Source organism: Hydrogenophaga flava NBRC 102514 (assembly GCF_001571145.1).
Lineage (GTDB): Bacteria > Pseudomonadota > Gammaproteobacteria > Burkholderiales > Burkholderiaceae_C > Hydrogenophaga > Hydrogenophaga flava.
The window spans coordinates 113,616-154,173 of record NZ_BCTF01000013.1 but is presented as its reverse complement, the minus strand read 5'-3'; the positions used below and the strand labels follow the sequence as shown (position 1 = coordinate 154,173).

39 protein-coding genes and 4 tRNA genes (1 of these 43 running past the window's edge) are annotated in these 40,558 nt (G+C 62.8%); 7 read left to right on the top strand and 36 right to left on the bottom strand.

What is annotated here, in order from left to right:
- Positions 1-104: 104 nt before the first annotated feature.
- From HFL01S_RS13115 to aceA, 9 genes are all read right to left on the bottom strand, one after another.
- Complete coding sequence (locus HFL01S_RS13115; protein ID WP_066151798.1) at positions 105-431, bottom strand: integration host factor subunit alpha; 327 nt, start codon at positions 429-431, stop codon at positions 105-107.
- 38 nt (positions 432-469) lie between these two features.
- On the bottom strand, positions 470-2,893 hold the full coding sequence (pheT, locus tag HFL01S_RS13110) for a phenylalanine--tRNA ligase subunit beta (RefSeq protein ID WP_066259093.1): 2,424 nt from the start codon (positions 2,891-2,893) through the stop codon (positions 470-472).
- A gap of 20 nt (positions 2,894-2,913) precedes the next feature.
- The gene (gene pheS, locus HFL01S_RS13105) at positions 2,914-3,966 is read right to left on the bottom strand and encodes a phenylalanine--tRNA ligase subunit alpha (RefSeq protein ID WP_066259091.1); all 1,053 of its coding nucleotides are present in this window, start codon (positions 3,964-3,966) and stop codon (positions 2,914-2,916) included.
- A 118-nt stretch (positions 3,967-4,084) separates the two neighbouring features.
- On the bottom strand, positions 4,085-4,444 hold the full coding sequence (rplT, locus tag HFL01S_RS13100; RefSeq protein ID WP_066151478.1) for a 50S ribosomal protein L20: 360 nt from the start codon (positions 4,442-4,444) through the stop codon (positions 4,085-4,087).
- 24 nt (positions 4,445-4,468) lie between these two features.
- Positions 4,469-4,672, bottom strand: a complete 204-nt coding sequence (gene rpmI / locus HFL01S_RS13095; protein WP_066151481.1) for a 50S ribosomal protein L35 — start codon at positions 4,670-4,672, stop codon at positions 4,469-4,471.
- 196 nt (positions 4,673-4,868) lie between these two features.
- Positions 4,869-5,465: a translation initiation factor IF-3 gene (gene infC / locus HFL01S_RS13090; RefSeq protein WP_084383282.1), complete on the bottom strand. Its 597-nt coding sequence runs from the start codon at positions 5,463-5,465 to the stop codon at positions 4,869-4,871.
- Between the two features lie 99 nt (positions 5,466-5,564).
- The gene (gene thrS, locus HFL01S_RS13085) at positions 5,565-7,472 is read right to left on the bottom strand and encodes a threonine--tRNA ligase (protein ID WP_066259088.1); all 1,908 of its coding nucleotides are present in this window, start codon (positions 7,470-7,472) and stop codon (positions 5,565-5,567) included.
- Between the two features lie 204 nt (positions 7,473-7,676).
- Entirely contained in the window at positions 7,677-7,976 is a 300-nt protein-coding gene (locus HFL01S_RS24700) for a DUF4189 domain-containing protein (protein WP_169802334.1), read from the bottom strand.
- A 303-nt stretch (positions 7,977-8,279) separates the two neighbouring features.
- Positions 8,280-9,611 (bottom strand): isocitrate lyase, encoded by a 1,332-nt coding sequence (gene aceA / locus HFL01S_RS13080; RefSeq protein ID WP_066259086.1) that lies wholly within the window; start codon positions 9,609-9,611, stop codon positions 8,280-8,282.
- 296 nt (positions 9,612-9,907) lie between these two features.
- Here aceA and HFL01S_RS13075 point away from each other — a divergent pair, with 296 nt between their 5' ends.
- Positions 9,908-10,849: a DMT family transporter gene (locus tag HFL01S_RS13075; protein ID WP_084383276.1), complete on the top strand. Its 942-nt coding sequence runs from the start codon at positions 9,908-9,910 to the stop codon at positions 10,847-10,849.
- Positions 10,850-10,854: 5 nt separating this feature from the next.
- On the opposite strand, the gene HFL01S_RS13070 is transcribed toward HFL01S_RS13075, so the two are convergent.
- Complete coding sequence (locus HFL01S_RS13070; protein ID WP_066259081.1) at positions 10,855-11,529, bottom strand: sulfite exporter TauE/SafE family protein; 675 nt, start codon at positions 11,527-11,529, stop codon at positions 10,855-10,857.
- A 50-nt stretch (positions 11,530-11,579) separates the two neighbouring features.
- On the bottom strand, positions 11,580-12,959 hold the full coding sequence (hemN, locus tag HFL01S_RS13065) for an oxygen-independent coproporphyrinogen III oxidase (RefSeq protein WP_066259130.1): 1,380 nt from the start codon (positions 12,957-12,959) through the stop codon (positions 11,580-11,582).
- Between the two features lie 177 nt (positions 12,960-13,136).
- On the opposite strand from hemN, the gene fnr reads away from it, so the two are divergent.
- Entirely contained in the window at positions 13,137-13,856 is a 720-nt protein-coding gene (gene fnr, locus HFL01S_RS13060; protein WP_066259079.1) for a fumarate/nitrate reduction transcriptional regulator Fnr, read from the top strand.
- An 80-nt stretch (positions 13,857-13,936) separates the two neighbouring features.
- On the opposite strand, the gene HFL01S_RS13055 is transcribed toward fnr, so the two are convergent.
- From HFL01S_RS13055 to HFL01S_RS13015, 9 genes are all read right to left on the bottom strand, one after another.
- A complete protein-coding gene (locus HFL01S_RS13055) occupies positions 13,937-14,230 on the bottom strand; it encodes a hypothetical protein (protein WP_066259077.1) in 294 nt (97 codons plus the stop codon).
- Between the two features lie 42 nt (positions 14,231-14,272).
- Entirely contained in the window at positions 14,273-14,509 is a 237-nt protein-coding gene (locus HFL01S_RS13050) for a FixH family protein (RefSeq protein WP_066259074.1), read from the bottom strand.
- Positions 14,510-14,602: 93 nt separating this feature from the next.
- Positions 14,603-15,976: a cytochrome c oxidase accessory protein CcoG gene (ccoG, locus tag HFL01S_RS13045; protein ID WP_084383275.1), complete on the bottom strand. Its 1,374-nt coding sequence runs from the start codon at positions 15,974-15,976 to the stop codon at positions 14,603-14,605.
- Between the two features lie 138 nt (positions 15,977-16,114).
- Positions 16,115-17,029 carry a cytochrome-c oxidase, cbb3-type subunit III gene (gene ccoP, locus HFL01S_RS13040; protein WP_066259070.1) on the bottom strand — a complete coding sequence of 305 codons (915 nt, stop codon included), beginning with the start codon at positions 17,027-17,029 and terminating at the stop codon, positions 16,115-16,117.
- A 30-nt stretch (positions 17,030-17,059) separates the two neighbouring features.
- Positions 17,060-17,197, bottom strand: coding sequence for a cbb3-type cytochrome oxidase subunit 3 (locus tag HFL01S_RS13035; RefSeq protein ID WP_066151511.1), 138 nt, complete (start codon positions 17,195-17,197; stop codon positions 17,060-17,062).
- Between the two features lie 11 nt (positions 17,198-17,208).
- On the bottom strand, positions 17,209-17,964 hold the full coding sequence (gene ccoO / locus HFL01S_RS13030; protein ID WP_084383274.1) for a cytochrome-c oxidase, cbb3-type subunit II: 756 nt from the start codon (positions 17,962-17,964) through the stop codon (positions 17,209-17,211).
- A gap of 13 nt (positions 17,965-17,977) precedes the next feature.
- Positions 17,978-19,423 (bottom strand): cytochrome-c oxidase, cbb3-type subunit I, encoded by a 1,446-nt coding sequence (gene ccoN / locus HFL01S_RS13025; RefSeq protein ID WP_066151514.1) that lies wholly within the window; start codon positions 19,421-19,423, stop codon positions 17,978-17,980.
- Positions 19,424-19,490: 67 nt separating this feature from the next.
- Positions 19,491-19,628: a cbb3-type cytochrome oxidase assembly protein CcoS gene (gene ccoS, locus HFL01S_RS13020; protein ID WP_066151515.1), complete on the bottom strand. Its 138-nt coding sequence runs from the start codon at positions 19,626-19,628 to the stop codon at positions 19,491-19,493.
- 46 nt (positions 19,629-19,674) lie between these two features.
- Positions 19,675-22,041, bottom strand: coding sequence for a heavy metal translocating P-type ATPase (locus HFL01S_RS13015; protein ID WP_084383273.1), 2,367 nt, complete (start codon positions 22,039-22,041; stop codon positions 19,675-19,677).
- A 113-nt stretch (positions 22,042-22,154) separates the two neighbouring features.
- Between HFL01S_RS13015 and HFL01S_RS13010 the strand changes: the two genes are divergently transcribed.
- The gene (locus tag HFL01S_RS13010; protein WP_066259066.1) at positions 22,155-22,598 is read left to right on the top strand and encodes a universal stress protein; all 444 of its coding nucleotides are present in this window, start codon (positions 22,155-22,157) and stop codon (positions 22,596-22,598) included.
- A 58-nt stretch (positions 22,599-22,656) separates the two neighbouring features.
- Here HFL01S_RS13010 and HFL01S_RS13005 read toward each other — a convergent pair whose 3' ends face one another.
- From HFL01S_RS13005 to HFL01S_RS12970, 8 genes are all read right to left on the bottom strand, one after another.
- Complete coding sequence (locus HFL01S_RS13005; protein ID WP_066259064.1) at positions 22,657-24,198, bottom strand: malonate--CoA ligase; 1,542 nt, start codon at positions 24,196-24,198, stop codon at positions 22,657-22,659.
- A 17-nt stretch (positions 24,199-24,215) separates the two neighbouring features.
- On the bottom strand, positions 24,216-24,983 hold the full coding sequence (locus HFL01S_RS13000) for an enoyl-CoA hydratase/isomerase family protein (RefSeq protein ID WP_066259062.1): 768 nt from the start codon (positions 24,981-24,983) through the stop codon (positions 24,216-24,218).
- Positions 24,984-25,004: 21 nt separating this feature from the next.
- On the bottom strand, positions 25,005-25,994 hold the full coding sequence (locus HFL01S_RS12995) for a Bug family tripartite tricarboxylate transporter substrate binding protein (RefSeq protein ID WP_066259060.1): 990 nt from the start codon (positions 25,992-25,994) through the stop codon (positions 25,005-25,007).
- Between the two features lie 40 nt (positions 25,995-26,034).
- Positions 26,035-27,375: a malonyl-CoA decarboxylase domain-containing protein gene (locus HFL01S_RS12990; RefSeq protein WP_066259055.1), complete on the bottom strand. Its 1,341-nt coding sequence runs from the start codon at positions 27,373-27,375 to the stop codon at positions 26,035-26,037.
- Positions 27,372-28,040 carry a GntR family transcriptional regulator gene (locus tag HFL01S_RS12985; protein WP_066259053.1) on the bottom strand — a complete coding sequence of 223 codons (669 nt, stop codon included), beginning with the start codon at positions 28,038-28,040 and terminating at the stop codon, positions 27,372-27,374. Before HFL01S_RS12985 ends, HFL01S_RS12990 begins: the two co-directional genes overlap by 4 nt.
- 108 nt (positions 28,041-28,148) lie before the next feature.
- The gene (lgt, locus tag HFL01S_RS12980) at positions 28,149-28,952 is read right to left on the bottom strand and encodes a prolipoprotein diacylglyceryl transferase (protein ID WP_066259051.1); all 804 of its coding nucleotides are present in this window, start codon (positions 28,950-28,952) and stop codon (positions 28,149-28,151) included.
- Between the two features lie 38 nt (positions 28,953-28,990).
- Positions 28,991-30,847, bottom strand: a complete 1,857-nt coding sequence (ilvD, locus tag HFL01S_RS12975; RefSeq protein ID WP_066259124.1) for a dihydroxy-acid dehydratase — start codon at positions 30,845-30,847, stop codon at positions 28,991-28,993.
- Between the two features lie 117 nt (positions 30,848-30,964).
- The gene (locus HFL01S_RS12970) at positions 30,965-31,204 is read right to left on the bottom strand and encodes a TIGR04438 family Trp-rich protein (protein WP_066259048.1); all 240 of its coding nucleotides are present in this window, start codon (positions 31,202-31,204) and stop codon (positions 30,965-30,967) included.
- 125 nt (positions 31,205-31,329) lie between these two features.
- Here HFL01S_RS12970 and HFL01S_RS12965 point away from each other — a divergent pair, with 125 nt between their 5' ends.
- Positions 31,330-31,635: a c-type cytochrome gene (locus HFL01S_RS12965; protein ID WP_066259045.1), complete on the top strand. Its 306-nt coding sequence runs from the start codon at positions 31,330-31,332 to the stop codon at positions 31,633-31,635.
- A 98-nt stretch (positions 31,636-31,733) separates the two neighbouring features.
- Here the strand turns inward: HFL01S_RS12965 and acs are convergent, their stop codons facing one another.
- Positions 31,734-33,728: an acetate--CoA ligase gene (gene acs / locus HFL01S_RS12960; protein ID WP_066259043.1), complete on the bottom strand. Its 1,995-nt coding sequence runs from the start codon at positions 33,726-33,728 to the stop codon at positions 31,734-31,736.
- Between the two features lie 185 nt (positions 33,729-33,913).
- On the opposite strand from acs, the gene HFL01S_RS12955 reads away from it, so the two are divergent.
- From HFL01S_RS12955 to murI, 3 genes are read left to right on the top strand one after another with little or no spacing between them, the layout of a single operon-like run.
- Entirely contained in the window at positions 33,914-34,516 is a 603-nt protein-coding gene (locus HFL01S_RS12955) for a TIGR00645 family protein (RefSeq protein ID WP_066259040.1), read from the top strand.
- A 37-nt stretch (positions 34,517-34,553) separates the two neighbouring features.
- Complete coding sequence (locus HFL01S_RS12950; protein ID WP_066259035.1) at positions 34,554-36,092, top strand: fumarate hydratase; 1,539 nt, start codon at positions 34,554-34,556, stop codon at positions 36,090-36,092.
- Entirely contained in the window at positions 36,089-36,904 is an 816-nt protein-coding gene (gene murI / locus HFL01S_RS12945) for a glutamate racemase (RefSeq protein WP_066259033.1), read from the top strand. The genes HFL01S_RS12950 and murI overlap by 4 nt, the downstream gene beginning before the upstream one ends.
- Before the next feature lie 24 nt (positions 36,905-36,928).
- Here the strand turns inward: murI and HFL01S_RS12940 are convergent, their stop codons facing one another.
- The 7 genes from HFL01S_RS12940 to lon form a co-directional block, all read right to left on the bottom strand.
- Positions 36,929-38,221, bottom strand: a complete 1,293-nt coding sequence (locus HFL01S_RS12940) for an MFS transporter (RefSeq protein WP_066259030.1) — start codon at positions 38,219-38,221, stop codon at positions 36,929-36,931.
- 3 nt (positions 38,222-38,224) lie between these two features.
- Positions 38,225-38,848, bottom strand: coding sequence for a DUF6806 family protein (locus tag HFL01S_RS12935; RefSeq protein WP_066259028.1), 624 nt, complete (start codon positions 38,846-38,848; stop codon positions 38,225-38,227).
- A gap of 52 nt (positions 38,849-38,900) precedes the next feature.
- A tRNA-Leu gene (locus HFL01S_RS12930) sits at positions 38,901-38,989 on the bottom strand.
- A gap of 133 nt (positions 38,990-39,122) precedes the next feature.
- Positions 39,123-39,198, bottom strand: a tRNA-Gly gene (locus tag HFL01S_RS12925).
- A gap of 17 nt (positions 39,199-39,215) precedes the next feature.
- Positions 39,216-39,289, bottom strand: a tRNA-Cys gene (locus tag HFL01S_RS12920).
- A 70-nt stretch (positions 39,290-39,359) separates the two neighbouring features.
- A tRNA-Gly gene (locus tag HFL01S_RS12915) sits at positions 39,360-39,435 on the bottom strand.
- Positions 39,436-39,521: 86 nt separating this feature from the next.
- On the bottom strand, positions 39,522-40,558 hold the end of the coding sequence (gene lon, locus HFL01S_RS12910) for an endopeptidase La (protein WP_066259025.1). The gene runs 1,396 nt beyond the window's last position; only the last 1,037 of its 2,433 coding nucleotides appear in the window; its start codon lies beyond the right edge, outside the window; its stop codon occupies positions 39,522-39,524.

Sequence of the window (40,558 nt, the reverse complement as noted above, 5' to 3'; positions counted from 1 at the left end):
CATCTCTTCAGCACTTTTTCTGGACAACTGAGGGACAAAAAAACCCGGTGACCACAGGTCCCGGGCTTCATTGGTTGCCTGTGTTGCAAGGCAGTGCGAGGTGCTCAACCGGTGACAACCGCCGCCTGCACCTGCTCCTTGAGTTTGGGGCTCGCATGGAACGTCACCACCCGACGGGCTTCGATGGCCACTGGCTCTCCCGTTCTGGGATTGCGACCCGGCCGCGGGGCCTTGGTTCGTATCTGGAAGTTGCCGAAGCCGGAGATCTTGACATCGGTGCCCTCGACCAGACAGTCTGTGATCAGGTCGAAAAACGCATCAATCATGTCCTTGGACTCGCGCTTGTTCAGACCGATCTGATCAAACAACAGCTCAGCAAGCTGCGCCTTTGTGAGTGCTGGGGTCTCCAGGCTCTCGACTGCCAGTTCCATTGGGGTGTGCTCCAGGTTCTTGTCCATACGCAAGGCGCTCAACGCAGGCGCGCACCCACGCGCTGCTCCAGAGAAACCAGCGCTCCCTTGACCGCCGCCTCGATCTCCTGCTCAGTTAGTGTAGCGTCCTCCCGACTGAGCGTCAGGCGCACAGCCAAGCTCTTCTCATCCGACGCCAGCCCGCCGCCTTGCCCTTCAGACGTCTTCTTGGGCCGGTAAACATCAAACAACACGGCGTCGCGAAGAAGCTCACCACCTGCATCACGGATGGCGTCCATCACAGCGGCGTGCGTCACCTCCTCCTTGACCACGATGGCGATATCGCGCTCGACCGGCTGGTGGCGGCTCACGCTCTGGAACACCGGAACCTCGCGCTGCAGCACCGCATCCAGTGCGAGTTCAAACATCACCGGCGCCTGCGCCAGGTCGTAGCCCTGGCGCCACTTCGGATGCAGTTCACCCACGTGGCCGATGCAGCACTCACCCAGCCAGACGCTTGCGCAGCGCCCCGGGTGCATTGCGGGATGATCGGCCAGCTTGAAGGAGGCATGCAACGGCGCCAGCAGCGCCTGCACATCGCCCTTGATGTCGAAGAAATCGACGTTGCGCTCGGCGCTGCCCCATTGCAGGCTGTCGACCCCGCCATAGGCCAGGCCCGCCACTCTCATAGGCTGGTCAAACCCGGCGACGGAGGTGTCGCTGTTCTGAACCGATGGGTCCTTGCGAAACACGCGCCCCAGTTCAAAGAGACGCACGCGCTGCGCCTTGCGGTCCAGGTTGAACTTGAGCACCGCGATCAGGCTGCCCAGCAACGACGAGCGCATCACGTTCATTTGGCTAGCGATCGGATTCAGCAGCTTGATCGGATCGGCATTGCCAGCCAGTTCGTGCTCCCACCGTTCTTCGACAAAGCTGAAGTTGATGGTTTCCTGGTAGCCCAGTTGCGCCAGTTGGCGGCGCACTGCAAACGGGCCACGCCGGCTCTCGGTGCGCAGCTTGGCGGTGATGGGTGCCAACGGAGGGTTCGTCGGCAGCTGTTCGTAGCCGATCACGCGCGCGACCTCTTCGATCAGGTCTTCCTCGATCTGCAGGTCAAAACGAAAGGCCGGGGGTGCAACGGTGACCGTGCCCTCGCCTTCGGTCACAGCCAGGCCGAGGCGGCGCAGCGCGCCAGCGCACTGCTCCTGAGTCACTGGCATGCCGATAACCTTTGCCGCACGAGCCACGCGCAGCGAAACTGGCTTGCCTTCTGGCATTGCAAGCACCTGGTCGTCCAGCGGGCCTGCCTGACCTCCACATATCTCCAGCACCAGCTGCGTGATGCGTTCGACGTGCTCAACCGTGGTGGACGGGTCCACGCCGCGCTCAAAACGGTGGCCCGCATCGGTGCTGAAGTTGTAGCGGCGCGAACGGCCGGCGATCGCCTTGGGCCACCAGAAGGCGGCCTCGATGAAGATGTTCTTCGTGTCGTCCGACACAGCGGTCGCATCGCCACCCATGATGCCGGCCAGCGACTCGACCTGCAGATCATCAGCGATCACGCCCACACTGCTGTCGAGCGTGACGGTATTGCCGTTGAGCAGCTTGAGCTGTTCGCCCTCGCGCCCCCAGCGCACTTGCAGGTCCCCGTGGATCTTGTCGAGGTCGAAGATGTGCGACGGGCGGCCCAGCTCAAACATCACATAGTTGGAGATGTCCACCAGCGGCGAGATGCTGCGCTGGCCACAGCGCGCCAGACGCTCGACCATCCAGGCCGGCGTCTGCGCTTTCGTGTTCACGCCACGCACGACGCGACCGCTGAAACGACCGCACAGGTCGCTCGCTTGCAAGCTCACCGGCAGTTGGTCTTGCACCTGCACGGCGACCTTGGGAAATTCGGGCTGCACCAGCGGCGTGTCGGTCAGAGCCGAGACCTCGCGTGCGATACCGTAGACGCTCAGGCAGTGCGCCAGGTTGGGCGTGAGCTTGAGTGTGAACAGCATGTCGTCCAGGCCCAGTTGTTCGCGGATGTCGCGGCCGATCACGGCGTCGTCAGCCAGCTCCAGCAGGCCGTTGCTCTCCTCGGAGATCTGCAACTCCTTGGCCGAGCACAGCATGCCCTGGCTCTCGACGCCGCGCAGCTTGCCCAGCTTGATGGCGAACGGCTTGCCGTCTTCGCCCGGTGGGAGCAAGGCGCCGACCGTGGCGCACGGCACCTTGATACCGACGCGCGCGTTGGGCGCACCGCAGACGATGTTCAGCGGAGCGCCCTGCCCGACGTCCACCTGGCACACGCGCAGGCGGTCAGCGTTGGGGTGTTGTTCGGCGCTCAGGATCTGGCCCACCACCACACCAGTGAAGGCAGGCGCGAACAGGCGCAGTTCTTCGACCTCCAGACCAGCCATGGTCAGGGTGTCGGCGAGCTGCTGGCTGTTCAAGGGCGGGTTGCAGAAGGCACGCAGCCAGGATTCAGGGAATTGCATGGATTGAGCTCAACAAGACTTCAGCGAAACTGCGACAAGAAACGGACGTCGCCGTCGAAGAACAGGCGCAGGTCGTTCACGCCGTAACGCAGCATGGTCAGGCGGTCCGGCCCCATGCCAAAGGCAAAGCCGATGAAGCGCTCTGGATCCAGCCCCATGTTGCGCACCACGTTCGGATGCACCTGACCGGAACCAGCTACCTCCAGCCAACGGCCGGCCAGCGGGCCGCTCTGGAACTGGATGTCAATCTCGGCGCTGGGCTCGGTGAACGGGAAGAAGCTCGGGCGGAAACGCAGCACCAGGTCATCGCTCTCGAAGAAGGTGCGGCAGAAATCGGTGAAGACGACCTTCAGGTCCTTGAAGCTCACGTTCTCGCCGATCCACAGGCCTTCGCACTGGTGAAACATGGGCGAGTGGGTGGCATCGCTGTCCACGCGGTAGGTGCGGCCCGGCGCGATCACGCGGATCTCGGGCATGGGCTGGCCCGCATCCAGCGCGGCGCGGTAGCGCTTCACATGCTGCACCGCGTGGCGGATCTGCATTGGGCTGGTGTGGGTGCGCAGCAGGTTCGGGGCTTTGGCGCTGCCACCCTCCACGTAAAAGGTGTCATGCATTGAACGCGCCGGGTGATCTTCGGGCGTGTTCAGCGCGGTGAAGTTGAACCAGTCTGACTCGATCTCTGGGCCTTCTGCGACCTCGAAACCCTGCGAACCGAAGATGACTTCGATGCGCTCCAGCGTCAGACTCACGGGATGCAGACCACCCTGCCCGCGCTGGCGGCCCGGCAGACTCACGTCCAGCGCCTCAGCCTTGAGCTGTGCTTCGAGTTCGGCATCGGCCAGCGCCTGACGGCGCTCGGTCAGCGCGGCTTCAATGGCCTGCTTGGCCACATTGATGGCTGCACCTCGGGTTTTCTTTTCCTCTACCGGAAGGGCCGCCATGCCTTTCATCAACTCGGTGATGCGACCTGACTTGCCTAGGTATTGCGCCTTGGCGTTTTCAAGATCGGTGGGGGTGGCTGCCTGCGCGAACGCGGCGCGTGCGCTGTCGACCAGTGCGTCCAACTCGTTCATGTGTATCTCGTCCGGGAAAACAAAAAAGGGGTTGAGAGCAGCGAGGGAATCCCTCAAGCCTCAACCCCTTTGAGCGACATCGTCACCACCGGCCGGGGCAGGCGGCGACAGTCATGAATCAAGCGGCCAGCTTGGCTTTGACTTGCTCCACGATGCTGTTGAAAGCAGCAACGTCGTTGACGGCCAGATCGGCCAGAACCTTGCGGTCGATCTCGATCTGCGCCTTCTTCAGGCCATTGGCGAACTGGCTGTACGTCAGGCCGCAAGCGCGTGCACCGGCGTTGATACGCGCGATCCACAGCTGACGGAAGACGCGCTTCTTGGTGCGGCGGTCACGGTAGGCGTATTGACCGGCCTTCATCACCGCCTGTTTGGCGATGCGGAAGACGTTACCGCGGCGACCGCGGAAACCCTTGGCAAGGGCGAGAACTTTTTTGTGACGGGCGCGTGCCGTTACACCACGTTTGACGCGAGGCATGTGTTGCTCCTAGTTCGTCGTTGATCAAATGCCCATGCCGGGCAGCATCTGTGCCATGTGACCCATGTTGGTCTCATGAACAGTCACCGCACCACGCAGATGGCGCTTGTTCTTGGTGGTCTTCTTGGTCAGGATGTGACGTTTGAAGGCTTGACCGCGCTTGACGGTGCCACCGGGACGAACGCGAAAACGCTTCTTCGCGCTGCTCTTGGTCTTCATTTTGGGCATGTGAATGCTCCTTTTTCATTTGTGCTCGTGAGGCGCCGCGAACCTTCCGCGGACTTGCTGGCCCCGAGCCACTTTTGATGGACCACCCGTTGGGGTCGTCCTGTTCGGAGAGAGGCTTTCACCCCTCACCTCGAAAGGGCCGGCAGACTAGACCGGACTTTTCAATCCTCACGGCAAAGACTTGCCACTGATATTGTCAGGCGGCTGGCTGGACAACAGCCTCCGCCTTGGGCGTACCACCGCCTGCTTTCTTTTTCCCGGGCGCAATCATCATGATCATCTGGCGCCCTTCGAGCTTCGGGAACTGCTCAACCACGATCGCATCACCCAGTTCGTCCCTAATGCGATTCAGCAGGGCGAGACCCAACTCCTGGTGGGTGATCTCACGACCCCGGAACCGCAGCGTGATCTTGCACTTGTCTCCGTCGTCCAGAAAACGGCGAATGTTGCGCATCTTGATGTTGTAGTCGCCGTCGTCGGTCCCGGGACGGAACTTCACTTCCTTGATCTCAATGACAGTCTGCTTGGCCTTTGCCTCAGCAGCCTTTTTCTGCTCCTGGTATTTGAACTTGCCATAGTCCATCAGCCGGCAAACCGGCGGATTCGCTGTCGCCGCGATCTCGACCAGATCTACGTCCAGCTCGCCGGCCATGCGCAACGCTTCCTGGAGACTGACAATGCCCAAAGGCTCGTTGTCTGGCCCGTTGAGGCGGACCTCGGGGGCCATGATTTCCCGGTTCAGGCGGTGTGCACGCTCTTCACGCTGGCGGCGGTCGCGAAAGTTGGTAGCTATGGCTAGTTCCTTGTCGTGGGCAGGTGGTGAATGAAAAACAAACCCCTCGGGGCCACGCAAAGTGCACAGCAGCCGAGGGACCTTCCGGAGCGGATGAAATCACACTTTGGAGGAAACGTCTGTCGCCACTAGTTGGGAGAAGTTCTCCAGCGACATGACACCGAGGTCTTTATTGCCTCGTGCCCGCACAGCCACGGAGCCAGCAGCTTTTTCCTTGTCGCCCACGACGAGGATGTAAGGCAGCTTTTGCAACGCGTGTTCGCGTATTTTATACGTTATTTTCTCGTTGCGCAGGTCTGTTTCAACCCTAAGCCCTTGTTTTTGCAGCGATTTCGCCACTTCCTGTACGTAATCGGCCTGGGCGTCGGTGATGTTAAGCACAGCCACTTGCACCGGCGCCAACCACACAGGCAAAGCGCCCGCGTGCTGCTCGATCAAGATCCCGATGAAACGTTCAAGGCTACCAACGATGGCGCGATGCAGCATGATGGGCCGATGGCGCGAACCGTCCTCCCCAACGAACTCCGCATCCAGCCGCTCGGGAAGATTGGAATCTACCTGGATAGTGCCGCATTGCCATTCACGACCCAAGGCATCCTTGAGCGTGTACTCGATCTTTGGTCCATAGAACGCACCCTCGCCCGGCAAGTACTCGAATGCACACCCCGATGCCTTCAAGCCTTCGGCAAGCGCCGCCTCCGCCTTGTCCCAGCTCTCTTCGGTGCCTATGCGCTTCTCCGGACGAGTCGATAGCTTGTAGAGGATGTTGGTGAAGCCAAAGTCCTTATAGACCTGCTGCAGCAGAGTGGTGAAAGCCTTGACCTCGGACTGGATTTGGTCTTCGGTGCAAAAAATATGGCCGTCATCTTGCGTGAAAGCACGCACGCGCATGATGCCGTGCAGGCCACCCGAGGGCTCATTGCGGTGGCACTGGCCAAACTCGCCATATCGCAGCGGCAGGTCCCGGTAGCTTTTGATGCCCTGCTTGAAGATGATGATGTGGCCCGGGCAGTTCATCGGCTTGAGCGCGTAGTCGCGCTTTTCCGACTCGGTGACGAACATGTTCTCTCGGTACTTGTCCCAGTGCCCGGTTTTCTCCCAAAGCGCCTTGTCCAGGATTTGAGGTCCCTTGACTTCCTGGTAACCGTTGTCGCGGTACACGGCGCGCATGTACTGCTCCACCGCCTGCCAGACGGTCCATCCTTTGGGGTGCCAGAACACCGTGCCAGGCGAGTGCTCATCCAAATGGAACAGATCCAGCTCACGACCGAGCTTGCGATGATCCCGCTTCTCGGCCTCTTCCAACATGGTCAGGTACTGCTGAAGTTCATCCTTGGAGGCCCAGGCTGTGCCGTAGATGCGCTGCAGCATTTCGTTGCGATGATCACCACGCCAATACGCCCCAGCGACTTTCATGAGCTTGAAGTGCTTGAGCTTGCCCGTGCTGGGTACGTGCGGGCCACGGCAGAGGTCTTCGAAGGCCCCTTCGCGGTACAACGACACATCCTCATTGCTCGGAATGCTGGCGATGATCTCGGCCTTGTAGTGCTCACCAAGCCCCTTGAAATACGCCACAGCCTCGTCGCGCGGAAGCACACGACGCACCACGACTTCATCCTTGCTGGCCAGTTCGGCCATCTTCTTTTCTATGATCAACAAATCATCAGGCGTGAAGGGGCGCTTGTAAGAGAAGTCGTAGTAGAAGCCGTGCTCAATCACCGGACCGATCGTGACCTGCGCCTCAGGAAACAACTCCTTGACTGCATAGGCAAGCAAGTGAGCTGTGGAGTGGCGGATCATGTCCAGCCCATCGGCATCCTTGGCAGTAACAATGGCCAGGGAGGCGTCTTCCGCGATCTGATAACTGGTGTCCACCAGCTTGCCGTTGACTTTGCCACCCAAGGCCGCCTTGGCCAGACCGGCACCAATCGAGGAAGCCACCTCTGCCACGGTTACCGGGCCGGAAAACTGTCGCAGGGAACCATCGGGAAGCGTGATGTTGGGCATGGTGTGATCAGAGAAACAAAAAAGCGCGGACTCACCGCGCTTTAAAAGAGAAGATTGCAAAAACGGCAGGCGCGAACTGCTGGCCTCAGAAGGCCTTGGCCAAAAGCTCCAGTTTAGTTCGCGGTGTCATAACCAAGCACTATGAAGTTAAGAACGACAGCCTCGATTTTCACACAGTTTGGTAGTGCAATCCCGGCACTCAGCTCAGTTGCACTGCGTCTCAAGCCATCCGGGGATCACACAACTCGTCCCGCCCTTGGCAACACAATCTGACATGGCCCGCGAGTCGGCGACCTCTTTAGAAGATGCACTGGCAGCACCCCAGACGTTGTTGTTACCTCGTGCTGCTGATCCACAGGTTCCGTTACCGGAGAATTCGAGAATGACCTCGCACCCCATGCCGGTTCCAACCAAGCGAGCGCACTGAGCGAGCGCATCGCTGTTGGCTTCAGGCTGAGAAGCATAGTTGGTCACGATAGTGCCAACACCGTTGATGGTGTTCACGGCAATCGCGCCACGCGCCGTGGCTTCGCCGCCCCCACCACATCCCGCCAAAGTCAAGGACATTGCCAGAACAGATACCCATTTCCATTTGCTCAACACTTGGACTCTCCTGTTTTGTAGTGGCCTGAGCGACCTGCTTTACCCGACAAATTCTCCCACGGGTGGAGAGGAATATCCCTCAAGCAACACATCAATGTAGGAAATTGACGACAGACCACAGCTGCAAACAAGAGAAAACCCCGGGATCGCCGTACCGCGAGCCGGGGTTGACGTCTCGTTCTTGCGAACCGGTCGTCAGAACGATCAGTGGAACTGCTCTTCTTCAGTCGAGCCAGTGAGGGCCTTCACGCTGGAAGAACCGCCCTGGATCACAGTGGTCACGTCGTCGAAGTAACCGGCGCCCACTTCCTGCTGGTGCGACACGAAGGTGTAGCCCTTGTCACGCGCAGCGAATTCCGGCTCTTGCACCATGTTCGTGTAGTGCTTCATGCCTTCGCCGCGAGCGTAAGCGTGGGCGAACTGGAAGGTGTTGAACCAGTTGATGTGGATACCGGCCAGCGTGATGAACTGGTACTTGTAACCCAGCGCAGACAGGTCTTCCTGGAAGGAAGCGATCTGCTTGTCGTCGAGGTTCTTCTTCCAGTTGAAGGACGGCGAGCAGTTGTAGGACAGCAGCTTGCCCGGGCAGGCAGCGTGCACGGCCTGAGCAAACTCACGGGCGAAGCCGATGTCGGGCACACCGGTCTCGCACCACACCAGGTCGGCGTAAGGCGCGTAAGCAACGCCACGGCTGATGGCTTGCTCCAGACCGTTCTTGACACGGTAGAAACCTTCTTGCGTGCGCTCGCCGGTCAGGAACGGCTTGTCGTTGGCGTCGTGGTCGCTGGTGATCAGGTTGGCGGCTTCGGCGTCGGTACGGGCCAGCACGATGGTGGGCACGCCCATGACGTCGGCGGCGAAACGGGCAGCGATCAGCTTTTCGATCGCTTCTTGCGTCGGCACCAGCACCTTGCCACCCATGTGGCCGCACTTCTTCACAGCAGCCAGCTGGTCTTCGAAGTGCACGCCAGCAGCACCGGCGGCGATCATGTTCTTCATCAGTTCGAAGGCGTTCAGCACGCCACCGAAACCGGCTTCAGCGTCAGCCACGATGGGCAGGAAGTAGTCGATGAACTCGGGCGAGCCCGGCTCGATGCCACGGCCCCACTGGATTTCATCGGCGCGTTTGAAGGTGTTGTTGATGCGGCGAACCATCGTCGGCACCGAGTCATATGCGTACAGCGACTGGTCGGGGTACATGGTTTCGCTGGTGTTGCCGTCGGCGGCCACTTGCCAGCCCGACAGGTACACGGCTTCCAGGCCAGCCTTGGCCTGCTGCATGGCCTGGCCGGCGGAGATGGCGCCGAAGGCGTTGACGTAGCCTTTCTTGGCGCCACCGTTGACCTTCTCCCAGAGCTTCTCGGCACCGCGCTGAGCCAGCGTGTACTCGGGCTGCATGGACCCACGCAGACGCACCACGTCAGCAGCAGAGTAACCGCGCTTGACCAGCTTCCAGCGGGGGTTGGTAGCCCAGTCTTTTTCCAGGGCTTCAATCTGCTGTTGGCGACTCAGTTGTTCTTTGAGGGACTGGGGCATTTGCGACTCTCCATGAGGTTGATGAATGGGACGGCTTGTTGCTGTTGCAGACCTGAGCCGATGGGAGAACTTTAAGTCTTATAGAAGACTTTTGGAAGCTCTTATGTCTTATATAAGACAAAAAATAAAACCTTTTAAAATCAACAGTCTGAATCCAGAATCCCGCAATGAGAAAACGTCTTTCTTGTATTGAGAAATTATTCTGCAGCGCAGCACGAATAATTTTATATTGCGGAATTGCGTAACTCCATTTGGAAGGCCATGATCACCGCTGGCTGGGGCATGATGCTGGCCCTATGTCACCACAGCCGAACTCTCCAACCGCTCCTGCAAAATTTGGTGCATATGTCTGCCTAGCAGGCAGCATGGCGCTGGTGGGGAGCTACGTCGCACTCTCCAAACCATTGGTTGCGGCTTTTCCGGTTTTCCTGCTGGCGTGGCTCCGCTTCGGCATTGGGGGCGCAGCCATGTGGAGATGGCTACGCAAGCCCGCCGAAGAGCCGAAGCTGAGCGCTCGAACCCGTAAGCTGCTGTTTCTTGAGTCCTTCCTGGGCAACTTCCTGTTCTCTATCTGCATGCTGTTTGGCGTGTCGATGACCACGGCTGTCTCCGCTGGCGTGGTGATGTCATCCATTCCAGCGGTAGTGGCGGTCCTCAGCTGGGTGTTTCTCAAGGAGCGCATCGGCAAGCGCACCGCTCTGGGCATCGCGTGCGCCGCAGTCGGCATCGGGCTCTTTTCAATCCAGAAGGCCGACGGGACCGCGCACGCACAAGCTGTCGGATGGTTTGGTCTCGATCAGCAGTTCTGGGGCAACTTGCTGGTGTTCGCGGCGGTGGTTTGCGAAGCGTCCTATGTGGTCATTGGCAAGCGGCTCACCGAAGGTCTGGGGCCCAAGCGGATATCAGCCATCATCAACCTGTGGGGGTTCGTGCTGGTCACGCCTTTTGGGCTGTGTGCGGCCAGAACCTTTGACTTCTCCTCCATCACGGCGCCCATGTGGGGTCTGCTGGTCTTCTACGCACTCGCTGCCAGTGTCTGGACGGTCTGGCTCTGGATGACCGGCCTGAAGTCTGTCCCTGCTGCCCGCGCCGGTGTGTTCACAGTGATGCTTCCTATCAGCGCAGCCACCATCGGCGTGCTGTTCATGGGTGAAACCCTCAGCCCCGTCCAGATGTTTGCTTTTGGTGTGGCCTTGCTGGGCCTGGTTCTGGCGACCCTGCCAGGACGTTCAAGCTGAGAGGCTCAAGCGCACCAGAGACCGGTGGGATCGGTGATTCCCATCCAGAGCGCCCAACCCGAGGTGGCGGCCAGTGCAATCCCGGCCAGCCGGATGCCCCAGCCGCCAGAACGGTCGCCCCTCAATCTCAGCAAAAGCCAGGGACCGATGGTCAACGAAAGCGATGTCCCTGCGGAGAACAGCGCCATGATCATCGCGCCCTCCATCGCATCGGCCGACAAAGACGCCACCATCAGGGCGGAATACAGCAACCCGCATGGCATCAGAGCCCACGCAACGCCAAGCACTGCGGGGGCCTTGGCCCCCAGGCGTCCGAACACCGGTCGTGTCCTGCGCCAGACGCCTTGGGCCAGCCCGTCGAGCCATGCCGGCTGGCGAGCCTGCCAGATCAGCACCAACCCGAGCAGCATGGCTGCCACGTGAAACATGGTCCAGACCGGGCGGATCACAGAGGAGTTGGTTCCCAGCCAGGCCAGGCCTTGCACAGAACCTGCGGCAATCGCCCCGAAGAGGGAGTAGCCAAGCAGTCGTCCGGCCTGGAAGGTCAGCAGAGCCGCAGTACTCTGGCGCCCGGTCACCCCACGACTGATGCCTGCGCACGCGGCACCACACATGGCGACACAATGGGGACCACCAGCGATCCCCATGAACAGTGCAGTGAGCGCCATGGATGTTTGCATGGCAGAACTCTAGCAGTCGCAACCCTCGCGCTGGCTCGAAACCACGCGAGTCAGATGATCTTGGAGAAACGCGCCCGGCCCTGGTCGACCTGCAGGTTTTTGTCGAAAACCATGGCAATGGCGCGAACCAGATACCAGCCCGACGGCGTCACCTCCACGCCGGAGTCGTCGATGCGAACCAGTCCGTGTTCGGCATAGCCGGCCAACACCTCCAGCTCGCGAGCAAAGTAGCTCTTGCAGTCGATCAGGTGCCCCAGGTTGATCGATTCGAACTGAAGTTGGCCCTGACACATCAGGGACATGATCACTGAGCGGCGCAACAGGTCGTCCCTGGTCAGCGCAAGCCCGCGCACGATCGGCAAGCGGCCCTGGTCCAGCGCGTCGTAGTACTCCTCGATCGTCTTGGCGTTCTGGCTGTAGGTCGCACCGATGCGGCCAATAGCAGAGACACCCAGAGCGATCAGGTCGCAATCCGGCTGTGTGCTGTAACCCTGGAAATTCCGGTGCAGGCGCCCTTGCCGCTTGGCCACTGCCAACGCATCCGTCGGCAGCGCAAAGTGATCCATGCCGACATAGACGTACCCTGCATCGCTCATGGCATCCAGCGAAGCCGACAGCATTGAGAGCTTGTCTCCCGCGCTGGGCAACTCGGCCGCGACGATCCGACGTTGCGGCTTGAAACGCGCGGGAAGATGCGCGTAGGCGTAGAGCGCGATGCGGTCGGGGCGCAGCTGGTTGACCTGGGCAAGCGTGCGGGCAAACGACTCGGGCGTCTGCAGCGGCAGCCCATAGATGAGATCCACGTTGACCGACTCAAACCCGATCTTGCGGGCTGTCTCGACCAGTGCGAACACCTGTTCGGCCGGCTGCACCCGGTGCACCGCCTTCTGAACAGCGGGGTCGAAGTCCTGCACACCGAAACTCAGGCGGTTGAAACCCAGCCTGGCCAGGGTCTGCAAACGCTGGTCCGTCACGGTGCGGGGGTCGACCTCAATGGAGTACTCGCCCCCGGGCACGAGCGTGAAGTTGCGGCGGATCATCGTCAGGAGATCTTCCAGCTCTGCGTCGGACAGGAAGGTCGGCGTCCCTCCTCCCAGGTGCAGCTGGGACACGGCATGCCCTTTGCCGAAATGCTGCACCTGCAGTTCCACCTCACGCGACAGATACCGCAGGTACTCCGCCGCCCTTTCGTGGTGCTTGGTGATGACCTTGTTGCAAGCGCAGTAGTAGCAAACAGACTCGCAGAAAGGAATATGGACGTACAGCGACAACGGCAGCGCCAGCGATCCTGCCCGGCGCTGTTCCAGCGCCTGGATGTAGTCACCCTCCGTGAACGCTTCTACAAAGCGGTCCGCGGTGGGGTACGAGGTGTAGCGGGGGCCCGGGATGTCGAATCGCTTGAGCAATTCGTCGGAAATGGCATGACTCACAAACAATTCTCCAGTTCTCAGCGCCAATGTGCACCAAGGCAGAAATCGCACCCTTGATCAAGATCAAGGGCCATCCAAGACCCGGGTTTTCCCCCGTGCTCGAAACAAGGATGAGAGCGCCCGCCTTGCTGGCACTTGTGACCATGCGTTAAGCTTCGGGCGAAATCTGGAAGATTTATGGACATTCACAGCATCAAAGTCGCCTGCTCCAGTTGCAACCTTCGGGAGTTGTGTCTGCCTATGGGCCTCAACCCCGAGGAGATGGACAAGCTGGACACCGTGATCTCCACGCGCAGGAGGATCAAGCGCGGAACGGCCCTGTTCAATACTGGCGACAAGTTCACTTCGCTCTACGCTGTACGGTCAGGCTTCTTCAAGACCTGCGTCACCACGGCTGATGGGCGGGACCAGGTCACCGGGTTCCAGATGACTGGGGAAATCATCGGCATGGACGGCATCGTCAGTGACCGCCACTCCTGCGATGCCATCGCCCTGGAGGATGCCGAAGTCTGCGTGATGCCGTTTGACCAAGTGGAGGAGCTCTCGCGGGAGTTCACCACACTGCAGCACCATGTGCACAAGATCATGAGCCGGGAAATCGTCCGCGATCACAGCGTCATGCTGCTGCTGGGCAGCATGCGTGCTGAGGAACGTCTCGCCGCCTTCCTCCTCAACCTCGTCCAGCGTCTGCATGCACGCGGCTTCTCGCAATCGGAGCTCATCCTGCGAATGACCCGGGAGGAGATTGGAAGCTACCTGGGCATGAAGCTCGAAACCGTGAGCCGGACTTTCTCGAAATTCGTTGAGGAAGGCACCATCGAAGTCAAGCAGCGCTATGTGCACATCAAGAACACCGAGGCACTCAAGCAGATCGTGAACCCCCAGACCTGCCGCTGAGCCTCAGCGTTTGAACAAAGAAAAAACCCGCTCGGGCCACATGCCTGAGCGGGTTTTTTCTTTTGTGTGGAAACCGACCGTCAGCCACACCCGCCGTTGCGGGCGCAATCCTGGGGGCGCTCCGCCTCGGGAACCGGGCAGCGGTTGACTTCGAATGGAGACATGGAAAGCAGGGTGGTCAGCGCGCTCGATGTCATGGTGACACCCCAGAACACAAAGAACGCCAAGGTGTAGATGGCTTGGCGAGACAACTCCAGGGGGCTGCCGAACCAATGGAGATCACCTGGGTCGACCATGGCGAAAACGACCATCTCTAGCACCGCAGCCACCAGAAAGGCGGGCCAGGCTATCCACATCCACCGCTGTGCATTCATGATGCGTCTCCTTCACCCCTGTGTTGTCACATGGTGTGCGTCCTATTTGGACGGCACCGCCGGAACGATCGGGGAGGCGGCGTGATTGCGTGCCTGATTGGCCGGCTGCATCTTGGCCATCGCATCGGCCTTGGCCTGCCCTTCCAGCCGCTGGGCTGCCGCAAGATCCCGCTCGTAGTCGGACTTGTTGAGCACGGGGTCCGGATTCTTCACAGCGATGACCACGGTGACCAGGCCGGCAATGATCACCAGCAGAGGCCCTCCCACCACCATCCACATGTGCGGAACTTTCCACCAAGGCGTGCTGGGCGCGCGGTCGACTGGACGAGGAATTGCTGACATGACTTGGTCCATAGGGCGTTTGAATTCAGTTTAGCGTGGAACGATGAAGACCGCTTTCTCCACCACCTCGGACGCATCGCTGCCGGTGGACCGGATGGTGAAGCGGATCGGATGCGATCCGGCGGTTGCGGCGTTGGGCGGAATCTGGACCCGCACGGCGGCGGCACGCACTTCCGTGGAGAGCACGTCCACCTCGGTTTCGGACGCGATCATCACGCCCTCCAGCCCCTCGACGCTGATCTGGTAGCGCTGCGGCGACTCGGTGGCGTTCATGATCTGCAAGCGGAACACGTTTTCGATGCGTCCCTGCTCCACCATGCGCGCCAGCGCACCACGGTCGCGAATCACGTCGACCTTCAGCGGCGTGCGCAGGAAAAGGCTGACAAAAACCGCCAGGGTGATGACCGCCAGAATGCTGGTGTAGACGAGCACCCTGGGACGGAAGGCGTGGCGAACCATCTGCTCACGGGTCCAGCCCTTGGCCATGCCGTTCTGCGTCGAGTACTTGACCAGTCCCCTTGGATAGCCCACCTTGTCCATCACCTCATCACAGACATCAATACAAGCACCACAACCAATGCACTCGTACTGCAGGCCGTTGCGGATATCGATGCCCGTCGGACAGACCTGCACGCAGAGCGTGCAATCGACGCAGGCCCCCAGGCCCAGGGCTTTGGGGTCTGCTTTCTTCGAACGCGCTCCGCGCGGCTCTCCATGCGCCTTGTCGTAGGTCACGATCATCGTGTCCTTGTCGAACATGGCGCTCTGAAAGCGGGCGTAGGGGCACATGTACTTGCATACCTGCTCGCGCATGAAGCCCGCATTGCCGTAGGTCGCGAAGCCGTAGAAGAAGATCCAGAAGGTCTGCCAGGGCCCCAGGGAGGCGGCCAGGCTCAGACTCGCCAGCTCCCGGATGGGTGTGAAGTAGCCAACGAACGTGAAGCCGGTCCAGAGCGCGAACAGGACCCACAGGGCGTGCTTAAGCGAACGCTTGCCGAACTTGCGGGCGTCCAGGCTCGATTCGTCCAGCCGGATCCGCGCCGACCGGTCGCCTTCCACCTTCTTCTCGATCCACAGAAAGATCTCGGTGTAGACGGTCTGGGGACAGGCATACCCGCACCAGAGGCGACCTGCGACCGCCGTGAACAGGAACAGGGCCAGCGCGGAGATGACCAGCAGCCCGGTCAGGTAGATGAAATCCTGCGGGTAGAGGACCAGCCCAAAAATGTAGAAGCGGCGCGCTTCGAGATCGAAGAGCACCGCTTGGCGGGCATTCCACTCCAGCCAGGGCAACCCGTAGAAGATGATCTGGGTGAACCAGACCAGCGCCCAGCGCCATCTGGAGAACAACCCGGACACCGAGCGGGGATGGATCTTCTTTCGCGAGGCGTAGAGGGAAACCATCACCTCATCGTCCTCCGGGACACCTTTTGGCGTCTCGGGAACGATGGGAATCACGGGAGGCTTGACGGTGCTTGTGGCGTCTGGCGCTGGAGAACTCACGGATGACCTGGCGGGAGAGAAGTAGCTGGCTTCAGACCATCACTGCTTGGTGGCGGGCTTGTTGGACAAGCCCCAGACATAGGAAGCCAGCACATTGATCTGGGCTTCGTTCAGCAGCGCTGCCTGCGGCGGCATGCGGTTGTTGAAGCCGTTGTTGACGGCGCGAATGATCGCCTCTTCGCCCCAGCCATGCAGCCAGACGCCGTCGGTCAGGTTGGGCGCCCCCACCGCTGTCATGCCTTTGCCCTCGGGCCCGTGGCATGCCGCGCAGGCTGCGAACTTGGCCTTGCCCTGCGAAGCACGAACCGAATCGTTCGGGCTGCCAGAGAGGCTGAGCACGTAGTGGGCCACGTCCTTGACGTCTTCTGGACCACCCACAGCCGCAGCCATCGGGGGCATCACGCCGGTACGACCCTGTGCAATCGTGGTCTTGATGTAGGCATGGTCGGAACCACCCAGCCAGTCGCCATCGGCGAGGTTGGGGAAGGACTTGGCGCCGCGGGCGTCGGAACCATGGCACTGGGCGCAGTAGTTCATGAACAGGCGCTCGCCGATGGCCATGGCCTGGGCGTCGGCCGCGATGTCTTCAGGCTTCATGCCGTTGTACTTCGCGTAGATCGGGGCAATGGCGTCCTCGACCTTTTTCACCTCGGCCGCGTGCTGCCCCTGGGACGACCAGCCCAGGGCACCCTGGAACTTGCCGAACATCGGATAGAGGGCGCCGTAGACGAGGGCAAAGACCACGGTGATGATGAACAGGTACACCCACCACTTGGGGAGGGGGTTGTTCATCTCACGCAGGTCGCCGTCCCACACGTGGCCTGTGGTGTTGTCGGCGTGGGTGGCGGCCTTGGTCGTGCCGCTGATGTACAGCAGCACCGCACAGGCGATGATGCTGACGAGCGTGATGCCGGCCACGTAGAGGTGCCAGAAGTCGCTGATGAAGTCGCTCATGATGTTTTCTCGTGTTCGTTCCGCAATCGTTCAGTCGTCCTGGAAGGGCAGCTGGGCCGCCTCTTCGAAGTCGCGCTGATTGCGTTTGGACCAGGCCCAGACCAGGATGCCGACAAAGGTCAGCAGGCTGATCGTCGTGACGATGCTGCGAAGATCGTTGATGTCCATGGTCTCGCCCCTTATTGGGTCTTGCCGTCGGCCGCCGGTGCCGCGGGTTGTGCCTCTGCAGCGGGAGCGGCGGGTGCCGCAGCTTCAGCTGCGGGGGCGGGAGCAGCCTCTGCAGCAGGAGCTGCGGCCGCAGGCGCGAGCTTGGCGGCGCTGCGCGCGGTGCCCAGCACCTGCAGGTAGGCGATCACGGCATCCAGCTCGGTCTTGCCTTTGACATCGTCCACCGATTTGGCGATTTCTTCATCGCTGTACGGCGCGCCCAGGGTGCGCAGGGCCTTCATGCGTGCAGGGATGCCATCGGCGTCGACGGTCTTTTCGGCCAGCCAGGGGTAGGCAGGCATGTTGGACTCGGGCACCACATCACGCGGATTGTTCAGGTGGGCACGGTGCCACTCATCGCTGTAGCGGCCACCGACGCGGTGCAGGTCCGGACCGGTGCGCTTCGAACCCCACTGGAAGGGGTGGTCGTACACGTATTCGCCGGCCACCGAGTAAGGACCGTAGCGCAGCGTCTCGGCCTGGAAGGGCCGGATCATCTGCGAGTGGCAGTTGTAGCAGCCTTCCTTGACGTAGATGTCGCGACCGGCCACCTGCAGAGCGGTGTAAGGCTTGAGCCCTTCGATCGGCTGGGTGGTGGACTTCTGGAAGAACAGGGGAACGATTTCCACCAGACCGCCGACTGCCACCACAAGGGTGATCAGGACGATCATCAGGAAGTTGCTGGTCTCGATCCGGGCGTGTCCGCTCAGTTGTTCATTGCTGGCCATGTTGTTCTTCTCCTTAGGCGTGGGCAGGGTTGACGGCCATGACCGGGGCGTTGTGGGCCTTGCCCTGCAGCGCAGTCATGATCACGTTCCAGAGCATCACGATCATGCCGGTCAGGTACAGCACACCACCCACCAGGCGGATCACGTAGAACGGGAAGGTGGCCTTCACCGACTCGACGAAGGTGTAGGTCAGGCTGCCGTCGGGGTTGACCGAGCGCCACATCAGGCCTTGCATCACACCGGCAATCCACATCGCGGCGATGTACAGCACGATGCCGATGGTGGCGATCCAGAAGTGCAGTTCGATGGCTGGCACCGAGTACATCTTCTTCTGACCGAACAGGCGCGGGATCAGGTAGTACAGCGAACCCATGGACACCAGACCCACCCAGCCCAGGGCGCCGGAGTGCACGTGGCCCACGGTCCAGTCGGTGTAGTGCGACAGCGCGTTGACGGTCTTGATGGACATCATCGGGCCTTCGAAGGTGGACATGCCGTAGAACGACAGGGACACGATCAGGAAGCGCAGGATGGGGTCGTCACGCAGTTTGTGCCAGGCGCCCGAGAGGGTCATGATGCCGTTGATCATGCCGCCCCAGCTGGGAGCCAGAAGGATGAGGGAGAACACCATGCCGACCGACTGCGCCCAGTCGGGCAGCGCGGTGTAGTGCAGGTGGTGGGGGCCCGCCCACATGTAGGTGAAGATCAGGGCCCAGAAGTGCACGATCGACAGGCGATACGAGTACACCGGGCGCTCGGCCTGCTTGGGAATGAAGTAGTACATCATGCCCAGGAAGGCGGCGGTCAGGAAGAAGCCCACGGCATTGTGGCCGTACCACCATTGCACCATCGCGTCCTGCACGCCGGCGTAGGCCGAGTAGGACTTGAACAGGCTCACCGGCAGGGCCGCGCTGTTGACGATGTGCAGCAGGGCCACGGCGATGATGAAGGCGCCGAAGAACCAGTTGGCCACATAGATGTGCTTGACCTTGCGGATGCCGACAGTGCCGAAGAACACGATGGCATAGGCCACCCAGGTCACGGCAATCAGCAGATCAATCGGCCACTCCAGTTCGGCGTATTCCTTGCCGCTGGTGTAGCCCATCGGCAGGGTGATCACCGCCGAGACGATGACGATGTTCCAGCCGATGAAGGTGAACCACGCCAGCTTGTTGAGGAACAGCGGTGTGTGACATGTCCGCTGGACAACGTAGTAGCTCGTGGCGAACAGCACGCAACCGCCAAAGGCGAAGATCACGGCGTTCGTGTGCAGCGGCCGCAGGCGGCCGTAGGTGATCCATTCGATCCCCATGTTGAGCTCGGGCCAGGTCAGCTGGGCCGCGATGATGACGCCCACCAGCATGCCCACCACGCCGTAGATCACGGCTGCGATGGAGAACCAGCGGACGACGCTGTCGTTGTAGACCGCCGGTTGGCCGGTCTTTGTTGTTACGGACATACAGAACTCCTCATTAATGCCACCGGCGAAGTGTCCACATGTAACCCCGTGGACGCCTTGACTTACGTCAATCGCCTCTAAGAATGCGCTCGCCCTCGCGCTCGACGTTGTCGAACTGACCGGCGTGCAGGGCCCACCAGAACACGCCGATGATGGCGAAGACCAGCACGATAGAGACGGGTATCAACAGATACAGGATGTCCATGTCGGCTCCTTGAAAAAATCTCAAACTGAAACGCCAGAGGGCCGGTTCAGGCACCGGTCTGTTCACGCGGCGGTGCGGCCAGTCGCAGCGCGTTGAGGATCACCAGCAGCGAACTGCCTGCCATGCCCAGACCGGCCAGCCACGGCGGCATCCAGCCGACCAGGGCCAGAGGGACGCACACCAAGTTGTACAGCGCGGCCCATACGAGGTTCTGACGGACGATGCGCATCGTGAACCGGGCTTGCAGCAAGGTCAACACCACGTCCTGCACCTTGCCGCCTTGAAGGATGAAATCGGATTGCGCCTGCGCCAGCGGCGCCGCGTGACCCAGCGCAAACGAGGTGTCGGCCCTGGCGAGCACCGGACCATCGTTGAGGCCATCGCCCACCATCGCCACCCGCAGTCCCTGCGCCTGCATGGACTCGATCTGCGCCAGCTTCTGTTCGGGCGAGGCACCTGCCACCACGTTCTGCACGCCCACGATCTCGCCCACCGCCTGGGCGGCAGCCTCCCGGTCACCCGACAGGAGCCAGGTGCGCAACCCGGACTGGTGCAGGGACGCCACGGCCGGGGCAGCGTCCTCGCGCACCCCTTCGCTCAGGTCAAAGCTGGCCAGCCATCCCTGTGCATCCGACAGGTGCACACGGCCTGCGGGCGCTTCCATGCCATCGCCGGCCAGGCCGCAGAAGGCCGCCGATCCCATGCGGAGCAGGTCGCCGCGTGCATTCCGGGCAGACAGCCCCTGCCCTGCCACCTCGGTCACCTCGTTCAAATCGATCTGCTCGGTGCAAACGCCTGCATCTCGCACAGATGCGAAGATGGCGCGGGACACCGGGTGCAGCGAGCCCTCGGCCAGTGCGGCGGCCAGCGCCAGCACCTGCCCGGGGTCCGCCCCCTCACGAACCCGCTGGTCCGTCACCGCCAGGCGGTCATGGGTGAGCGTTCCGGTCTTGTCGAACACCACCGCCCCCACCTCTGCCAGCGTCTCGAACGCCTGCAGGCGCCGTACCAGAATGCCGCGCCGGGCCAACGTCCCAGCGGAACTCAGCATGGCCGCTGGCGTGGCCAGCGACAGGGCACAGGGACAGGTCACGATGAGCACAGCCACGGCAACGGCCAGCGCCTTCGAGTGGTCGATCTGCCACCAGTATGCAAACGCGAGCGCGGCGGCCGCCAGCACGAGCACGAGGAATGGCGCCGCGATACGGTCGGCCAGCACCGCGAGCCGGGGCTTCTCGGTGGAGGCCTTTTCCATCAGCGCCACGATCTGTGCAAACCGGGTGTCACGCCCGAGGCGCTGCACCTCGACCAGCACAGGCCCTGCCAGGTTGTAGCTGCCCGCCACCACCCCGTCACCCTGTCGGCGGGTCACGGGATCGGACTCGCCGGTGAGCAGCGCTTCGTCCACGGTCGCGGTGTCGCTGAGCAGTCGTCCGTCACCCGGGAAGGCCTGGCCCGCCTGCACCCGCACCACGTCGCCCACCGACAGACGCCGCACCGACAGGGATTCGAAACGCCCGCCGGCGGCCTGCCGCTCGCACACTTCCGGCAGGCGGTTCATCAGCGCGTCCAGCGCACCGGCGGTGCGGTCCCGCGCCTTGAGTTCGAGGTAGCGCCCCCCCAACAGGAAGAACACGAACATGGTCAACGAGTCGAACCAGACCTCGTGGCCCCAAGGGCCTGTCGGATCGAAGGTCGCTGCCGAGCTGGCCAGGAAGGCCACGAGGATGCCGATGGACACCGGCGTGTCCATGCCGACACGACCGAGCTTGAGGTCGCGCCACGCGCCTCTGAAAAATGGCCCGCTGGCAAAGGTGACCACGGGCACGCTGAGCACCCAGCTGGCCCATCTCAGCAGCTGGTCGATGTCGGCCGGCATCTCGCCGGGCACGGCCACGTAGGCCGGCCATGCGTACATCATCACCTGCATGGCACAGAAGCCGGCCACGAACAGGCGCCAGAGCGCGAGCCGGGTTTCCTTCAGTCGTTCGGAAATCGACAGCGCCTGCTGCAGAGGCAGCAGACGGTACCCGGTCTGCCCCACAGCTTCGGCCAGCGACGACATGCGGGTAGCACCAGGTTCCCACTGCAGCATCAGGCGGCGGGTCGCGGCATGCACCCGCGCGCTGCGCACGCCGGGCAGGTCCTGCAGGGCGCACTCCACCGTGTCAGCGCAGGCAGCGCAGTACATGCCCTGCACCATGAGCACCGATTCGGCCACCGTTTGGCCGTCGATTTCCTTGAATTCGGTGAAGTCGTTCAGCTCTACCGGGTCATCGAGCACCGAAAAGTCATCGGTGACGGTCAGCGGTCCGCGATGGGGTCCGAACGGGTCTTCCCCGCGCTGCGACAGGGCAGACGGTTCGTTGCCCAGCAAAAGCCCCGCGGGGGGCGCGGTGGCGGCCTCGTTCATGCCGCGAGGGTAATTCAGGTCGCTTTTCATGCGGTTGATTTAAGTCAACCGCTACCCGGCGGTCAATGCGTAGCCTATATTGTCTTTTCAACCACTACACACCGGAGATCAGCATGTACAAGCGCATCCTCGTGGCCACCGATGGCTCCAAACTGTCCAACATGGCCGTGGAACACGCCATTGGCCTGGCCGACATCACCGGTGCCGAGGTCGTGGCCCTGAAGGTGGTGCCGCGCTACCCGCAGACCTATTTCGAAGGCGGCGTGGCACTGGCGGCGGCAGAGGTGGCCCGCATCGAGAAGCAGTGGAACGATGAAGCCATGGAGGCGGTCAACGCGGTCAAGGCCGCTGGCCAGAAGCGGGAGGTCAAGGTCAAGCCGATCACCGTCAAGTCCGACCTGGTCGCCGAAGCCATCATCGCTGCGGCCAAACGCAACAAGGTGGACCTGATCGTGATGGCCTCGCACGGCCGCAAGGGGATCAAGCGCCTGCTGCTGGGCAGCGAGACGCAGCAGGTGCTGACGCACTCGCACATCCCTGTGCTCGTCCTGCGCTGAGCGAGCACCTCAAGCAAAAGGCCCGCGACCGCGGGCCTTTTGCTTTGTACCCGCAGATTCAGGCGAACGAGCCTTTGTACTGCTCGCGCAGCAGGTTCTTCTGAACCTTGCCCATGGTGTTGCGCGGCAGCTCGGCCACCACCACGCAGCGCTTGGGAATCTTGAAGTTGGCAAGTTTCGCCTTGAGTTCGGCGATCACTTGGTCCGGGTCCACCGTGACGCCGGGCTTGGTGATGATTACCGCCACGCCCACTTCGCCGAAGTCCGGGTGCGGCACGCCGATCACCGCGCTCTCGGCCACCCCAGGCATGTCGTTGATGTAGCCCTCGATCTCGGCCGGGTAGACGTTGTAGCCACCGGAGATGATCAGATCCTTACTGCGCCCGACAATGGTGACGTAGCCGCGATCGTCCACCTTGCCCACATCACCGGTCCTGAAGAAACCGTCGGCGGTGAACTCCTCGGCCGTCTTTTCGGGCATGCGCCAGTAGCCCTTGAACACGTTGGGTCCCTTGACCTGGATGCCACCGATCTCGCCTGGCGCCACCGCCTTGCCGTCGTCCTCCATCACGCGCAGGGTGACGCCCGGCAGCGGAAAGCCCACCGTGCCGCCGCGGCGCTCGGTTTGTCCCGGGTAACGCGGGTCTTCACCACAGGGGTTGGAGGTCAGCATCACCGTCTCGCTCATGCCATAGCGTTCCAGGATGGTGTGACCGGTGCGCTGCTGCCATTCGGTGAAAGTCTCGATCAGCAGTGGCGCGGAGCCCGAGATGAACAGGCGCATGTGCGCGGCCTGCGCCTTCGTCAGCGACGGTTCTGCCAGCATTCGCACGTACAGCGTGGGCACGCCCATGAAGACCGTGGCTTCGGGGAACTTGCTGATGGCCAGCTTCGGATCGAACTTGCTCAGCCAGATCATCTTGCTGCCATTGATGAGCGCGCCGTGGATGGCCACGAACAGGCCGTGCACGTGGAAGATGGGCAGCGCGTGGATCAGCACGTCGTCCTTCTGCCACTGCCAGTAGTCGCGCAGCATCAGCGCATTGCTGCGCATGTTGCCGTGCGTGAGCATGGCGCCCTTGCTGCGGCCGGTGGTGCCGCTGGTGTAGAGGATGGCGGCCAGGTCGTCGTCCTTGCGCACTGCTGGCGTGTGGCGGTCGCTGTGGTGAGCCGCGCGCTCCAGCAGGCTGCCCGTGCGGTCGTCGCCCAGCGTGAAGACGTATTGCGTGCCCGCGGTGAACGCGATCTTGCTGACCCAGCCATGGTTCTTCGGGCTGCAGACCACCACCGCAGGCTCGGCGTTGCCGATGAAGTACTCGATCTCGCCGCTCTGGTAGGCCGTGTTCAGCGGCAGGAACACATGACCGGCCCTGAGCGTGGCCAGGTACAGCACCATGGCCTCGACCGACTTTTCCACCTGCACTGCGATGCGCGAGGCCGGTGGCAGGTCCAGCGAGTCCAGCAGGTTGGCCACCATGGCGGTGGCGCGGTCCAGGTCGCGCCAGGAATAGGACAGGCCGTTGTCGGTCTCCACCGCGGTGCGGTCGAGGTCGGCGGGGAAGGCGTCGCGCAGCGCGACGAACAGGTTCTGGTTGCTCATGGTGTGGCGTGGGAGGTTCAGAAGTTCGGTGGCCGCTTGGCCAGGAAGGCGGCAATGCCTTCGCGGTGTTCGGCGCTGTCGGCGTAGTCGTAGGCGGAGGGCACCAGGGTTTCGGCGCCCTGCCCGCCCGCCAGCGCGCGCAAGGCCTGCTTGTTCAGGCGCGCGGCCTGCGGCGCCAGACGCGCGATGCGCAGGGCGCGTTGCTGGGCCTCGGCGGGTACGTCTGCGTCGTGCAGCACGGTGTGCAGGAAGCCGCGCGCGAGAAGGGTCGGTGCGTCCAGCACCGCGGCCTCCAGCAGCATCTGCCGTGCGGTGGCCAGGCCCACCTCGCGCGCCACCAGCTCGGCCTCGCGCGGCGCCATCGGAAAACCCAGCTTGGCGATCGGCGCACCAAAGCGCGCACCCTGCCCCGCCACGCGGATGTCGCAGCAGCTGGCGATTTCCACGCCCGCGCCCATGCAGTTGCCTTCAATCTGCGCGATCACGGGCAGGTCGCAGGCCAGCATGGCCGAGAGGCCGCCCCAGACGTCGTTCTCGTGGAAATCGCGCAGGCCGTCGGGGTGGAAACGGAAGTCGGTGTATTCGGCAATATCACCGCCCGCACAGAAGTGTCCGCCCTCGCCCGCCACCACCACCGCACGCACCTCGCTGCGCTGCTGCAGCTCGTTGAACACCCGCCGCAGCTCGCGCCACATCGCACGCGACATGGCGTTGAACTTGGACGGGTTGCTCAGGGTGACGCGGGCGATGGCGTCTTCAAGGTGCAGGCGGATGTGACCAGACATGGGCGGGACCGTGGCGACAGATCAGTCGAGTTTCGCGCCCGAGGCCTTGACCACCTGTGCCCACTTCTTGATCTCGGCCTTGATGAAGCCGTCGAACTGGGCGCCAGTGAGGTTGGGGAACTCGGCGCCTTGCGCCGCCCAGACCGTCTTGGCGTCGTCGGCCTGTACGGCCTTGCGGATCTCTTCAACGGCCCGCGCCTGCGCATCGGCCGGCGAGCCCTTGGGCGCCCAGATGCCGTACCAGGTGGTCACCGTGTAGTCGGGCAGACCCAGCTCGGCGGCACACGGCACATCGGGGAATGCCGGGCTGCGCTTGGTCCCCGACACCATCAGGGCCTTGATGCGACCACCCTTGATGTGGCCGGCCGACGAGCCCAGGCCGTCGAACATCATGTCCACGTTGCCGGCGATCAGGTCGTTGAGCGCAGGACCCGCGCCACGATACGGGATGTGGGTGATGAAGGTCTTGCTCTGCTGCTTGAACAGCTCGCCGGCCAGGTGGTGCGAGGTGCCGCCGCCAGCCGACCCATAGTTGAGCTTGCCGGGATTGGCCTTGATCTCGGCCAGGAAGGCCTTGAAGTCCATGTTGCCGTGCTTCTTGGCGTTGACCACCAGCACCTGCGGCACGCTGGCCACCAGGATCAGGGGCACCAGATCGCGTTCAAGGTCGTAGTCCAGCTTTGGGTACATGCTGGGCGCGATGGTGTGGTGCACCGCGCCCATGAACAGGGTGTAGCCGTCGGGCGCGGCCTTGGCCGCGATGCCCGCGCCCAGCGTACCGCCAGCGCCACCGCGGTTGTCGATCACCAGTGACTTGCCCGAGAGCTTGGTGAACTGGGCCGCCATCGGGCGCGCGAAGGCGTCGGTGCCACCGCCAGCCGGGAACGGCACGATCATCGTGACCGGCTTGGTCGGCCAGGTGCTCTGGGCATGGCCCACGGTGCCGTACACCGCGGCACCCGCCGCGACCGCGCGCAGCACATCGCGCCGCTTGAATCCTGTTGCTTGCATTGGTTTGTCTCCGTTGTGGTTGTGGTGAACATGTTTCGCGTCAGGGCAGCAGGTCCTTGATCGCCGGAGCGACGGGGATCTTGCCTTGCGCGAGCGCGGCCCGGTTGCGGTCGAGCTTCTTGAGATCGTAGAGGTAGTTGACCATCAGCCCATAGGACTGCTTGAGCCCCTTGGCCGACGGGTCTGCGGCCCAGTTCAGGCGCTCGACTCGGGCGCCGTTGCCCAGGTGGAAGCGCGCTACCGCATCCAGCGGCTTGCCATCCTGCAGTTCCTGGGCCAGGTAGCGCGCCGCCCACTGCTTGAGGGCCACGCGCGGGGGCGACTTCTCGACCAGATCCGGCGCCGCCTCCCAGGCCTGCAGCAACTCGGCAGGCGCGTGCTTGCCCAGCCAGGACCGCAGCCCGGGAATCGGTGAAAGCGTGGCGAAGGTCTTGAGGCGCGGAAACTCCTCGTGCAGGCACTCAACCACGCGCTTGATCAGCGAATCGCCGAAGCTCACACCGCGCAGGCCGGTCTGGGTGTTGCTGATGGAATAGAAGATAGCCGTGGTCGCACGGTCCAGGTCGGCCGGCGCGGCGGACTCGTCCAGCAGTGGCGTGATGCTGGCGGCGATCTCGTTGATCAGCGCCACCTCCACGAAGATCAGCGGCTCGCCCGGCAGGCGCGGGTGGAAGAAGCCGTAACAGCGGCGGTCGCTGTCCAGGCGGTTCTTCACGTCGCCCCAGCTGCGGATGTCGTGCACCGCCTCGTACTTGATCAGCTTCTCCACCAGCGACGCGGGCGAATCCCAGCTGATGCGGCGCAGCTCCAGAAAGCCGACATCGAACCAGGTGGAGAACATGTACTCCATCTCCACGTCCAGCGCGAGCAGGCGCTTGTCGGCCTTCAGCTGCGGCTGCATCTCGGCGCGCAGGTTGACCAGAAAAGGAATGCCATCCGGGTGGGCACTGAAGCGCTGCAGCAGGCGCCGGCGGGGCGACACGGTGGCGCGGCGGTACAGCACTTCGGCCGCGGCTTCGTCGGGTGTGCCCACCGCGGCGGCGTATTTCTGCTGCGCGGCCTTGACCTGCGCAGGGTCGGCCAGGAAGCGCTCGCTCATGAGCAGCCACAGATCGCGCCGATGGGCCGGTGAGGCAGTGGCGTACCAGTCAATCAGCTCGCCGGCGCGGCGGCCGCCCTCCACCTCGCTGACCAGCGGATCGACAATGCCCTTGAGCTCGTCCAGCTTCTGCCGCAGCGCGCGGGGCGACAGCGCCTCTTCGCCCTGGCGCAGGCGGGCCTTGAGCCGCTCGTGCGTGGAACGCGCGGGCGCTGGCTGGGGTGTCGCTGCCGGCGCACGCAGGCGGGAAACTCGTTCGCTCAGCCATTCCCTGGTGTTCATGCGGAGATCCTCGACGTGTGGAGACGGGCCAGGTCGCGCAGCGCCACGCGCTGGCGGGTCAGGTGGGTCCGCATGGCCGCCTCCGCCCCCTCGGCATCCCTGGCCTTGAGTGCGGCGTACACCGCCATGTGCTCCGACAGGCTTTGTTCCAGCCGGCCGGGTGCATGCAGTTGCTGCAGGCGCGCGAGCTTGACGATCTTGCGCAGGTCGCCGATCACCTGCGCCAGCCAGCGGTTGTTGGCCAGCACGATGATGGCCTCGTGAATCGCGAAGTTGGTTTCGTAGTACTCGGTGATGCGCTTGGCCTTGGCGCTGCGCTGCAGGCGGTCGTGCAGTTGCTCCAGTGCCGCCAGGTCGGCGTCGGTCGCGTTGTTGGCGGCCTCGAACGCGCACCGCCCTTCCAGAAGGGCGATGACCGGGAAAATCTCGTCCAGATCGCGCTCGGTGATTTCACTGACAAAGCAGCCGCGCCGCGGCTCGTGCCGCACCAGGCCTTCGGCCGTCAGCACCTTGAGCGCCTCGCGCAGCGGCGTGCGAGAGATCGACAGTTCCGCACAGAGTGCCGGCTCGTCGATGAAGCGTCCTGGCGCCAGATCACCCGCAAAGATGCGGTCGCGCAACTTGGCGGCCACTTCTTCGTGCAGGGAGTTGAGCACCAGTCGCATGAGGCGTTCGGAAGATCCGCTCCGTGATTACCTGTAATTACGGGTAATTCTAGAGAGGCTCCTTCCGGGCGCAAGCCCGTACAAACCCTCAGAAAACGTCGTGTGCGTTCAGCCGCGCCGGCCAGCCCAGACCCACAGCGCGGAGCCGCCCAGGATCATGGGCACACACAGCCATTGCCCCATGCTCATGCCCAGGGACAACAGGCCCAGGTGGGCATCCGGCTCCCGGAAAAACTCCGCAGTGAAGCGGAACAGGCCGTAGCCGAACAGGAAGGCGCCGCCCACCTGCCCCGTCGCTCGTGGCTTGCGCGCGTACCACCACAACAGCACAAACAGCAGCAAGCCTTCGAGCAGGAACTGGTAGACCTGCGAAGGGTGGCGCGGCAGGTCTCCCGCGCCACGGAAGACCATGGCCCAGGGCAGCGAGGGGTCAGCCACCCGCCCCCAGAGCTCCCCATTGATGAAGTTGCCCACCCGACCGGCCGCCAGACCGGTGGGCACGCAGGGCGCCACGAAGTCCATCACCTGCAACCAGGGACGCTGGCGGCTGCTCGCGTACCAGACCATCGCCACCAGCACGCCCAGCATGCCTCCGTGAAAGCTCATACCACCCTGCCAGACTGCAAAGACCTCCAGCGGGTGGCTCAGGTAGTAAGCAGGCTTGTAGAACAGGCAGTAGCCGATGCGCCCGCCCAGCACCACACCCATCACGCCCAGGAACAGGATGTCCTCGACATCCTTGCCCTCCCAGGGCCTGGGCGTGCGGATCGAGGCAAAAGGCTCATGCTTCAGGCGGGCACGCCCAAGCAGGATGAACAGCCCGAAGGCAGCGAGATAGGTCAGCCCATACCAATGAATGGCCAGCGGGCCAAGCTGCAGGGCGACGGGATCGATCTGGGGATGAATCAACATGGCCTGCGATTGTGCACGCAGGCCATGTCCCCTTCCGGTCAGTCCAGCATCGACAGATTGCGGACAGCACCCTTGTCGGCCGAGGTGGCCAGCAAGGCGTAGGCCTTGAGCGCAGCTGTCACCTTGCGCGGGCGCGGCTGGGCAGGCTTCCAGCCCTTGGCGTCCTGCTCGGCGCGGCGCTTGGCCAGTTCCTCGTCGCTCACCAGCACGTTGATGCTGCGGTTGGGGATGTCGATGCGGATGCGGTCGCCCTGGCGCACCAGACCGATGGCGCCACCGGCCGCGGCCTCGGGCGAGCAGTGACCGATTGACAGACCCGAAGTGCCACCAGAGAAGCGACCGTCGGTCAGCAGCGCACAGGCCTTGCCCAGTCCCTTGGACTTGATGTAGCTCGTGGGGTAGAGCATTTCCTGCATGCCGGGACCGCCCTTGGGACCCTCGTAGCGCACGATCACCACGTCACCGGCCTTGACCTTGTCGGCTAGGATCTCGGCCACCGCCTCGTCCTGGGACTCGGTGACATAGGCCGAACCCTCGAACACCAGGATGGACTCGTCCACGCCAGCCGTCTTCACCACGCAGCCGTCGAGCGCAATATTGCCGCGCAGCACCGCCAGACCGCCCTCTTTCGAGAACGCGTGGTCAAAGGAGCGGATGCAGCCTTCGGCCCGGTCCAGGTCGAGGCTGGGCCAGCGCGTGGACTGGCTGAACGCCACCTGCGTCGGAATACCGGCCGGGCCCGCCATGTAGAAGGTCTTGACCTCGTCGGACGGATTGCGCGCAATGTCCCACTGGTCCAGCGCGTCCTTCATCGTTTTGGCGTGGATGGTTGGCACGTCGGTGTGCAGCTTGCCCGCACGGTCCAGCTCGCCCAGGATGGCCATGATGCCGCCGGCCCGGTGCACGTCCTCTATGTGGTACTTGTTGGTGTTGGGAGCCACCTTGCACAGCTGCGGCACGACACGCGAGAGGCGGTCGATGTCGGTCATGGTGAAGTCGATGCCGGCCTCCTGCGCGATGGCCAGCAGGTGCAGGATGGTGTTGGTCGAGCCGCCCATGGCGATGTCGAGCGTGATCGCGTTCTCGAAGGCCTTGAAGCCCACCGAACGAGGCAGCACCGACTCGTCACCCTGTTCGTAGAAGCGCTCACACAGCGCCACGGCCGTGCGGCCCGCACGCTTGAACAGCTGCTCGCGGTCGGCGTGCGTGGCCACCACGGTACCGTTGCCCGGCAGCGCCAGGCCAAGCGCTTCGGCCAGGCAGTTCATGGAGTTGGCGGTGAACATGCCCGAGCAGGAGCCGCAGGTCGGGCAAGCCGAACGCTCGACCTCGGCCAGATCGGCTTCGCTCACCTTGCTGTCCACGGCCATCACCATCGCATCCACCAGGTCGAGCTTCTTGATCTCGATGGTCTGGGACTGCGGGTTGGCCAGCCGCACCTTGCCCGCCTCCATGGGACCGCCGGAGACAAACACCACAGGGATGTTCAGACGCATGGCGGCCATCAGCATGCCAGGGGTGATCTTGTCGCAGTTGGAGATGCATACCAGGGCGTCGGCGCAGTGGGCGTTGACCATGTATTCCACCGAGTCGGCGATCAGCTCGCGGCTGGGCAGCGAATAAAGCATGCCGTCGTGACCCATGGCGATGCCGTCGTCCACAGCAATGGTGTTGAACTCCTTGGCCACACCACCGGCGGCCTCGATCTCACGAGCCACCAGCTGCCCCAGATCCTTGAGGTGCACATGCCCCGGCACAAACTGCGTGAAGCTGTTGGCGATGGCGATGATGGGCTTGGCGAAATCGCCATCCTTCATGCCGGTGGCACGCCACAGGGCGCGGGCACCAGCCATGTTGCGGCCGGCGGTGGAAGTCTTGGAACGGTAAGCGGGCATGGGGTGGATGAAGTTGATGAACGGAATGCGGGCTGACAGCCTCAAATTATCCCGCAGGGCCCTGCACCCTGCACCTGAAAGCCCGGCCGGAGCAAGGGGGACGGGCAACCGTACGGTTCAGCGCTTGCGTGTCCGGATGCCGAGCGCCGCGCGCTGCTTGTCGATGCGCTCTTTCTTCTTCCTGTCCATCTTCTCCACTTCTTTGCGCTTGGTGTAGCCGGTGGTGTCGGCCCAGGCCCACCAGGCAACCGTCAAACCGAAAGGCACTGCGACCCACCACCATGACACGCCGGCCATGAAACCGATCTCCAGATACCTCATCAGCAACAGGGCAATTCCGACGGCCAACAAATACATCACACCCTCCAGTAAAGGTCCGATAAAGACGGGCAAACTTCTGTAAAGAAGCATGGGGCGTCCCCGATCGACTCGCTAGAATCGCGGCTCGTGAACTTCTCACTTCCACCCACGAGGACAACACCATGAAACGTGCTCTGATGATTATGGCTGCGATGGCCGCTATCTCCACCTCCGCCATGGCTGATCAGGCTCTGGCCACCGCCAAGAACTGCATGGCCTGCCATGCGGTCGACAAGAAGCTGGTTGGCCCCTCCTACAAGGATGTGGCCAAGAAGTACGCGGGCGACGCCAAAGCCGCCGACATGCTGGCCAGCAAGATCGTCAAGGGCGGTTCCGGCGTCTGGGGTGCGATTCCCATGCCGGCCAACACGCAAGTCAGCGAAGCCGAAGCCAAGAAACTGGCGGCCTGGGTGTTGAGCCTGAAGTAAGTCGCTTCGCACAGGACACACCAACAAAAAACCCGCTGGATTCCAGCGGGTTTTTTTCGCCCTGTGCCTTTTCGGGCACCAGGGCGGCTCCGAAAAAATCAGTTGTTTTCCGACAGCTGATCCAGGATCGCCGGGTTCTCGAGCGTGGAGGTGTCCTGGGTAATGGCCTCACCCTTGGCGATCGAACGCAGCAGGCGGCGCATGATCTTGCCCGAACGGGTTTTGGGCAGGTTGTCGCCGAAGCGGATGTCCTTGGGTTTGGCGATCGGACCGATCTCCTTGCCCACCCAGTCGCGCAGTTCCTTGGCGATGGCCTTGGCCTCATCACCGGTGGGACGCGAGCGCTTGAGTACCACGAAAGCCACGATGGCCTCACCGGTCAGATCGTCCGGACGACCCACCACGGCGGCCTCGGCCACCAGGTCGGTCTTGCCCACCAGGGCCGATTCGATTTCCATCGTGCCCATGCGGTGGCCCGACACGTTCAGCACGTCGTCGATGCGGCCGGTGATGCGGAAGTAGCCACGGTCGGCGCTGCGCACCGCACCGTCGCCGGCCAGATAGTAGCCCTTGAGCTCTTCGGGGAAGTAGCTCTTCTTGAAGCGCTCCGGGTCGCCCCAGATGGTGCGGATCATCGATGGCCACGGCTTCTTGACGACCAGGATGCCCCCCGCGCCGTTGGGCACGTCGTTGCCCGTCTCGTCGACGATGGCGGTGGTGATGCCCGGCAGCGGCAGCGTGCAGGAGCCCGGCACCAGCGGCGTGGCGCCCGGCAGCGGCGTGATCATGTGGCCGCCAGTCTCGGTCTGCCAGAAGGTGTCCACGATGGGGCAACGCTCGCCACCCACGTGCTTGTAGTACCACATCCAGGCTTCTGGGTTAATCGGCTCACCCACCGAGCCCATGAGGCGCAGGCTGGTCAGGTCCCAGTTCTTGGGGTGCACCTTTTCGTCGCCTTCGGCGGCCTTGATCAGCGAGCGGATGGCCGTCGGCGCGGTGTAGAAGATCGTGCACTTGTGCTTCTCGATCATCTGCCAGAAGCGGCCGGCGTTCGGGTAGGTGGGCACGCCTTCGAACACGATCTGGGTAGCGCCGGCGGCCAGCGGGCCGTAGGCCACGTAGCTGTGGCCGGTGATCCAGCCGATGTCGGCCGTGCACCAGAACACATCGTTGTCCTTCAGGTCGAAGGTCCAGTTCATCGTCAGGTTGGCCCACAGCAGGTAGCCGCCGGTGCTGTGCTGCACGCCCTTGGGCTTGCCGGTGGAACCGGAGGTGTAGAGCACGAACAGCGGGTGTTCGGCACCGACCATCTCGGCGGGGCATTCGGTGGACTGGCTGGCCATCACGTCGTGCATGAAGCTGTCGCGGCCAGCGACCATGTTCACCGCAGTCTGGGTGCGCTGGAAGACGATCACGTCCTTGATGGTTTCGCAACCGCCCATGGCAATGCCTTCGTCCACGATGGACTTCAGCGGCAGTTCCTTGCCACCGCGCAACTGGTAGTTGGCGGTGATCACGGCCACGGCGCCGGCGTCCTGGATGCGCTCCTGCAGCGCCTTGGCGGAGAAGCCACCGAACACCACGCTGTGGGTGGCGCCGATGCGGGCGCAGGCCTGCATGGCCACCACGCCTTCGATGGTCATGGGCATGTAGATGACCACGCGGTCACCCTTCTTCACGCCACGCGCCTTCAGCGCATTCGCAAACTGAGACACCTTGGCCAGCAGTTCCTTGTAGGTGACCTTGGTGACCTCGCCGCCGTCGGCTTCAAAAATGATCGCGGTCTTGTTCTCGACCGGTGTGCCCATGTGGCGGTCGAGGCAGTTGAACGAGGCGTTCAGTTCGCCGTCCTCGAACCACTTGTAGAACGGCTTGTTCGACTCGTCGAGCACCTTGGTGAAAGGCTTGCTCCAGGTCAGGGTCTCGCGGGCGCGCTGCGCCCAGAAGCCTTCGAAGTCTTTTTCGGCCTCGGCACACAGAGCGTTGTAGGCATCCATCCCCGAAATCCGGGCGGCCTTGCGGATGGCCTCGGACGGTTCGAAGACGCGGTTTTCGACCAAGGTGGATTCAATCGACGACGAAGGCGTGGACATGTACAGGTCTCCTCTGGGGTGGGGGAACAAAGAACCCGGCGAATGTGCGCAAGGGCTCTTACGAGCCACTTACATGGACTGGCGCATCCTGAGACCATTTGAAGAGACCCCGGCGGCGGGGGCTTCTACAATTCCGCACAGTGCGCAAGCCCTGAGCCAGCGCGAGTCTAATCCCTACCCTGCCCATGAGCGACCCCGTCAAAACCCCCGGATCCACGCGTGCCCTGCCCAACCTGATTTTCGCCAGCCGCTGGCTGCAGCTGCCGCTTTACATCGGGCTGATCGCGGCACAGGCCATCTATGTTTTCCACTTCTGGGTGGAGCTGGTTCACCTGATCGAAGCGGCCTTCGGCAACCAGAACGCGCTTGCAGCCCTGGTCAAGAGCATCGGCTACAAGGACGGCTTTGAGGTCACCGCCCTGAACGAGACCATCATCATGCTGGTGGTGCTGGCGCTGATCGACGTGGTGATGATCAGCAACCTGCTGATCATGGTGATCGTTGGCGGCTACGAAACCTTCGTCAGCCGCATGCACTTGGAAAACCACCCCGATCAGCCGGAGTGGCTGAGCCACGTCAACGCCTCGGTACTCAAGGTCAAGCTGGCCACCGCCATCATCGGCATCAGCTCGATCCACCTGCTCAAGACCTTCATCAACGCCGCCAACTACTCGGAGCAGGTACTGATGTGGCAGACCATCATCCACGTGGTCTTCCTGCTCAGCGCCATGGCGATTGCCGCCACCGACCGCATCATGCACCCGGTGGCCGAAAAAACCGATCACTGATCCGATTGCCTCCAAGAACCATCCCCGGAAACGCCCCATGACCACCATCCGCCAGAACGACCTCATCGAGTCGATTGCCGCCGCCCTGCAGTACATCAGCTACTACCACCCGGCCGACTACATCGCGCACCTGGCACGTGCCTACGAGCGCGAGCAGAGCGCGGCCGCCAAGGACGCCATCGCGCAGATCCTGACCAACAGCCGCATGTGCGCCGAAGGCAGGCGCCCGATCTGCCAGGACACGGGCATCGTCAACGTGTTCCTCAAGATCGGCATGGACGTGAAGTGGGAAGGCTTCACTGGCAGCATCCAGGAAGCCATCGACGAAGGTGTGCGCCGCGGCTACAACAACCCCGACAACAAGCTGCGCGCCTCGGTCCTGTCTGACCCGATCTTTGAACGCAAGAACACCAAGGACAACACGCCGGCCGTGGTGTTCATGGAGGTGGTGCCCGGTGACAAGGTCGACGTCATCGTCGCAGCCAAGGGTGGCGGTTCCGAGAACAAGTCCAAGGTATATATGCTCAACCCCAGCGACAACATCGTCGACTGGGTGCTCAAGACCGTGCAGACCATGGGCGCTGGCTGGTGCCCGCCGGGCATGCTGGGCATCGGCGTCGGCGGCACTGCTGAGAAAGCAGCGCTGCTCGCCAAGGAAGCGCTGATGGATGACATTGACATGTACGAGCTGCTGCAGCGCGGTCCGCAGAACAAGCTCGAAGAGCTGCGCATCGAGCTGTACGAAAAGGTCAACGCACTGGGCATCGGCGCCCAGGGCCTCGGCGGCCTGACCACCGTGCTCGACGTCAAGATCAAGACCTACCCGACACACGCCGCGTCCAAGCCCATTGCGATGATCCCGAACTGCGCAGCCACGCGCCACGCCCACTTCGTGATGGACGGCTCCGGCCCGGTCTACATGGACCCACCCAGCCTCGACCTGTGGCCCAACGTGCACTGGGCGCCGGACTACAACAAGTCCAAGCGCGTCGACCTCAACACCCTGACCAAGGAAGAAGTGGCCAGCTGGAAACCAGGCCAGACCCTGCTGCTCAACGGCAAGATGCTCACCGGCCGCGATGCCGCACACAAACGCATCCAGGACATGCTGGCCAAGGGCGAGCAACTTCCGGTGGACTTCACCAACCGCGTCATCTACTACGTCGGCCCGGTCGATCCGGTGCGCGAGGAAGTGGTCGGCCCGGCCGGCCCGACCACTGCCACCCGCATGGACAAGTTCACCCGCATGATGCTGGAGAAGACCGGCCTCATCGCCATGGTCGGCAAGGCCGAGCGTGGCCCGACCGCCATCGAGGCCATCAAGGATGCGAAGAGCGCCTATCTGATGGCCGTGGGTGGCAGCGCCTACCTGGTCTCCAAGGCCATCAAGGCCGCCAAGGTGGTGGGCTTCGCCGACCTGGGCATGGAAGCCATCTACGAGTTCGACGTGGTCGACATGCCGGTGACTGTCGCGGTCGACGCCGGCGGCACCAGTGCCCACGTCACGGGTCCTGCCGAGTGGGAAAAGCGCATCGCCACCGGCAAGTTCAAAGGCATCACGGTCGCTGCCGCTTGAAAACGATCGGTGTGTTCGACAGCGGCGTCGGGGGCCTGAGCGTGCTGCGCGCGCTGCTGGCCGAGATGCCACAGGTGCACTTCGTGTACCTCGCTGACGGCGCCCACGCGCCCTATGGCGAACGAAACCCGCAGCAGATCGCGGAGCGCGCCCACCGGATCACGGAGGGCCTGCGCCATCACTTCGGCATCGACGCCCTGGTGGTGGCCTGCAATACCGCCACAGCGCTGGCCATCGAGGGCCTGCGAGCGGAGCACGCAGACTGGCCCATCGTGGGAGTCGAACCAGCGCTCAAACCCGCGGCCGCCCTCACACGAACCGGTCACGTGGGTGTAATGGCCACGCGAGGGACGGTCGAGAGCGAACGCTACGCCCGGCTGCGACAGCGCCTGGAAAGCAGCTCAGACTCACCGCTCCACTTCAGCAGCCAGGCCTGTGACGGGCTGGCCGATGCCATCGAGCGTGACGACAAAGTCACCATACAAAGCCTCTGCAAGCGCTACTGGGAGGCGCTCAAGGCCGACCGGGAGGATCTACCGGCCATCGACACCCTGGTACTGGGTTGCACCCACTACCTCTTCGCCGCCGACGTGCTTCGTGCACTGACTGGCCCGGAAGTCGCGCTGGTCGAGACCGGTGTCCCGGTGGCCAAACGCACACAGGCGGTGCTGAAAGAATTGCCCGACCGCCCGCACGCCTCTGGCTCGCTCCCTGGCGTCACGTTGCTGTCGACCGGTGACCCGGAGCCGCTGGCCCGCGCGGCTCACCGGTGGCTGGGACTGAATGTTCCAGGTCAGCAATTCATCTGCTGAGCCCACCCATGCAAGAGCCAGGGCTCAGGCTTCGGCCGCCAACGCAGCCCGTCGGCCGCGCTCGACATCCACCCGCTGCAACAACAGCCATCCGATCACGAACAGGACTGCGGTGGAGGCGATCGCCAGTCGCTGGTTGCCACCCGTTCCCCAGGCGATGATTCCATAAGTCAGCGGCCCGATGATGCTGGCCAGCCGGGTGGCAAAGGTCCACAGACCATAGAACTCCGCCAGCTGCGCCGCGGGTGCAAACAATCCCGCCATCGCCCGCCCCGCGGACTGGCTGGACCCCATGCACAGACCGGCGATGGCCGCTGCGTACCAGAATCCCCCTTTGGTCGTCGTGAGGGCTGCGATCACGCAAGTCGCGACCCAGCCCAGCAGCGTCACGCTCAAGGCAAGCTTGTGACCGATCCGGTCCTGCCAATGGCCAAAGGCGAAGGCACCGACAGCCGCCGCAATGTTCAGCACAAAGATCAGCACCATGGTCTCCTGCTGCACGAAACCGATGACCTGCTCTGCGTAGATGGCGGCCAGCGCGATCGTGACGGCCACACCGCCCTGGTAGGCCACCGCACAGGCCAACAACCACATGAAGTCGCGGTATTGGCGGGCTCTGCGGTAGGTCGTCAGCAACTGAGCCCAGGCCTGCCCCAGTCCACCGCCGGAATGGCGGACCGCGCGCTCACGCAGCCAGACGAACGTGCACAAGGACGCAATAGAAAACACGCCCGCCGTGATCCACATGGTCTTTGGAACGAACTGGGTCGCGGGCTCACCAGCCGCCTGCGACTGGATCACCACCACCAGGCTCAGCCCCAGCGCCAGCATGCCGCCGAGGTAGCCAAAACTCCAGCCCCAGCCGCTGACCCGCCCCAGTGCCTCCGGGCGTGCCAGCTCCGGGAGGAACGCCGCGCTCAACGACTCGCCCCACGAGAAGAACACGTTGGACAACACGATGAGGAGAACACCCAATGCGACCTCCCCCGGCCCCACTTGTGACAACCCCATCGTCGACGCGACGCACCCCACTGTGCTGACAGCCAGCAGACGCTTTTTGGCACCATGGCGGTCGGCCCACGCGCCCACCACCGGCATGGTGAGCATCACGATGGCGTAGGAGAGGCTCAGGCTCGCCGTCCACGCGAACGTCGCCCAAGACGCACCACCGGCCACGGCCCCCACGAAATAGGCAGAAAAAACGGCCGTGAGAACAACCGTTGTGTATCCAGAGTTGGCGAAGTCGTACATGGCCCATGCCCACACCTCGCGCTTGCGCACGCCAGGGTTCAAGGCACCGGCCGCCGCCTGGGACATGCGTCAGTGAAGGTGGCGCGGCTTGCGCCCTCCCCCATGCCCGGATGACCCACCATGGCCACGGGGAGGGCGACCCAGCTGCATCGAGTTCACCAGGGCATCAAACCGCTGGTTGAACAGGCGGTCAATCGAGGCCACCACATCGTTGAGCTCCGATGCATCGAAATGCCGCTCCATGATGTGGACCACGTCCTGAACCAGCAGATCGCGCTGGACCTGCATGATCGCCGCTGGCGTCGGGCCCACGAAGCACATCATGAAGTCGTCGCGCGCCTCTTCATCTTCGGGCGCCTCCTCTTCGTCGAACTCGGTATCGTAGAAGGACACCTCGATCGGGGCACCGGAAGAGGCGATTTCATTCAGGCCCATGCAGGCCTCTTCGATCACCTGCCGGAAGTCCTCGTCACCGGGGACCGTCCAGCACATCTGCAGCACATGCTCTTGCGCATCAAAGCGGATACCCGGCTCGTCCTCGTAGGCACTCTCGGCAGCAGCGGCCAGGGAACGGGCGCCAGCGTACTGCCAAAGAGGCTTGAGCGCGTCCTGAATCTGGGCGTAGGCCACATCCTCGCGCAGAGGAACATCCCCATGCACATGGATTTCAAAAGGCGCGTTGTATCGGGTCATGGAAACTCACTGTAGCGGCGAAAGCGCCCCACGCATAGTCGGGCGGTGGGCGTGGTGCCTCGAACCGGAATCGAACCGGTACGACCGGTTAGGGTCGGCGGATTTTAAGTCCGCTGTGTCTACCAATTTCACCATCGAGGCGAACTGCGGGCCATTGTCGCAGGTTCATTCTGGGGCCACTCCGGCAGGCCGAGGGACAGAGCCTTTGAATGTCTGACAGACATGCATCGAACCAAAGAAAAAAGGGAAGCGGTGCTTCCCTTTTTCTGATGAATGGAGCGGGAAACGAGGTTCGAACTCGCGACCTCAACCCTGGCAAGGTTGCGCTCTACCAACTGAGCTATTCCCGCAAAAATTCCAGTGTGACTGGAGGCGCGATCCGGAGTCGAACCGGACTAGACGGATTTGCAATCCGTTGCATAACCGCTTTGCTATCGCGCCCGATTCACCGACGCGAAGACCGCGTTGATGCAACCGACAAAAAAGGGAAGCCGGGCTTCCCTTTTTAAACTGGAGCGGGAAACGAGGTTCGAACTCGCGACCTCAACCTTGGCAAGGTTGCGCTCTACCAACTGAGCTATTCCCGCATGTTTCTGACGTTTGGTGATGTTCGTCAGAAGCTGAAATTCTAGCGCAAAAAACGAGTCTTTTTCAAGACCCACGTATTTTTTGCTCAGTGCTTGACTGCTCCAGGAGCAGGCGCGGGGGCACTCCCTGCGGCTGCGGCCACTTGAGCCGCCACCTCTTCATCGGTCAAGGGCACCGGCTGCCGCTCCAAGGCGATGGACAACACCTTGTCGATCCATTTGACCGGAACGATCTCGAGCCCTTGCTTGACGTTGTCGGGTATCTCGGCAAGGTCCTTGACGTTTTCTTCAGGAATGATGACCGTCTTGATGCCACCACGGAGCGCGGCCAGCATCTTTTCCTTCAAGCCACCGATTGCCGTGACCTCACCCCGAAGGGTGATCTCCCCGGTCATCGCGACATCGGCGCGGACCGGTATACCGGTGAGCGCCGACACCAGCGCGGTGGTCATGGCCGCCCCTGCGCTGGGGCCGTCCTTCGGCGTGGCGCCATCAGGGACGTGGATGTGAATGTCGCGCTTGTCGAACTGCTCATCCTTGATGCCCAGCTGCCGGGCACGGCTGCGAACCACGGTGCGCGCAGCCTCCACAGACTCCTTCATCACATCACCCAGCGAGCCGGTGCGGATGGTGCCGCCCTTGCCGGGCATGCTGGCGACCTCGATGGTCAGCAGATCGCCGCCCACTTCGGTCCACGCAAGTCCCACAACCTGACCCACCTGGTTCTGTTGCTCGACCCGGCCATACGTGTACTTGCGCACACCCAGGAAGTCGCTCAAGTTATCGGCGTCGACCACCACTGTGGGGGTGTATTTTTTGAGCAGCAAGCCCTTGACCACCTTGCGGCAGATCTTGGAGAGCTCGCGCTCGAGCGAACGCACACCGGCCTCGCGGGTGTAGTAGCGAACGATATCCCTTACCGCCTCTTCCTTGACCTCCAGCTCGCCATCGCGAATGCCATTGTTCTTCACCTGCTTGGGAAGCAGATAGCGCATGGCAATATTGGTTTTTTCGTCTTCCGTGTAGCCGGAAAGACGGATCACTTCCATGCGGTCCAGCAGGGCCGGCGGGATGTTCATCGAGTTGGACGTCGCCACGAACATCACGTCCGACAGATCGAAAT

What these genes read in the sequence shown, in the direction of transcription:
- HFL01S_RS13015 (WP_084383273.1), bottom strand. Translation starts at nt 22,041, where the DNA reads ATGAACGAGGCCGCCACCGCGCCCCCCGCGGGGCTTTTGCTGGGCAAC.
- ccoP (WP_066259070.1), bottom strand. Translation starts at nt 17,029, where the DNA reads ATGAGCGACTTCATCAGCGACTTCTGGCACCTCTACGTGGCCGGCATC.
- rplT (WP_066151478.1), bottom strand. Translation starts at nt 4,444, where the DNA reads ATGCCTCGCGTCAAACGTGGTGTAACGGCACGCGCCCGTCACAAAAAA.
- HFL01S_RS12985 (WP_066259053.1), bottom strand. Translation starts at nt 28,040, where the DNA reads ATGCGACTGGTGCTCAACTCCCTGCACGAAGAAGTGGCCGCCAAGTTG.
- HFL01S_RS13075 (WP_084383276.1), top strand. Translation starts at nt 9,908, where the DNA reads ATGTCACCACAGCCGAACTCTCCAACCGCTCCTGCAAAATTTGGTGCA.
- aceA (WP_066259086.1), bottom strand. Translation starts at nt 9,611, where the DNA reads ATGCCCCAGTCCCTCAAAGAACAACTGAGTCGCCAACAGCAGATTGAA.
- HFL01S_RS13115 (WP_066151798.1), bottom strand. Translation starts at nt 431, where the DNA reads ATGGAACTGGCAGTCGAGAGCCTGGAGACCCCAGCACTCACAAAGGCG.
- lgt (WP_066259051.1), bottom strand. Translation starts at nt 28,952, where the DNA reads ATGTTGATTCATCCCCAGATCGATCCCGTCGCCCTGCAGCTTGGCCCG.
- HFL01S_RS12995 (WP_066259060.1), bottom strand. Translation starts at nt 25,994, where the DNA reads ATGCAAGCAACAGGATTCAAGCGGCGCGATGTGCTGCGCGCGGTCGCG.
- ilvD (WP_066259124.1), bottom strand. Translation starts at nt 30,847, where the DNA reads ATGCCCGCTTACCGTTCCAAGACTTCCACCGCCGGCCGCAACATGGCT.
- HFL01S_RS13035 (WP_066151511.1), bottom strand. Translation starts at nt 17,197, where the DNA reads ATGGACATCAACGATCTTCGCAGCATCGTCACGACGATCAGCCTGCTG.
- HFL01S_RS13010 (WP_066259066.1), top strand. Translation starts at nt 22,155, where the DNA reads ATGTACAAGCGCATCCTCGTGGCCACCGATGGCTCCAAACTGTCCAAC.
- thrS (WP_066259088.1), bottom strand. Translation starts at nt 7,472, where the DNA reads ATGCCCAACATCACGCTTCCCGATGGTTCCCTGCGACAGTTTTCCGGC.
- HFL01S_RS12965 (WP_066259045.1), top strand. Translation starts at nt 31,330, where the DNA reads ATGAAACGTGCTCTGATGATTATGGCTGCGATGGCCGCTATCTCCACC.
- fnr (WP_066259079.1), top strand. Translation starts at nt 13,137, where the DNA reads ATGGACATTCACAGCATCAAAGTCGCCTGCTCCAGTTGCAACCTTCGG.
- acs (WP_066259043.1), bottom strand. Translation starts at nt 33,728, where the DNA reads ATGTCCACGCCTTCGTCGTCGATTGAATCCACCTTGGTCGAAAACCGC.
- HFL01S_RS12940 (WP_066259030.1), bottom strand. Translation starts at nt 38,221, where the DNA reads ATGTCCCAGGCGGCGGCCGGTGCCTTGAACCCTGGCGTGCGCAAGCGC.
- ccoS (WP_066151515.1), bottom strand. Translation starts at nt 19,628, where the DNA reads ATGGACATCCTGTATCTGTTGATACCCGTCTCTATCGTGCTGGTCTTC.
- HFL01S_RS13055 (WP_066259077.1), bottom strand. Translation starts at nt 14,230, where the DNA reads ATGAATGCACAGCGGTGGATGTGGATAGCCTGGCCCGCCTTTCTGGTG.
- ccoO (WP_084383274.1), bottom strand. Translation starts at nt 17,964, where the DNA reads ATGGCCAGCAATGAACAACTGAGCGGACACGCCCGGATCGAGACCAGC.
- pheT (WP_066259093.1), bottom strand. Translation starts at nt 2,893, where the DNA reads ATGCAATTCCCTGAATCCTGGCTGCGTGCCTTCTGCAACCCGCCCTTG.
- HFL01S_RS12935 (WP_066259028.1), bottom strand. Translation starts at nt 38,848, where the DNA reads ATGACCCGATACAACGCGCCTTTTGAAATCCATGTGCATGGGGATGTT.
- ccoG (WP_084383275.1), bottom strand. Translation starts at nt 15,976, where the DNA reads ATGGTTTCCCTCTACGCCTCGCGAAAGAAGATCCATCCCCGCTCGGTG.
- HFL01S_RS12955 (WP_066259040.1), top strand. Translation starts at nt 33,914, where the DNA reads ATGAGCGACCCCGTCAAAACCCCCGGATCCACGCGTGCCCTGCCCAAC.
- pheS (WP_066259091.1), bottom strand. Translation starts at nt 3,966, where the DNA reads ATGAACGAGTTGGACGCACTGGTCGACAGCGCACGCGCCGCGTTCGCG.
- ccoN (WP_066151514.1), bottom strand. Translation starts at nt 19,423, where the DNA reads ATGTCCGTAACAACAAAGACCGGCCAACCGGCGGTCTACAACGACAGC.
- HFL01S_RS12990 (WP_066259055.1), bottom strand. Translation starts at nt 27,375, where the DNA reads ATGAACACCAGGGAATGGCTGAGCGAACGAGTTTCCCGCCTGCGTGCG.
- HFL01S_RS13070 (WP_066259081.1), bottom strand. Translation starts at nt 11,529, where the DNA reads ATGCAAACATCCATGGCGCTCACTGCACTGTTCATGGGGATCGCTGGT.
- HFL01S_RS13050 (WP_066259074.1), bottom strand. Translation starts at nt 14,509, where the DNA reads ATGTGGATGGTGGTGGGAGGGCCTCTGCTGGTGATCATTGCCGGCCTG.
- HFL01S_RS13000 (WP_066259062.1), bottom strand. Translation starts at nt 24,983, where the DNA reads ATGTCTGGTCACATCCGCCTGCACCTTGAAGACGCCATCGCCCGCGTC.
- HFL01S_RS13005 (WP_066259064.1), bottom strand. Translation starts at nt 24,198, where the DNA reads ATGAGCAACCAGAACCTGTTCGTCGCGCTGCGCGACGCCTTCCCCGCC.
- HFL01S_RS12950 (WP_066259035.1), top strand. Translation starts at nt 34,554, where the DNA reads ATGACCACCATCCGCCAGAACGACCTCATCGAGTCGATTGCCGCCGCC.
- rpmI (WP_066151481.1), bottom strand. Translation starts at nt 4,672, where the DNA reads ATGCCCAAAATGAAGACCAAGAGCAGCGCGAAGAAGCGTTTTCGCGTT.
- HFL01S_RS12970 (WP_066259048.1), bottom strand. Translation starts at nt 31,204, where the DNA reads ATGTATTTGTTGGCCGTCGGAATTGCCCTGTTGCTGATGAGGTATCTG.